Source organism: Microbacterium lacticum, from assembly GCF_006716815.1.
Classification (GTDB): domain Bacteria; phylum Actinomycetota; class Actinomycetes; order Actinomycetales; family Microbacteriaceae; genus Microbacterium; species Microbacterium lacticum.
Genome location: NZ_VFPS01000007.1, coordinates 56780 through 114007, shown reverse-complemented (window position 1 = coordinate 114007; position 57228 = coordinate 56780). Strand labels below are relative to the sequence as shown.

The following is a 57228-nucleotide window of genomic DNA, read 5'->3' as shown; positions in this document are numbered from 1 at the left end:
CGTCGCTGCGCCCCTGCTCGGCGGCCCGCAGCGGAATGCGGCGGATCGACTCCTCGCGGGGCACCGACAGCTCGATCACACCGGTGAGCGGTTCGTCGCGCTCCTCGAGGAACGCGTCGAGGTCGCCGACCTGGCCGATGTTGCGCGGGTAGCCGTCGAGCAGGAAGCCGCCCGCGGCGTCGTCCTGCGCGAGGCGGTCGCGCACGATCGCGCCGGTGAGCTCGTCGGGAACGAGGTCGCCCGCCTCGATGATCGCCTGCACCTGCTGCCCGAGGGGCGTACCCTCCTTGACGTTCGCGCGGAAGACGTCGCCGGTGGAGATCGCCGGGATCCGGAACGCCTCGGCGACGCGCGCGCCCTGCGTGCCCTTGCCCGACCCCTGGGGTCCGATGATCAGAAGCCGCGGAAGCGTCATCGCAGGAGCCCTTCGTAGTGACGCTGCTGCAGCTGAGCGTCGATCTGCTTCACCGTCTCGAGACCGACACCCACGATGATGAGGATCGAGGCGCCGCCGAACGGGAAGTTCTGGTTGGCACCCACCGTCGCCAGCGCGATCAGCGGCAGCAGGGCGATCAGACCCAGATAGATCGCGCCCGGCAGGGTGATGCGCGTGAGCACGTAGTCGAGGTATTCGGCCGTCGGGCGTCCGGCACGGATGCCCGGGATGAAGCCGCCGTACTTCTTCATGTTGTCGGCGACCTCGACCGGGTTGAACGTGATCGCGACGTAGAAGTACGTGAACCCGACGATCAGGAGGAAGTACAGCAGCATGTACAGCGGGTGATCGCCCTTGGTGAGGTACGACTGGATCCACGTCACCCAGCCCGGCACGTTGCCATTGGCATCCGGCGTCTGGTTGAACTGCGCGATCAGCGCAGGGATGTACAGCAGCGACGAGGCGAAGATGACGGGCACGACGCCGGCCATGTTGACCTTGATCGGGATGTAGGTGTTCGTGCCGCCGAGCGTGCGACGGCCGACCATGCGCTTGGCGTACTGCACGGGGATGCGCCGCTGCGACTGCTCGACGAAGACGACGAGACCCATCACGATGATGCCGACGATGAGGACGAGGAGGAACACCTCGAAGCCGCGCGACTGCGCGATCGACCACATCGCGGCCGGGAAGGTCGCCGCGATCGAGGTGAAGATGAGGATCGACATGCCGTTGCCGACACCGCGCTCGGTGACGAGTTCGGCGAACCACATGATGAGGCCCGTGCCGGCGGTCAGGGTGAAGATCATGAGCAGCTGCGCCCACCACGCGTCGTTGGTCAGCAGGCTGTTGCAGGAAGCGATCGAGGTGGTGCCGAACAGCTGGCCCGACCGGGCGACCGTGACGAGGGTCGTCGACTGCAGGAGCGCCAGCGCGATCGTGAGGTAGCGGGTGTACTGGGTGAGCTTGGCCTGACCGGCCTGGCCCTCCTTATACAGCGCCTCGAAGTGCGGGATCACCACGCGCAGCAGCTGCACGATGATCGTCGCGGTGATGTAGGGCATGACGCCCAGCGCGAAGATCGACAGCTGCAGCAGCGCACCGCCGGAGAAGAGGTTCACCAGAGACAGCAGGCCTTCGCTGGCCGAGCCGGTCTCACGCAGACAGCTCTGCACGTTCGGGTAGTTCACGAACGGGGTCGGGACGTGCGCACCCAGGCGATAGATCGCGATGATGAACAGGGTGAAGAAGATCTTCCGGCGGAGATCCGGAGTGCGGAAGACCCGCGCGATGGCGCTGAACAAGGGGATTTCCTCCAGTGGTCGGACGGGTCAGGCGGCCGTGGCCGCAGACACCGTCTCCCAGAGTACGGCAACAGGGGCCGGCACCCGGTCCTCGAACGAATCGAGTGGTCGTGCCGGCCCCTGCCGTGGACTTACTTGATCTCGCCGCCCGCGGCGACGATCTTCTGCTCGGCCGCACCCGAGACCTTGTCGACGGACACCGTCAGCTTGACCGAGATGTCGCCGGTGCCGAGCACCTTGACCTTCTCGTTCTTGCGCACGGCACCCTTGGCGACGAGGTCGCTGACGGTGACGTCGCCACCGGTCGGGTACAGCTCCGCGAGCTTGTCGAGGTTGACCACCTGGTACTCGACGCGGAACGGGTTCTTGAACCCGCGCAGCTTCGGAGTGCGCATGTGGAGGGGCATCTGCCCACCCTCGAAGCCCACCTTGACCTGGTAGCGCGCCTTCGTGCCCTTGGTACCACGGCCCGACGTCTTACCCTTCGAGCCCTCACCGCGACCGACACGGGTCTTGGCGGTGTTGGCCCCGGGGACGGGACGCAGGTGGTGCACCTTCAGCACACCGGGGCGCGAGACCTCGGCATCCTTCTTCGCGGGCGCCTTCTTCGCAGCAGGCTTCTTCGCAACCGTGCTCTTCTTCTCGGCGACCTTCTCGGTCACCTTCTCAGCCTTCTCGGCCATCAGTCGATCTCCTCAACCTTCACGAGGTGGGCGACGGTCTTGACGTAACCGCGCGTCTGCGCGTCGTCGGGACGGACGACCGAGTCGCCGATCCGCTTCAGACCCAGCGAACGCAGCGTGTCACGCTGGTTCTGCTTCTCGCTCACCTTGGACTTGACCTGGGTCACCTTCAGGCGCGCGGCCATCAGACACCTGCCTTCGCTGCGGCCGCGGCGTCAGCCTCGGCCCGGATCAGACGCGCGGGGGCCACCTGGTCGAAGTCGAGACCTCGACGGGCGGCGACCGCACGGGGCTCCTCGAGGCTCTTGAGGGCCTCGACAGTCGCGTGCACGATGTTGATCGTGTTCGACGAGCCGAGCGACTTCGAGAGCACGTCGTGGATGCCGGCGCACTCGAGCACGGCGCGGACGGGACCACCGGCGATGACACCGGTACCGGCAGCGGCGGGGCGCAGCAGCACCACACCGGCGGCGGCCTCACCCTGGACGGGGTGGGGAATCGTCGAGCCGGCACGGGGAACGCGGAAGAAGTTGCGCTTGGCCTCTTCGACACCCTTCGAGATGGCGAGGGGGACCTCACGCGCCTTGCCGTAGCCGACGCCCACGAGACCGTTGCCGTCGCCCACGACGACGAGCGCCGTGAAGCTGAAGCGGCGACCGCCCTTGACGACCTTCGACACACGGTTGATGGTGACGACGCGCTCCAGGAACTGGCTCTTGTCGGCGTCACGCCCACCGCGGTCACGCGTCTGGCTGCGCTCGCGGCCTCCGCGGCGCGGCTCGCGCTCGCGCTCGACGGGCGCCTCGGCGGCGGCCGTCTGCTCAGTGGCCTCTGCGGTCACGTCGTTCTCCACATTCTGAGTAGTTGCGTCACTCACAGGTTCAGACCTCCCTCGCGCGCGCCTTCGGCGATCGCCGCGACACGCCCCGCGTAGCGGTTGCCACCGCGGTCGAACACGACGTCCTCGACGCCGGCGGCCTTCGCACGCTCGGCGACCAGCTCGCCGACCTTGCGGGCCTTGGCGGTCTTGTCACCGTCGAACGCGCGCAGGTCGTTCTCGAGCGTGGATGCCGAGGCCACGGTGTGGCCCTTGCTGTCGTCCACGAGCTGCACGAACACGTGGCGGGCCGAACGGGTGACGACCAGGCGCGGACGCGCCTCGGTGCCCACGATCTTCTTGCGAAGGCGGGCGTGACGACGCGAACGCGCGTCGGACTTCGACTTCACAGCCATGATTACTTACCAGCCTTTCCGGCCTTGCGGCGGACGACCTCGCCGGCGTACCGCACACCCTTGCCCTTGTACGGCTCGGGCTTGCGGATCTTGCGGATGTTCGCGGCGGCCTCGCCGACCGCCTGCTTGGAGATGCCGCTGACGGTGACCTTGTTGTTGCCCTCGACGGTCAGCGTGATGCCGGCCGGGGGCTCCACGAGCACCGGGTGCGAGAAGCCGAGCGCGAACTCGACCGCGGCACCCTTCTGCGCGACGCGGTAACCGGTGCCGACGACCTCGAGGCCCTTGGTGTAGCCCTCGGTGACGCCGATGATGTTGTTGTTGATGAGCGTGCGGGTCAGGCCGTGGAGCGACCGCGACTCGCGCTCGTCGTCGGGGCGGGAGACCAGGACCTGTCCGTCCTCGACGGAGACCTCGATGGGCTTGGCCACGGAGAGCGCGAGCTCGCCCTTGGGGCCCTTGACGGCGACATCCTGGCCGTCCACCGAAACGGTGACGCCGGCGGGGATGACGATGGGGAGACGTCCGATACGCGACATGTCAGATCACCACACGTAGGCGAGGACTTCCCCACCCACGCCCTTCTGCTCGGCCTGACGGTCGGTGAGAAGACCGGAGGAGGTGGACAGGATCGCGACACCGAGGCCACCGAGGACGGTGGGGATCTCGGTCGAGCGTGCGTAGACACGCAGACCCGGCTTCGAGACGCGCTTGATGCCGGCGATCGACCGCTCGCGGTTCGGGCCGTACTTGAGCGTCAGCGTCAGGGTCTGCCCGACGCGGGCGTCCGAGACCTCCCAGGAGGAGATGTAGCCCTCCTGCTTGAGGATCTCGGCGATGTTGGTCTTGAGCTTCGAGCTCGGCAGCGACACGGAGTCGTGGTGCGCCGAGTTCGCGTTGCGCAGACGGGTCAGCATATCTGCGACCGGGTCTGTCATCGTCATGTGTTGTTTCCTTTGTTCACGTGGTTTCGGATGCCGTTACGCGACACCCGACCTTCTTGATGGGTCGATCAGTCCTCGGACTGGAAGGGGAAGCCGATCTGACGCAGGAGCGAGCGGCCCTCGGCATCCGACTTCGCGGTCGTGACGACCGTGATGTCGAAGCCGCGGACGCGGTCGATCTTGTCCGGGTTGATCTCGTGGAAGACCGACTGCTCCTGCAGGCCGAACGTGTAGTTGCCGTTGCCGTCGAACTGCTTGGGCGACAGGCCCCGGAAGTCGCGGATGCGGGGCAGAGCGAGCGTCACGAGACGGTCGAGGAACTCCCACGCGCGGTCACCGCGGAGGGTGACGTGCGCGCCGATTGCCTGACCCTCGCGCAGCTTGAACTGCGCGATGGACTTGCGGGCCTTGGTCACGACTGGCTTCTGGCCGGTGATCTTGGTGAGGTCGTCGACCGCACCATCGATCACCTTGGAGTCGCGAGCCGCCTCACCGACACCGGTGTTGACGACGACCTTGACGATCCCGGGGATCTGCATGACGTTGTCGTAGCCGAACTCGTCCTGCAGCGCCTTCTTGATCTCGGCGTTGTACTTCTGCTTCAGACGGGGCTGGATTTTGCCAGTCTCCGTGGCAGTGGTGGTGCTCATCAGAGGTCCTTACCGCTCTTCTTCGCGTAGCGCACGCGGACGGTGCGCTTCACGCCGTCCTTCGTCTGCTCCTCGACGCGGTGACCGACACGGGTCGGCTTCTTGGTCGAGGGGTCGACGAGGGCGACGTTGGAGATGTGGATCGGGGCTTCCATCGTCTCGATGCCGCCCGTCTTGGTGCCCCGCTGGGTCTGGCCCACGCGGGTGTGCTTGGTGACGTAGTTGACGCCCTCGACGATGACACGGTTCTGCCCGACGAGGATGTCGAGCACCTTGCCCTGCTTGCCGCGGTCGCCGCCCTTGTCCTGCTTCTTGCCTGTGATGACCTGAACGAGGTCACCCTTCTTGATCTTGGCCATAAGGTCAGATCACCTCCGGGGCGAGCGAGACGATCTTCATGAACTTCTTGTCACGAAGCTCACGACCGACCGGTCCGAAGATGCGGGTGCCGCGGGGCTCCCCGTCGCTCTTCAGGATGACGGCGGCGTTCTCGTCGAACTTGATGTAGGACCCGTCGGCACGACGGGTCTGCTTGACGGTGCGGACGACGACGGCCTTGACCACGTCGCCCTTCTTGACGTTGCCGCCGGGGATCGCGTCCTTGACGGTCGCCACGATGATGTCGCCCAGGCCCGCGTAGCGGCGGTTCGAGCCACCGAGCACGCGGATCGTGAGCAGCTCCTTGGCGCCGGTGTTGTCGGCGACCTTGAGGCGGGACTCTGTCTGAATCACTTGTTACTCCTTGGGTTCCAAGCAGGCCGAGGCCTTACTTGGCCTTCTCGAGGATCTCGACCAGACGCCAGCGCTTGGTGGCGCTCAGCGGACGGGTCTCGTTGATGAGCACGAGGTCGCCGATGCCGGCGGCGTTCAGCTCGTCGTGGGCCTTGACCTTCGACGTGCGACGGATGACCTTGCCGTAGAGGGGGTGCTTCACGCGGTCCTCGACCTCGACGACGATCGTCTTGTCCATCTTGTCGCTGGTCACGTAGCCGCGGCGGGCCTTGCGGTATCCGCGGGCCTCCGCGTCGCGCACGTCGTGCGCGGCGTGCTCGTGGCCCTCGGCCGTCTCGACGACAGCTTCTTCAGCCTTCTTGGTGGCCATCACTCAGCCTCTTCCTTCGCAGCGGCGTCGCCGGCGGCATCCGCCTTCTTCGTCGCCTTCTTCTTCGTCTTCGGCGCGGCCTCGACGGGGGCGGGCGTGGCACGGATGCCCAGCTCGCGCTCACGGATCACGGTGTAGAGCCGCGCGATGTCGCGCTTGACCGCACGGATGCGGCCGTGGCTCTCGAGCTGGCCGGTGGCCGACTGGAAGCGCAGGTTGAACAGCTCTTCCTTGGCCTTGCGCAGCTCCTCGACGAGGCGCTGGTCCTCGAAGGTGTCGAGCTCGCTCGGTGCGAGCGTCTTGGTTCCGACGGCCATTACGCGTCGCCCTCCTCGCGCTTGATGATGCGTGCCTTCAGCGGCAGCTTGTGGATTGCCCGGGTGAGGGCCTCGCGTGCGAGCTCCTCGTTCACGCCCGCGACCTCGAAGAGGACGCGACCCGGCTTGACGTTGGCGACCCACCACTCCGGCGAACCCTTACCCGAACCCATGCGGGTCTCGGCGGGCTTCTTGGTGAGCGGACGGTCGGGGTAGATGTTGATCCACACCTTTCCACCACGCTTGATGTGACGGGTCATCGCGATACGAGCGGACTCGATCTGACGGTTCGTCACGTACGCGGGGGTCAGCGCCTGGATGCCGAACTCACCGAAGGAGACCTTCGTGCCGCCGGTCGCCTGGCCGGAACGGCCGGGGTGGTGCTGCTTGCGGTACTTGACCTTGCGGGGGATAAGCATTATGCCGATGCTCCTTCTGCGACGGGTGCGTCGTTGCGGGGGCCGCGGCGACGGTCGCCACCACGGTCATCGCGACCACGGGGCGCCTTCGGCGCGTTCGCCTGCTCGCGCGCGAGCTCCTTGTTGGTGAGGTCGCCCTTGTAGATCCAGACCTTCACGCCGATGCGGCCGAAGGTGGTCTTGGCCTCGTAGAAGCCGTAGTCGATGTTCGCGCGCAGGGTGTGCAGGGGCACACGACCGTCGCGGTAGAACTCCGACCGGCTCATCTCGGCGCCGCCGAGACGGCCCGAGACCTGGATGCGGATGCCCTTGGCACCGGCACGCTGGGCGCCCTGCAGACCCTTGCGCATCGCGCGACGGAAGGCCACGCGCGCGGAGAGCTGCTCGGCGATGCCCTGCGCGACCAGCTGAGCGTCGGCCTCGGGGTTCTTCACCTCGAGGATGTTCAGCTGGATCTGCTTGCCGGTGAGCTTCTCGAGGTCGGCGCGGATGCGCTCGGCCTCGGCGCCGCGGCGGCCGATCACGATGCCCGGGCGGGCGGTGTGGATGTCGACGCGGACGCGGTCACGCGTGCGCTCGATCTCGATCCCGCTGACGCCGGCGCGGTCGAGCTGCGTCTGCAGGAGCTTGCGGATCTTGATGTCCTCGGCCACGTAGTCCGCGTAACGCTGACCCGGCTTCGTCGAGTCGGAGAACCACCGCGACACGTGGTCGGTGGTGATCCCGAGGCGGAAGCCGTACGGGTTGACCTTCTGTCCCATTACTTGCTCGCCTTCTTGTTGGTCTCGGCGACCTCGGGGGTCGCGAGCTGGATCGTGATGTGGCTCGTGCGCTTCTTGATCTGGAACGCGCGACCCTGAGCGCGGGGGCGGAAACGCTTGAGCGTCGTGCCCTCGTCGACGTACGCGTTGCTCACGTACAGGTCCTGCTCGTCCAGGTACTCGCCGTCCTTGTCCGCCTTCACGCGGGCGTTGGCGATCGCCGACTCCACGAGCTTGTAGATAGGCTCACTGGCGGCCTGCGGCGCGAACTTCAGGATGGCCAGGGCCTCCTGAGCCTGCTTGCCCTTGATGAGCGCGACGACACGACGAGCCTTCTGAGGGGTCACGCGGATGTGCTTGACGCGTGCGATGGAATCCACCATTTGTCTCCTCCTCTGTCCTCTCTGAGGCGCCCCGCGTTAGCGGCGGCGACCCTTCTTGTCGTCCTTCTCGTGGCCGCGGAAGGTGCGGGTGGGCGCGAACTCGCCCAGCTTGTGGCCGACCATGGCCTCGGACACGAACACGGGGATGTGCTTGCGTCCGTCGTGCACGGCGATGGTGTGTCCCAGCATGGCGGGGATGATCATCGAACGGCGCGACCAGGTCTTGATGACGTTCTTGGTACCGGCTTCGTTCTGCGAGGCGACCTTGCGGAGCAGGTGCTCGTCGACGAAGGGGCCCTTCTTCAGGCTGCGAGGCATCTTCCTCTACTCCTACTTGCGCTTCTTGCCGGCGTTGCGACGGCGGACGATGTACTTGTCGCTCTCCTTGTTGGGGTGGCGGGTGCGACCCTCAGCCTGGCCCCAGGGAGTGACGGGGTGACGGCCACCGGAGGTCTTGCCCTCACCACCACCGTGCGGGTGGTCGACCGGGTTCATGGCGACACCGCGGACGGTCGGGCGCACGCCCTTCCAACGCTTGCGGCCGGCCTTGCCCCAGTTGATGTTCGACTGCTCCGCGTTGCCGACCTCGCCGATGGTCGCGCGGCAGCGCGCATCGACGTTGCGGATCTCGCCCGAGGGCAGACGCAGCTGGGCGTAGGGGCCGTCCTTGGCGACGAGACGCACCGAGGCGCCCGCCGAGCGCGCCATCTTCGCGCCGCCGCCGGGGCGAAGCTCGATGGCGTGGATGACCGTACCGGTGGGGATGTTCTTCAGCGGCAGGTTGTTGCCCGGCTTGATGTCGGCCGAGGCACCGGACTCGACGATGTCGCCCTGCGCCAGCTTGTTCGGCGCGAGGATGTAGCGCTTCTCGCCGTCGACGTAGTGCAGCAGCGCGATGCGCGCGGTGCGGTTGGGGTCGTACTCGATGTGAGCGACCTTGGCGTTGACGCCGTCCTTGTCATTGCGACGGAAGTCGATGACGCGGTACTGGCGCTTGTGTCCACCACCGATGTGACGGGTCGTGATGCGGCCCTGGTTGTTGCGACCGCCGGTCTTCGACAGCGGGCGCAGCAGCGACTTCTCAGGCGTCGACCGGGTGATCTCGGCGAAGTCGGCCACCGACGAACCGCGGCGACCCGGGGTCGTGGGCTTGTACTTGCGAATAGCCATGGTGTGTAGTCCTCTATCCCAGCGGTCAGCCGACGGCCGTGAAGATGTCGATGGTGCCCGACTTCAGTGTGACGATGGCACGCTTGGTGTCCTTGCGCTTGCCGGTGCCGAAGCGGGTGCGACGGGCCTTGCCCGCGCGGTTGAGCGTGTTGACCGCGGCGACCTTGACGCCGAAGATCTTCTCGATGGCGAGCTTGATCTCGGTCTTCGAGGCGCGCGGGTCCACGAGGAACGTGTACTTGCCCTCGTCGATCAGGCCGTAGCTCTTCTCCGAAACCACCGGCTTCAGGATGATGTCGCGCGGGTCCTTGTTCAGGGAGACGTTCGCAGTGCTCATGCCGAGACCTCCGAGGTTTCGCCGGCCTTCGCCGCGATGAACGCGTCGTAGGCGGCCTTGGTGAAGACGATGTCGTCGGAGACGAGCACGTCGTAGGCGTTGAGCTGGCCGACCTCGAGCACGTGGACGTAGCCGAGGTTGCGGATGCTCTTGAGGGTCAGCTCGTCGCCGCGCTCGATGACGACCATGACGTTCTTGGTCGGGGCGAGCTGGGCGAGGACCGCAGCGGCAGCCTTGGTCGAGGGCGTGCCCTCGATGCCGAAGGAGTCGACGACGTGCAGACGGCCACCCCGGGCGCGGTCGCTCAGCGCGCCCAGCAGGGCGGCGGCGATCATCTTCTTGGGGGTGCGCTGCGAGTAGTCGCGCGGCTTCGGGCCGTGCACGATGCCGCCACCGGTCATGTGCGGCGCGCGGATCGAGCCCTGACGGGCGTTACCCGTGCCCTTCTGCTTGAAGGGCTTGCGGCCGGCGCCCGAGACCTCACCGCGACGCTTGGTCGAGTGGGTGCCCTGGCGAGCCGCCGCGAGCTGCGCGACGACGACCTGGTGGATGAGGGGGATGTTCGTCTTGACGTCGAAGATCGCGGCGGGCAGCTCCACGGAGCCGGCCTTCTTGCCGTCGGCCTTCAGGACGTCGAGCGCGAGAGTCGAGTCAGCCATGATCAGGCACCCTTCACTGCGTTGCGGACGTAGACGATGCGGCCACGAGCACCGGGGACGGCGCCCTTGACGAGCAGCAGACCCTTCTCGGCGTCGACGGCGTGCACCGTGAGGTTGAGGACGGTCACGCGCTCGCCACCCATACGGCCGGCCATGCGCATGCCCTTGAAGACGCGGCTCGGGGTCGACGAGGCGCCGATCGAACCGGGCTTGCGGTGGTTGCGGTGCGCACCGTGCGAAGCGGAGACGCCCTTGAAGTTGTGACGCTTCATGACACCCGCGGTGCCCTTGCCCTTGCTGGTGCCGACGACGTCGACCAGCTGGCCGGCCTCGAAGGTGGCATCGACGGTGAGCTCCTGACCGAGTGAGTAGTCAGAGGCATCCGCCGTGCGCACCTCGGTGAGGTGGCGGCGCGGGGTGACCCCGGCGGCCTCGAAGTGGGCCGTCTGGGGCTTGTTGACCTTGCGGGGGTCGATCTGGCCGTAGGCGATCTGAACGGCGTTGTAGCCGTCGCGCTCAGGCGTGCGCACCTGGGTCACGACGTTGGGCGCGACCTCGATGACGGTGACGGGAACGAGCTTGCCGTTCTCGTCCCAGACCTGCGTCATGCCGAGCTTGGTGCCCAGCAGACCCTTGGAAACCTTGGTGTTGATGTCAGACATGAGGACCTCAGAGCTTGATCTCGATGTCGACGTCGGCCGGGAGGTCGAGACGCATCAGCGAGTCGACGGCCTTGGGCGTCGGGTCGATGATGTCGATGAGGCGCTTGTGGGTGCGCGTCTCGAAGTGCTCGCGGCTGTCCTTGTACTTGTGGGGCGACCGGATGACGCACACGACGTTCTTCTCGGTCGGAAGCGGCACGGGGCCGACGACGGTCGCGCCCGCACGGGTCACGGTGTCGACGATCTTGCGCGCCGACGTGTCGATGACCTCGTGGTCATACGACTTCAGGCGAATGCGGATTTTCTGTCCCGCCATTGTCTGCTCACTCTCTTTCTCGCGTCTTACCTCGGGGGCATTGGACGCACGAGGCACAGGGATCTGTGCCGGGCACTACTCTTTCGAGGCGCACCACTGTGCTGATGTCAGGCCCGATCGCCGCACGCACGCGCACGGCTTCCCTTTGCAGGAGGATCGGATTGAGTTGTTCTGCTGCCCGCGGCCTAGACTCCCGCCGCAGTCCCGAGGACTGCCGCCGATCTATGCACTGCCCTGGCAGTGATCCCGCTCTCGCCGAAGCGGCGCAGGAATGTGGAACCTCACTAGTCTACGTGCCGCCCGGGCGTGTCGCAAACCCGGGCGTGTCGCGTCGGGTGTATGCCCAGGTTCAGCGCACGACGAAGGGCCGGATGCCTCGGCATCCGGCCCTTCCTGGTCGCTCTCGAGCCGGCGGCTACTGACCGACGGCGCGGTCGACCTGGTCGCGGACCTCGTCTATCTTGGCGTGGAACTGCTCGGGCAGGATCTTCTTGGCGAAGTCGCTGACGGTGTCGAGGATCGAGTCGGTGACCTGCTCGGCCTGGTCGGAGTCGAGCGCACCCCCGACGGTCTGGGAGATCTTCTCGTAGGTCTCCTTCATCTTGGCGACCGCCTCGTCGACGAATTTCTGCTGCGCGCCTGCGGCGTCTTCTGCTGCCATGAGGGCTCCCTCTGTGGTCTCGGTACGTGCGGGTGGCGGCGGCACGGTTGCCGTCGGGCTCATTCTGGCACGACGGAGGTCCGTTGCGCCAGAGGCCGTCGCCGGCCCGTCTGCACTCTGCCGGCCCGCCGCCCACACGTACGCCGCGAGAGCGAGGACGACGGCGCCGAGGATCACGGCCCACCAGGGGAAGCCGGGGATGTCGGGACGCGCGCCGGCGGCGGCCACGTCGTCGACCGGCGTCGGAAGGATCCGCTCACCGGTCACGAGGATGCGGTGACTGTTGATCCCGAGGGGGGTGCACGTCACCAGGGTGACGAGATCCCGGCCGGTCTGCGGGTAGAGCATCTCGGTGTCTTCGGGGGCGACCACGCGTGTGTCGGAGACACGGTAGCTGAGGACCTCCCCGAAGACCTCGATCGTGAACGTGTCGCCGACGGCGACGCGGTCGAGGTGGGTGAACGGCTCGGCCGTCGCGAGCCCCCGGTGCCCCGTGAGCACGGCGTGCGTGGAGGCGCCGCCGACGGGAAGGGCCGTGCCTTCGAGGTGGCCGATGCCCCGCTCGAGGACGTCGTCGGTGGTGCCGTGATAGACGGGAAGATCGAGATCGATCGCGGGGATCTTGACCCGAGCCATGAGTCCCTGCGCGTCGGCGCGGAGGAGGTCGTCATACCCGGCCGAGGCGGATTCGCCGACTTCTGCCTGCGGTTTGCGCTCACCGGCGGCGAGCACCGACGCTCCGCCGACGAGCGCCTCGTTGTCTTCGACGGCGCGCTCGATCTCGTCGGCGCGGTGCTGCGCGCCGAGCGCGCCGACGCGGTCGCTGTACTGGGCGATCTCCGCCGACTGCTCGAGCTGGGTGAACCACGCCGCCGCAGAGGGGTAGAGCAGCAGCAGCGCACCGGCGAGGCCGATGACGGCGATGACGAGGCTCACCCCCGACGCGCGCCAGCGGCGGCGCGTGCGCGGGTGCCGGAGCGTGGACGTGCGTCCCCGCTCCGGCACCCATCTCGTCGACCGTCAGGCGTGCGCGGCGGCGCGACGGCGACGGGCGGCGACGACGATCGCCGCGCCGAGGGCGGTGACGACCAGCGCGACGCCACCGACACCGAACCAGAGCGCACCGTCGCCACCGGTCAGCGGGAGCGCCCAGGCCGGCAGCTGCGCGTACGGCACGTCGACGTAGTTCTTCGGAGGCGACGGGACGACCTTGCCCGCCGTCACCACCGTGGCGATCTGCGTGTTCGTCGGCAGCTGGTATCCCGCGGGCGGCGTCACGAGGACGAGCGTGCAGTTCCCGGGCCGGAGGTCGGGGACGGTGAGGAGCCCGTTCGCGTCGGAGGTCCACGAGGTGACGCCGTTGACGGTGACGACGTTGCCCGCGGCATCCTTCAGCTGGTACGATCCACCGGCGAGCGGCGTCTGGGTGCCGGTCACGTGCGTGAACACCTGGAGCTCGCCGAAGGTGGCCGTGGCCTGAGACGTGTTGGACGTGTTCCCGTTGATGCTGCTCGTCGCACGGTTGGTGATGATGCCGTCGGTGGGCACCCCTACCACGCGCGTGAGCACGGTGAACGCCACCGCGCCGCCCTGCGCCTGCGTGCTGAGCTTCGTCAGACCGACGCTCGTGAAGGTCACGGTCAGGGTCGTGCCCGCTGCGGGGTTCGGGGTGATCGCGTAGTCGGTGCCGGCGGTCAGTGCGACCGCGGCGCCCGTGGCGTTCGTCGCGGTGACCGTCGCACCCGGGCGGCCGAGTGCGGCAGCGGCGGCATCGGTCACGAAGGCCAGCTGGCTCGCGTCGATGACGTCGCCCACGGAGAAGCTCGAGAGCGTGCCCGAGGCGAGCACGGGAACCTGCGCAGTGATCGACCAGCGGGCGAGGTCTGCCCCGGCCGCGATGTCGGCCGCGACCGTCGTCTCTCGCTTGTCGAGCTTGGTCACGGCGTTCTTCGGGTAGACGTGGACGTCGTAGATCCAGGTGTTCGCCGGGGTGGCGGTCGGGCCGGTCGCGAAGGGCACCGTGACGAGGAACGGCGCCGCCGCCTCGGTGACCGTCGACGGGGACCCCGTCTCGGTGACGAGGTAGAGGCCGAACGGCAGCGTCGCGGTGGCGGTGCCCGCGCCCGCGGTGGTGACGGTCTGCACCAGCGTCAGCTCGGCCTTACTCGCCGCATCGACAGGGTTGGCCGCCCTGCGGATGGCGTCTACCGACGTCCAGCCCGCCGCGGTGGTCAGGTCGTAGTTCGCGACGCGCTGGATCGTGAACGTCACGCCGTTGAGCGTCGCGCCGGACACGCTCTGCTCCTGGCCGGTGCCGGCGGTCTGGCCGTTCGACGTGGAGCGCTCGAACTTGTGGATCGTGAGCGTGCCCTGTGAGCCGGTGATGTTGCCGACGCCGGTCGCGGCCGAAGCCGGAGCGGCCGCGGCGAGCGCACCGAAGAGCGCGATCGCGACGACGCCGGCCGTGGCGACGACGCGCCGGGCGAAGCCCGGGCGGGAGGTGGATGTCATGTTCTCTGCTTTCTCGGGGGGTGTGAGGGGGGAAGAAGGGGATCAGATGCCGTGGACTCGGGTGCGCCGACGCCATTGCCAGAGCGCGAGCGCGCCCGTGAGCACGAGCAAGGCGCTGCCGGCGAGCAGGAACCCGTCGGTGCTCGCGCCGCCGGTCAACGGGAGCGCGACCGCCGGGATCCGGTCGTTGACGAAGCGGTAGGTCGCCGTCTGGCCGACGGCCGGCGCCGTGATCTGCGCGGCCGCGACGTCGACCCACGCGCCGTTCTCCAGCCGCTGGAGCGCGACCCGCCGGTACGCGATGACGCTGTTCGCGTCGGTGAGCTTCTCCGAGAGCGTGTACCCGTGCCCGGGGCGCACATCGAAGGTGCTCGCGGCGTTGCCGGCGCTGGAGAATTCGGCTCCGACGCGCGACTGCGGGGTCAGTGCTGCACCGCTCAGCGCGTCGGGTGTGGCGACGAGCGTCCACGACGCCGCGGTGAAGCCGATGCTCGGCGTCACGACGTTCTTGAGCAGGGTCAGGCGGGCCGTGCCGTAGGCGATCGCGCACGCGACCTGCGATCCGGGAGAGACGACGACCTTCGAGGCGGCGTCGACGGTGACCGCGGCTCCGTCCTGATCGGTGCATGCCCAGCCCGAGGCTGCGACGTAGGTGCCCGGCCCCCCGGCGCCGTTCAGCTGGTAGGCCGCGCCCGACGTCACAGGCACGGCGGTCGCGGCGGCAGAGCCGGTCGCGCCGCTCGGGCCGGGGAGCGCCCCGTTCGGACCCGTCGCGCTGAGCGTCCAGGCGGTCGGGGCGGCGTCACCGAACGTGACGGTGTCGGAGAGCGTGAGTGTGAGTGTGAGTGTCGCGACCTTCACCCGATTCACGAACGCGCAGGTGACGGTGTCACCGGGGGCGATGCCGGGGACGGTGCCGCCGGATGCCGCGGCGAAGCCGACGGTGCGGGTCGCCCCGGTGATCGATGTCACGTCGCACTGTGCGCCGACGAAGGTGTGCGTGCTCTTCTGCTGCTCCGAGACCACGACGGCAGCGCGGGAAGAAGCGTTGGCGAACGCCAGCTGCCACCCCACGCTTCCCGTGGCGGTGGTGGTCTGCGTGGTCGCGGCGGGCGTCGCCGTGGCTCCCGTCGCGGCGGCGCCCAGCACCCAGCCCGCCCCGGGCTGCGGGTTCGCTCCGGTGGCATCCTGCACCTGCTTCGACACGGTGATGGTCGCGGTGAGAGGCGAGTTGGTGAAGGTGCACACGATCGCTGCGCCGGCGACCGACGCCGCCGGCACGGTCACCGTTCCGGTGGCGCCCGTGCCGCTGCTGAGGACCTCGGTGCCGTTCGCGCACTGCCACGCGGACGTATAGGCGGACAGCGCCGATGCAGACCGCGACCCCATCGCCTCGCGGATCGTGTACGTCTGCCCCGGGGTGGCCGTGTACGGGGTTGTCGCGGCGGCCTGCACGCCGGTCGCCGAGCCCGTCGTCGTCGCGGTGGTCAGATCGGCGGCGCCTGTCGAGGTGCGCAGGCCGAGCACGAACTGGTCGGACGCCGCCACGCGGGCCATGACGTTCTTGCGGACTGTGATCGTGGACGGCGCAGTCACGGTGAGGGTCGCTGTGTCGGGGGCGTTGAGGATCGTCGTCACGTTGGCCGCCCCGTTGGAGTAGACGCCCGCGACGGTGGACGTCACGGCGACGGTCACCGTGCACGAAGTGGCCCCGGCAGCCAGGTCGATACCCAACACCGCGATCGAGGAGCCAGCGGGTGTCGCCGCCCGAGAAAGCGCGGTGCCCGTCGTGCTCGTGCAGGTGCCCCTGACGGCCGGCTTCGAGGCGACGACGAGCCCCGCCGGCAGGGCGTCGGTGAAGGACCTATCGGTCTTCGCGGCGAGCTCGCTGGTGTTGGTGATCGTGAAGGTGAGCGTCGACACCCCGCCCGTCGAGATCTCGGCGGGCGCGAACGCCTTGTCGAGACTCGGCGTCACATCGAGCAGACGCAGATTGTCGATCGCGAAGTCGTTGCCGTCCGAGGCGGTGATCTGGTTGCGCACCACGAGACTCGCGCCCGCGAGCTGCGCCGGAGACAGCACCATCGATCCGGATGCCACGAACCGGCCCGCGCGCACCGACGTGCCGCCGTTGTCCCACGGGTTCGACCCGGCACCCGCCGGCGCCGGAGACGTGAAGTACCCGGCGCGCGGATCGGTGCAGGCGCGGATCAGCGTCGGGGCGACGCTCGTCTCGACCCCGCCCACCGAGAGGAGGAGATCGAGGCGCGAGTTGTTGGCACCGCCCTGGTAGCTGCACGACGCTTCGACCGCATCGATCGAGGCGGTGTAGTAACGGTTCGTCGCCGCAGTGGCGCCGAGGGCTCCGACGGTGCGCAGGACGACCTGGTTCGCCGTGCCCGTGCCTCCATCGGTCGTCCATTCGGTGACGGCGTGATTCTTCTTGCTGTCACCCGACGAGTTGTTGGTGGGCCTCCTGGCGCTGGTGCTGCCGACGGCTCCCTCCCGGACCTGACCGAGGACATCGGCCATCCGCTGCGCGTTGCGCCGCGCGACGGCGGAGATCTCGACGGTGCACACGGCGCTGTTGCCGGTACTGACCCAGGTCGCGATGTTGTAGTTGAGGATGACGCCGTTGCAGTTCGCGTAGTCCCGCCAGTAGCTGTCGGCCGTGTAGGTCGGCCCTGTCGCCGAGGTGTAGGTCGCGAGCTGGCTCGGAGCGGCGCCCTGGCCGTTCTCGAAGCCTTCCGCCCAGACCTCGCCCGGAGCTTCGACGACGCCGGCCGCCATCGGCGCGACCACCGCGCCCACGCCGGCAGTCGCGGCGCCCGTTGCGGCACTCATCGCGGCACTGGCTGAAGCGGGAACGGCGAGCGCTCCGACGAGGCATCCCACGGCCATCGCCGCCACCGCGGCCGCGAGCCCGCGCCGAGCCTTGCGCCCCCATCTGGACGCGCCGTCCACACACCGCATGCAACTCCCCCCTCGCCCACCCCGCAGGGTCGGCTCTTGTCCCAGATCGCAGCGATCCCCCCCCTGACACCGGCAGCGGGTCGGGATCTGCGGCGACCGGATTCGGGCCCGGTCATCGAGGCGTGCGTGCGTGCGGATCCGTCAGGACACGGGAGAACGACGGTCGCGGGCGGGAGGGGGGATCCTGCTCGATGAGAATGCTCTCATCAGCGTCACGCGCGATCCATGCACTTGTGGAATTCCTGAGCGACCCCTGAGGAACAGGGTCACGTCAGCGCGCCCGAAGCGAGCAGACCCCGGTCGGCCGGGACGCTCTTTGGACGATCTTGAGCGTCGAGCCGGCCCTACCGGGCGCCGTCACCGGGCGCGGCCACGGCACGCACGGTGCGGAAGAGGATCTGGAGGTCTTGCATGAACGACCAGTTCTCGACGTAGTACAGGTCGAGGCGCAGGGCATCTTCCCAATCCAGTCGCGACCGTCCGCCGACCTGCCAGAGGCCGCTCATTCCGGGCTTCACCAGCAGCCGGCGCTCGGCGGCGTCATCGTAGAACGCCACCTCCGCCGCGCGCTGCGGCCTGGGGCCGACCAGGCTCATCGTGCCCGCGATGACGTTGAACAGTTGGGGGAGCTCGTCGATGGAGTGCTTGCGGATGAACCGGCCGACTCGAGTGATCCGGGGATCGTCGACGACCTTGTGCAGCGGACGGGTGCTCGTCCCCTGCAGATCGAGCAGGCTCGCCAACTGATCATCCGCCTCGGGAACCATCGAGCGGAGCTTCAGCATCGCGAACGGCTTGCCGCCGCGCCCGATGCGGGTCTGGCTGTAGATGATGGGCCCGCGGCCCTCGATCCGGATGGCGGCGGCGGTGAGGATCATGACCGGCAACGCGACCACCAGGATCACGGCGGCGGCCGCGATGTCGAACGAGCGCTTGACGAACCCGCGATAACCGTTGAGGGTCGGGTACTCGACGTGGACGAGAGGAAGCCCGACGCTGCGCCGGCGAAGCCGCCGACGACCGGCACGCCCTCCACCGTGGTGATGCCGCCCTGGGTGACCACACCGACGATCTCGAACCCGGTGCCCGAGGTGCGCCGGATGGAATTGATGATGTGCGCCGCCTTGCGCGGCTCACCGAGCACGACGGCGCGGCAGACGTACTTCCGTGCGCGCTGCTGTGCGCGCAACCACTGCCGCCAGATCCATCGCGAGAGGATCAGCGCGATGGTGCCGAGGGGAACGACCACGAGCGGAAGCCGACCTCGGCGACCGCCGTGCGGGGCGCGAGCTGCCAGTCAGCGACGGCACCCTCGACCGCGGCCACCTGCGGCAGCGCGACAGCCGACGCCGACGAGGGCGACCAGAGCGCAGAGCGCGGTGATGAGAGCAGTGCGGCGTCGCATGTGCGGAGGTCTCCCCTTCGTGGTGCGGCGCCCGCGATCGCGAACGTCCGGGCTCGGGTCAGTCGCTGCCATAGATATCGCGGGTGTACACCTTGTCGACGACGCCCGAGAGCGCGTCGGCCATGCGGTTCGTGATGATGACGTCGCTGCGCGTCAGGAAGTCATCGAGGTCGCGGACGACCTCGGAGTGGTAGAACTCGTCGTCGTCGAGGGTCGGCTCGTAGACGAGGACGTCGACGCCCTTCGCCTTGATGCGCTTCATGATCCCCTGGATCGATGAGGCGCGGAAGTTGTCGGAGCCGGACTTCATGATCAATCGGTAGACGCCCACGGTGCGGGGCTCCCGGGCGAGGATGTCGGCGGCGACGAAGTCCTTGCGCGTGCGGTTGGCGTCGACGATCGCGGCGATGAGGTTCTGCGGCACCTCGGAGTAGTTCGCGAGGAGCTGCTTCGTGTCCTTCGGCAGGCAATAGCCGCCATAGCCGAACGACGGGTTGTTGTAGTGCGATCCGATGCGAGGATCGAGTCCCACACCCTCGATGATCTGCTGCGTGTCGAGCCCGTGGATGGCCGCGTAGGTGTCGAGCTCGTTGAAGTAGGCGACGCGCAGGGCGAGGTAGGTGTTGGCGAACAGCTTGATCGCCTCGGCCTCGGTCGAGTCGGTGAGCAGCACCGGCACATCGGTGTCGATCGCGCCCTCGAGCATCAGACGCGCGAAGAGCTGGCCCGCCTCGCCGCGATCGCCGACGACGATGCGCGACGGGTGCAGGTTGTCGTAGAGCGCGCGCCCCTCGCGCAGGAACTCCGGCGAGAAGATGATGGTGGATGCCGGGTGCTCGGCCGCGACCCGCGCCGTGAACCCCACCGGCACCGTCGATTTCACGACGATGGTCGCAGCCGGGTTCACCGCGGCGACGTCCGCGACGACCGCTTCGACGGAGGAGGTGTCGAAGTTGTTCGTGACCTCGTCGTAATTGGTGGGCGTGGCGACGACGACGATCTCGGCATCACGGTAGGCGTCTTCCGCATCGAGCGTGGCGGTGAGATCGAGCTCTCGGGTGGCGAGGTACTCCTCGAGTTCGGCATCGACGATCGGCGACTGCCGGCGCGCCAGCAGGGCGACCTTGTGCTCGTCGATGTCGACGGCGACGACCTCATGGTGCTGTGCGAGAATCACCGCGTTCGAAAGCCCCACGTATCCGGTTCCGGCGATCGCGATCTTCACCTCTCCAGCGTATCGGCAGGAGACAGGCCCTCCCGACGGGATAAAGTCGACGGCGATGTCGCCGGTTCCTCTTGCCTCCATCGTCGTGCCGGTCTTCGACGACGCGGCGTCGATCCGCGCCGCGCTGGCGAGCGCCACCGCGCAGACGCTCGCCGACGTCGAGATCGTCTGCGTCGACGACGCCTCGACGGATGCCACCGCGGGGATCATCGAGCAGGTCGCGCTCGGTGACCCGCGGGTGCGCCTCGTGCGCCACGACGACAACCGCACGGCGTTTCAGGCCCGGCGCACCGGCATCCTCGCCGCACGCGGGGAGTACGTGCTGTTCCTCGACGGCGACGATGAGCTGGCCCCGCGCGCAGCGGAGGTCGCCGGAGGGCGGGCCCAGGAGTCGGGCCCCGACATCGTCGGGTTCGGCGTCGACGTCGTCGAACGCGACGGCCGCACCGGCGGCACGAATGAGCGTCGTCTGCAGCCGGCCCACGACCGGCGCGACGGCAGCGACGCGCTCACCGGATTGTTCTCCGAGGGGGGCCGCGCGCAGGGTCAGCTGTGGCGGCACCTGTACCGGACGAGCCTCCTGCGGGAGGCGTACGCGCTGGTGCCGGACGATCTGGCGCTCGCACGGGTCAATGATCTTCCGCTGCTGTTCCTAGCGGCAGCGCTGGCGGTCGAGCGCAGTCGGCGAGAGCGTCATCACCAGGATTACGGCGATGCAGAGCACTGTACCCGCCGCGGCGATCCCCACCCGCAGACGCGATGTAGGGGGAGCGGAGGGCATGCGCTCCAGTCTACGGACGCGGTGCCTCGGCCCGGCGCCGCCCACGACGAAGGGGCCGGGCACCGCACGATGTGCGGGCCCGACCCCTGTCGGTGAAGTCCGAGGACTTACTTGATGATCTTGGTGACGGTACCGGCGCCGACCGTACGACCACCCTCACGGATGGCGTAGCCGAGGCCCTCTTCCATCGCGATCGGCTGGATCAGGTCGACCTTCATCTCGGTGGTGTCGCCGGGCATGACCATCTCGGTGCCCTCGGGCAGCGTGATGACACCGGTGACGTCCGTGGTGCGGAAGTAGAACTGCGGACGGTAGTTCGTGAAGAACGGGTTGTGACGGCCACCCTCCTCCTTGGAGAGGATGTAGGCCGTGCCCTCGAACTCGGTGTGCGGGGTGACCGAACCGGGCTTGACGACAACCTGGCCGCGCTCAACGTCGTCACGCTTGGTGCCACGCAGGAGCAGACCACAGTTCTCGCCGGCCCAGGCCTCGTCGAGCTGCTTGTGGAACATCTCGATACCCGTGACCGTGGTCTTCTGCGTCGGGCGGATGCCGACGATCTCGACCTCGGAGTTGATCGCGAGCGTGCCACGCTCGGCGCGGCCCGTGACGACCGTGCCACGACCGGTGATCGTGAAGACGTCCTCGATGGGCATGAGGAAGGGCTTGTCCTTGTCACGCACCGGGTCGGGGATGGACTCGTCGACGGCCTCCATGAGGTCGAGGACCGACTGGACCCACTTCTCGTCGCCCTCGAGAGCCTTCAGGCCCGAGACGCGGATGACGGGAGCATTGTCACCGTCGAAGTCCTGCGAGCTCAGCAGCTCGCGCACCTCGAGCTCGACGAGCTCCAGGATCTCCTCGTCGTCGACCATGTCCGACTTGTTCAGCGCGACGAGCAGGTAGGGAACGCCGACCTGCTTGGCGAGCAGCACGTGCTCACGCGTCTGAGCCATCGGGCCGTCGGTGGCGGCGACCACGAGGATCGCGCCGTCCATCTGAGCGGCACCGGTGATCATGTTCTTGATGTAGTCGGCGTGACCGGGCGCATCGACGTGCGCGTAGTGGCGCTTGGGGGTCTCGTACTCGACGTGCGAGATGTTGATCGTGATACCACGCTGACGCTCTTCGGGAGCCGAGTCGATCGACGCGAAGTCACGCTGCACGTTGGTCGCCGACGGGTACTTGTCGGCGAGCACCTTCGAGATCGCGGCGGTGAGCGTCGTCTTGCCGTGGTCGACGTGCCCGATGGTTCCGATGTTGACGTGCGGCTTGGTCCGCTCGAACTTGGCCTTGGCCACTGGGTCCTCCTCAGGACATTCGTTGTAGAGGTTCCGGGCGCTGGATTGCGACCGGTGCTCTACGGGGATGTTTCTAGTTTACGGGTATGAAGTTGTGTGTCACCGGGGCGGCGGTGATGGATGCCGGGGCCGGGGCCTCGGCATCCATTCGCTCACTCGCCCTTGCTCTTCTGGACGATCTCGTCCGCGACGGCCCGCGGGACCTCGGCGTACGAGTCGAACTCCATCGAGTAGACCGCGCGACCCGAGGTCTTCGAGCGCAGGTCGCCGATGTAGCCGAACATCTCCGACAGCGGGACGAGGGCGCGGACGATCTTGATGCCCGAGCCGTCCTCCATCGACTGGATCTGGCCACGACGCGAGTTCAGGTCGCCGATGACGTCGCCCATGTACTCCTCGGGCGTGCGCACCTCGACGGCCATGAGCGGCTCGAGGATGGCGGGGTTCGCCTTGCGGACCGCCTCCTTGAAGCCCATGGAACCGGCGATCTTGAACGCCATCTCCGAGGAGTCGACGTCGTGGCTCGCTCCGTCGAGCAGGATCGCCTTGACGCCCACGATGGGGTAGCCGGCGAGCACGCCGACGTTCATCGCGTCCTGGAAGCCCTGGTTGGTGGGCTCGATGTACTCGCGCGGGATGCGGCCACCGGTGACCTTGTTCTCGAACTCGTACGTCTTGTCCGCCGTGACCTCGAGGGGCTCCAGCGCGAACTGGATCTTGGCGAACTGACCCGAACCACCGGTCTGCTTCTTGTGCGTGTAGTCGTGACGCTCGACGGCCTTCTTGATCGTCTCGCGGTACGCCACCTGCGGCTTGCCGACGTTCGCCTCGACGCGGAACTCGCGCTTCATGCGGTCGACGAGGATGTCGAGGTGCAGCTCGCCCATGCCCTTGATGACCGTCTGACCGGTCTCGGGGTTGAGCTCGGTGCGGAAGGTCGGGTCCTCTTCGGCGAGCTTCTGGATGGCGACACCCAGCTTCTCCTGGTCGGCCTTCGTCTTCGGCTCGATCGCGACCTCGATGACGGGCTCGGGGAACGTCATCGACTCGAGGACGACGGGCGCGGCCGGGTCGGCGAGGGTGTCACCGGTGGTGGTGTCCTTCAGGCCGATGACGGCGTAGATGTTGCCCGCGGTGACCGCGTCGACCGGGTTCTCCTTGTTGGCGTGCATCTGGAAGATCTTTCCGATGCGCTCCTTCTTGCCCTTGGTCGAGTTGATGACCTGCGCGCCCGAGTCGAGGTGACCCGAGTAGACGCGGATGTAGGTCAGGCGGCCGAAGAAGGGGTGCACCGCGACCTTGAACGCGAGCGCCGCGAACGGGTCTGCCGCGTCGGGGTGACGCTCGATGACGATCTCTTCGTCCTTCGGGTCGTGCGCCTCGATGGCGGGCACGTCCAGGGGCGACGGGAGGAAGTCGACGACCGCGTCGAGCATCGGCTGCACGCCGCGGTTCTTGAACGCCGAGCCGCAGAGCACGGGGTAGAGCTCGCCGGCGACGGTGAGCTTGCGGATCGCACCCTTGATCTCGGCGACCGTGAGCTCCTCGCCACCGAAGTACTTCTCGAGCAGCGCCTCGTCGGTCTCGGCGACCGTCTCGAGCAGCTTCTCGCGGTACTCGGCCGCCTTGTCGGCGAGGTCTGCGGGGATCTCCTGGATCTCGTACTTGGCGCCCATGGTGACGTCACCCTTGGCGTCGCCCGGCCACACCAGCGCGCGCATCTCGACGAGGTCGATGACGCCGACGAAGTCGTTCTCGGCACCGATCGGCAGCTGCAGCACGAGCGGCTTGGCACCCAGGCGGTTCACGATCGTGTCGACCGTGAAGTAGAAGTCGGCACCCAGCTTGTCCATCTTGTTGACGAAGCAGATGCGCGGCACGTCGTACTTGTCGGCCTGACGCCACACGGTCTCGGACTGGGGCTCGACGCCCTCCTTGCCGTCGAAGACGGCGACCGCGCCGTCGAGGACGCGCAGCGAGCGCTCCACCTCGACCGTGAAGTCCACGTGACCGGGGGTGTCGATGATGTTGATCTGGTTCTTGTTCCAGAAGCAGGTGACGGCGGCGGACGTGATCGTGATGCCGCGCTCCTTCTCCTGCTCCATCCAGTCGGTCGTCGAGGCGCCGTCGTGGGTCTCGCCCAGCTTGTGGTTGACGCCCGTGTAGAACAGGATGCGCTCGGTCGTCGTCGTCTTGCCGGCATCGATGTGCGCCATGATGCCGATGTTGCGGACCTTGTTGAGGTCGGTGAGCACTTCTTGTGCCACGGGGTGTCCTTACGTGTAGTGACGAATGTCGTGGGGCGGCCGGTCGGGGGTCTCCCGACCGGCCGCCAGAACGCTGATTACCAGCGGTAGTGCGCGAAGGCGCGGTTCGACTCGGCCATCTTGTGGGTGTCTTCGCGGCGCTTGACCGCGGCACCCAGGCCGTTCGAGGCATCCAGGATCTCGTTCTGCAGACGCTCGGTCATCGTCTTCTCACGACGGCCCTTCGCGTAGGAGACGAGCCAGCGCAGCGCGAGGGTGTTCGCGCGGTGCGGCTTGACCTCGACGGGCACCTGGTAGGTCGAGCCACCGACGCGGCGGCTCTTGACCTCGAGGGTCGGGCGGACGTTGTCGAGCGCCTTCTTCAGCGTCGCGACGGCGTCCTGGCCGTTCTTGGCCTCGACGCCCTTGAGGGCGTTGTAGACGATGGCCTCGGCGATCGACTTCTTGCCGTCGACGAGAATCTTGTTCACCAGCTGGGTGACGATCGGAGCACCGTAGACCGGGTCGTTGACGACGACGCGGCGGGGTGCGGGTCCCTTGCGAGGCATCTCACTCAGCCCTTCTTGGCGCCGTAGCGGCTACGGGCCTGCTTGCGGTTCTTGACGGCCTGGGTGTCCAGGGCGCCGCGAACGATCTTGTAACGGACACCGGGGAGGTCCTTGACACGGCCTCCACGGACGAGCACGAGCGAGTGCTCCTGCAGGTTGTGGCCCTCACCGGGGATGTAGGCGGTGACCTCGGTGCCGTTGCGGAGCTTCACACGGGCGACCTTGCGCATCGCCGAGTTCGGCTTCTTGGGCGTGGTGGTGTACACGCGGGTGCAGACACCCGCCTGCTGCGGGTTCGCCTTCAGGGCGGGCGCCTTGGTCTTGGTGACCTTGGGCGAGCGACCCTTGCGAACCAACTGCTGAATGGTTGGCACGTTCTCTCCTTCTCGGCTGCGGATCCCTCTCAGGCCCCGCAGGTGCTGCACGGTGACAGCGGTCGTGGTTTCACCACAGATCCACCGGCTCAGCGGGAGTGCGCTGTGCTTTTGCGTGTGTGCGTTTGCGCGGTTCTTGCGTTTTCGCGTTTTCGCGTGGTGGATATGCCGTGGGGGCGACCTGTTCGCAGATCGATCCCTGTCGTGCGGTCTGCCGCTGCTCATCCGATGCCGAGGCACAGCACAAGCGCGTGCAGACGCACACCCGCTCAATACTACGCCGTATGACGGATGCGGGCAAACGGTGGGGACTGGGTGGTTGGGGGTGGGGTTTGGGGTGTCGGCGCGGGCGGCGGCGGGGGCGGCGACTTGTTGGCAGTCGTTGCGGGGTCACGCCCGTCGAGGCCGCCACAAGTGGCGAGGAGTTCGCCGTGGCGGGCTGTGTCAAGCTGCGTGGAGTCGCTCGGGCTCGGCTTTGGCATCGTCGGTCGGCTTGGGGAGGTTGATGCCGACGATGTCGGCGGGTGCGGGCGTGTGGGGCGGTCGACGGAATCGCTCGGGATGCTTGTCGTAGTACGCCTGCTGGGTCGCGTCGCGTCGGTTCCAGGCGTGGTGCCAGGTGCCGTCGTGGACCTCGTTCGGGCTGAACAGGGCGATGCCGGAGTGCTTGTGGTTCTGGTTGTACCAGGGGACGTACCACTCGACGTAGGCGCGCGCCTGTTCGATGGTCGCGAAGGTGCCGGGGTAGTTCGGCCGGTACTTCATTGTCCGGAACTCCGATTCGGAGAACGGGTTGTCGTTGCTCACCCGGGGCCGGTTGTGTGTCTGCGTGACGCCGAGCTCACTGAGGAAGTCCTTGAGCGCTCCGGAGCGCATCGCAGGGCCGGAGTCAGCGTGGACGGCGTCGGGTATCCCATGCCGACCGAACGCGTCCTCGAACATCTCGACGGCGAGGTCGTCGACTTCGCGTTCCTCGACGCGGCAGCCGACGAGCTTGCGGGAGAAGATATCGATGATCGAGTACGCCTTGAACGCGACGCCGCGCCACGGGGTGCGCAGGTCGGTGATGTCCCAGCTCCAGACCTGTCCCGGACCGGTCGCTTCCAGCACAGGCGCTTCTCGTGGTGGCCGGTCGCTGTTGCTGCGCCGGGTTGGGGCGACGGGGCGGGCGGACTGATCCTCGATCTCGGCCGCGATGCGCCACCACGAGCGGCGTGAGGCGAGCATCACCCCGTCATCCCACGCGGACGCGAACGAGTGATCGACCGCGTGCCCTTCGGCCCAGCCCGCCGTGATCCTGCCGGCGATGACGGCGCGGTCGGTCTCGCTGATGCGTGACGGGTATGCCCGCTCCTTCTGCGGGACGGGATCCGCGACGCGCTCCCGAGGACGCGTCCGGTAGTGCCATGTCGACCTCGCGACGCCGGCGATCTCGAGTGCGCGACGCTGCGACCCAACGGCCGCTGTCAACTGTCCGACGAGGTCGTTCTCGGCGTCGAGGAATCGGATGGATCGTTCGTCGGCTGGTTCACGGCGGGCTCTTGCTCGCTCATCTGATGCAAGAGCCCGATAGCTTTTCCCAGGGTCTCGATAGTCTGCTCGAGTTCACGCACGCGGGCTGTCAGCCGGGCGACCTCCGCCTCCTGCGCGGCGCGTTCACGGGCGCGTTGCCGCTCGATGCCGGTGCGCTTCTCTGGTGGGGTCACCACTCCACCTTCTCGCGGGATCAGTCCACGGTCGAGATCACCGTCGAACACCGCCGACCGCCACCGCCGGAGCCGGTCATACGAGACTCCCTGCTCCTCAAGCCAGAACGCCTTTTGTCCATACGGCTGGATCTCGTACCGATGCACGAACTCACGGATCTGCTCCGTCGAGAACCCCGGACTGATCGACATACCCGCCAACTCCCTCACTGATCATGAATGACTCACGACCAGCTTGGCGAAGAGGGTGGCATCCAACTTGTGGGCAGTTGTGGCGGGGTGCGAGCCGGTGAAGCCGCCACGAGTGTCAAGGACTTCGCGCGGGTGGGCGGGGTGGAGAGGCGACCACGACTGACCCGGAACAAGCGATGGATGCCACGGCGCCTCCTCCACAGGGCGGCGATTCGCGGAACTGTCCACACATCGGGGTTCCGCGCATCCACGGCGCAGTGCGCGCGGGCAAGGTGGGGCCATGTCCCAGCCGCCGAGCCCCTTGCCCGCCTCGCTGGTCCGCGCGCGGGCGTTCACGGTGCCGGCCGCACTCGAGGCGGGCGTCTCTCGCTCACGCCTGCGGTCGCGGGATCTCGAAGCACCGCACCGCGGCGTGCGGCAGCGACGGGAGCCCGAGGCATCCATCGTCTCTGCGCTCGCCGTCGAAGAGCCGGGCCACCGGGACCGGCTGGTGCGCGCCGAGGTGCTCCGCCGCGTCGCGGGATTCGAGCCGCTGCGATCGGCCGGGGCGTTCTACACGGGGCGGACTGCCGTGGCGATCTATGACCGACTCTTCGACCACGACCCTGGGCTGGCGCAGCTCGAGGTCGCGGTGCTCGCGCCCGGTCGGGCGCCGCGGGTGGCGGGTGTGCGTGGCATCCAACTCTCGTCCACACTCGCGACGGTGCGCGATGTCGGAGGCCTCCCCGTGGTGAGCCCCGCGACGGTGTGGGCCGGGTTCGCGGGGCGGCTCGACGTGCGCGGGCTGGTGCGGTTGGGCGATGCCCTGGTGCGCGTGCCGCGGACGACAGGCGGGCATCCTCGACCGGATCTGCAGCTCGCGACGATCGCGCAGCTGCGTTCGGCGGCGCAGGCGCCCCACCGGCGCGGGCGGCGGGTGCTTGACGAAGCACTCGGGTTGATCCGCGTCGGGAGCATGTCGCCGCTCGAGACCGACGTGCGGTGCGACATCGTCGCCGCGGGGCTGCCCGAGCCGGTGCTCGACGTCGAGATCCGCAACGGCGCCGGTCGCCTGGTCGGGATCGCGGACGCCGCGTTCCCCGATCGTCGCGTTCTGGTCGAGGTCGAGGGGCAGCAGCATCGCGTGAGCCAGGCCCAGTGGGAGCGGGACATCGAGAAGCACCATGCCTACGCGGCGCTCGGGTGGGAGCTCGTCAGGATCACGGGCACCGCGCAGCGCGCCGGCAGGGTCGCCCGCACGATCGGCGATGCGCTCGCCCGCCGGATGCGCTGACGGGGCGGGGGTGGGTGGGTGGGCCGCGGCTTGTGGGGGTGTGTCGCGGGGCCCGCGAGTTGTTGGCAGTTGTGGCGGGGTTGCGGGGCGGGAGGGGGCAACAAATGGCTAGGAGTTGGGCGGCGGGATGACCCGGGGACAACTTGTTGGCTGTTGTGGCGGGGTGGGCGCGCGGGAGCACGCAACTGATGACCAGGAGTTGGCTGGCGGGGGTGTCGGCAGGGTCAACGTGGGACTTGCTGGCTGTTGTGGCGGGGTCGAGGCGCGGGAGCGCGCAACAAGTGACCAGGGGTTGGGCGGCGCGGATGACCCGGGGGCAACTTGTGGACAGTTGTGGCGGGGTCGAGGCGCGGGAGGGGGCCAACAAGTGACCAGGGGTTGGGCGGCGGGATGACCCGAGAGCAACTTGTTGGCAGTTGTGGCGAGGTCGGCGCGCGGGAGGGCGCAACGAGTGACCAGAAGTTGGGAGGGGTGGGGGCGAAGCGGCGGCGCGGGGTGGGTCAGAGGGCGATGCGGCGCAGGTGGAACTCCTCGTCGCCGAGGAAGAACCGCTCCCCCGCATCCAGTTGCCCGCCCGCCTCGACCTCGACCTCGTCGCCCATCAGGGTGCGCACGAGCACGCCGTTGGTCGATCCGAGGTCGGTGACCACCCACGCATCTCCGCGCAGCTCGATACGGGCGTGCGTCTTCGAGACGGTGCGCGCGTCGCCCGGCACCGCCACCAGCTGCGCGGTCGGGTAGGCCGCGTCGCTCGCGGGCCGCCGGCCGAGGATGACCACGGTCGCGCTGAGGAGGATCGGCGACCCGGATGCCGGGACGAGCTCCCACACCGGACGGACGTTCCGCCGCGCGATCACGGTCTGATCGAGCACCTCGTCGTCGCCCGCATCGTCGTCGCTGGCACTGGACGCCCGAGCGTCCGGGCGATCGTCGTGCGGCTCGAGCTCACCCGATTCGTTGCGGCGGTGCTGAGCCGACACCGCACCGACCGCGGAGCGCGGCGCGCCGGCGCTCGGCGAACCCACGACCGCCGACACCTCGCCGGAGAGTTCGGGGAAGGCATCCGGATCGTCACCCTCGTAAGTGCGACGCGCCCGCGCCGGTTGCGCGAAGATCGCCGCCGCCGGCGACGCGCCGGGCGCGGTGCTCTCGCCGCGGGTTCGGCCGCTCTGGCCGCCGTCGAACTCGGCAGAACTCGGCGAATCCGGGGTGACCGGCTCGACCGGTTCGGCGCGCCGAGCGGCGGGCACCCGCGTGACCGGAGGCGGCGGAGGAGTCGCCGCGCCCGCAGGTCGCAGACCGGGAACGAACGCGATCGGCGCGCCGGGACCGGCGGCGCGCGCGTCAGGCGCCGGACGCGACCCGGCGCGCGACGCATCGGGGGCCGTCGTCCCTGCGACACCGCTCCTCCCGCCGGTCGTTCCGCCGGTCGTGCCGCCGAGTCCGCCCAGGTCGCCCATGCCGCTCACCGGCGGGGCGGCGTACGGGCCGCCGCCGGCGGGGCTCGGCGGGAACGGCGAAGGGTAGATGGCCGAGACATCGTCGATCTCGGACGGCCAGGCGGCATCACCGTCGTCGAGCGCGTCGACGTCGTCGACCGCACCGTCGCGGGCCGGATCCCCGGCGACGGTTGCGCTCGGGGCGTCCCCGGCGCCGGGCCGGCTCGACGACGCGAATACCGGCGCGGCGTGAGCCAGGGAGTCTCCCACCAGGGCAGTCGTCGACGCGGCAGGCCCCGATGCGGCAGTCCCCGATGCGGCAGACTCGGGTGCCGCCGAGGGGTCCGGTGGCACGGATGCGGCGGACGGACGCGAGGGGATGTCCGAGACCGCCGCCGCGGGCGACGCAGACGTGGATGCAGAGCCCGAGGCTGCGGGCGCGCCGTCGGCATCGCGATCGGAGCGTTCGGGGGTGTGCGGCGTCGTGTCGGGCGGCGTCCACGCCGAGGCGGGGTTCGACGCGGCGGGTGGGGCGAAGGGCGCCGGGGCGGAACCGGAGGGTTGCGCGGGCGCAGGGAGGTCGGGATGCACCGCGGAGCCGGGGGAACCGGCCGGACCGGCCGCGGGCGCGATGCCCCCAGTCGAGGCACCTGCGGCAGTCGAGGCGCCGCCGGCCCAAGCGCCGACCGCGGGCGCGACGCCCCCGGCCCAGTCCCCGGCGCCGGGCGCATCGGTCCACGGTTCCGGTTCACGATCCGGCGCAACGGACGCCGCCGGCGCGGCCGCGGCCCTCGCAACCGCCCCGGCCGCGCGCGCACCGGCGACAGCGCCAGCCGGACCCGCCGGCAGGGAGCCCGACCCCGCCGACGCACCCCCGCGCCGACCCGCCGCACGCGCGCCGAGCCACCGCGCGGGGCCGAAGCCCAGGATGCTCGCCCACACGACGAACAGCAGCGCCGCGAGCACGGTCATGCCGTTGCCGTACCCGAATCCGGGGTTGATCCGGTGTGCCGAGATGACGACGAGCACGTACACGACGATCTGCGCGACGGGGACGAGCGACAGCAGCACGAGCCACGGGTTGAAGCCGCCCCACTGCAGCAGCGTCGCCGTGTTCAGGAACGGCACCCAGGCCTTCCACGGCTCCTCACCCATCTTGCGGAACATCGCCGACACGGCGAGCGCCGTCCACACGTAGAGCGCGACGGTGAGCACGACGGACAGGAGCAGGAGCAGGGCGGCGAGCGACTCGTCGGGTGTGTTCATGCGGTGCGCCGCGCAGCATCGTCGCGCGCGCGGCTCCCCCTCTCGGTGTCGGACGGGCTCTCGGTGGCGGGCGGCCGCGTGCGGAGCCCTCCGGGGACGAACGATCTCAACGATACGGCCGCGCGCACCCGCTGCCACCGCGTGCCCGCGAAAGCCTGCCGCTCGGCGTCGACGATCCGCCAGAACTCCGCCGCCTCGTCCGCGGTCGCGGGCTCCGCGGCGAAGACCGCCGCGTCGGCCCCGTCGGCGAGCCGGCGCGCGCCCGGGGCATCCCACGCCTGCGCGATCTCGACCCGGGTCGCGGCCGCCGGGGCGCGCCGCCCGGCGTCGGCGGCGGCATCGAGGTACTCATCCCACCCGCCGGCGATCCGCTCGCGCGGGTCATCCGCACCGCGGCGCGAGCGGCGACGCAGCGACTTGACCAGGATCACGAGCAGGAAGGGCCCGACGAGCACCGCGGTGACGGCGAGGACGACGCCGGCCACCCGGAGCGTCGTCCACAGCCAGCTGAGGTCGACCTCGGCGGGGCGCTCGGTCGTCGCGGCCGCGTCTTCCTGCGCGGGCTTGGGCGGGGGCGCCTCATCGACGCTGTCGGGGCGCACCTCGGTGCCGATCGTCGGGTCGGGCTGCGCCGTCACCTCACGGCTCGGCGGCTGCACGTGCTGCGGGGTCGCGTCGACCGGGATCCACTCGCCGCGATCGCTGCGCACCTCGACCCACGCCGACAGGTCGGCGCCGCGGCACGATCCGTCGCGGCACACCGAGACCCCGGCATCCGTCGACGCCGTGCGCGTCCCGACAACGATCCGCGCCGGAAAGCCCAGTTCGCGCGCCATCAGCGCCACCGCGACGGAGAACTGCTCGTCGTCGCCGGGCGCCGCGACGAAGTTGCCGGATGCCTCGGCCCGCGGATCCTTCTCCCGATCGAGCAGCGCCGTGAACAGCTGATCGATGCGCGCGAGCGAATGCCCCGCCGCGCTCGGCACGAAGGTGTCGACGCGGGCATCCGCCATCCACGCGGTCTGCGCGTCGGTCAGCGCGTGGCTGAGGTAGCCGCGCTCGCGCAGCAGCGCGACGAGGCCCGCGAGGGCGGCCCCGCCCGTGCCGCCCACGTGCGCCTGCATCCAGGTGCGGAGGCTCGCCGGCGCGGCGACCGAGTCGTCGATGCCGCCGTCGCCCCCGGCGCCGCCCGTGCCGCCGGGTGCCGTCGCGGCGGCGAGCGCCTCGGTGGGTGTGACGGTGGCCTCGAGCCGGTAGGCGTCGCCCGCCTGCCATCCGGTGGTCTGCACCGCGGCGCCGAGCTCGTCGTCGACGTAGAACCCGTCGACGAGCGCGGCGGCACGCGTGCCCTCGAAGCGCACCGCGGTGAGCGCGCCGGCCGACGGCATCCAGATGCCGTCCAGCACCCCGACCACGATGTCGGCGTCGACGCGCTCCCCCGCTCCGGCCGGCCGCGCGGAGGCGACGCGCACGAAGCTCGACGCGTCTCGCCCCGCACCCGTGCGGAAGACGGCGCCGTCGTAGCTGTCGAGCACGGCCAGTCGGATGCGCTCGGGCACGTCCTGCCCCGTCGCACTGAACAGCAGCTGATCGTGCGCGGCGTCGGTGAACATCGCGCGGTAGGCGGCGAGCGGGCTCACCGCGCGCGAGATCTCGAGCCGCGGCCCGGTGCTCTCGCGCAGCACGTCGCGCGGGAGGGACGCCGCGGCCGTCGGCACGGCGAGCGCGATGACTGCGGCAGCGGCGACCATGCCGACGCCGATCCCCGAGCGGCGCAGGTCGGCCCCCGAGCCCGCGCGCGCCCGGCGCACGCGCACGCCGCTCGAGCGCGCCGCCGTGCGGAGCGCCGCCACTCGCGCGTCGCGGGCCCGCCACGACAGCCACAGCACGCCCGCGGTGAGCGAGCCGAGCCCCACCGCGGTCTCGACGGGGGCGGACAGGGTCAGCGCGCCGAGCGCCACGGGCGCACTCACCTCGGTGCGGCCGAAGAGCAGCCCGAACCCGATCATCGCGATGCCGACCGGCACCGCCAGCGAGGCGACCGCGTCGGAACGCCAGGCGAGCAGCAGCAGCACGGCCGTGCCGACGAGGAAGACGACGAGCGCCGGCACCAGCAGGTTGCGGTAGGAGCCGACGGGCAGCTCGACGGTGAGGAGGTCCTTCCACCCCACGACGAGGCCCGCCCCCAGCTCGCCGAGGCCCTGCACGAACGCGGCCGGGTCGGTCATGCGCCCGGGCACCGCGAGCGGCACGCCCACGACGAGCAGCGTCGCCGCGAGCAGCCCCGCGCACGCCCATCCGCCGCCGCGGCGGAGCGCCGGCACGAAGGTCACGAGCGCGGCGACACCGGCGCCGAGAGCGGATGCCACGACGACGAGCACCAGGAACGCCGACGACCGGTAGATGGGCCACGCCGCCACCGCGGCGAGCACGACGACGACGGCCGCGTACAGCGATCCCGCGACGATCCGCCTCATGACGACGCCCCCCGCAGCAACAGACCCGCGAGGTCGTCGAGCGTGCCGACCGTCACGACGGTCAGGGCGCCGACGACCTGGGTGCGCGGATGGGCGCGCTCGTCGCAGACGACGGCCACCACCGAGGCATCCGCCGGAAAGGCCAACGCCGCCTTCCGGAGCGCCGCGAGGCCCACGTGCGACCCCGTGACGAGCACCGCGATGGACAGACGCTCGTTCGCCTCGGCGGCGAGCCGGCACACGTCGGCGAACGCCATCGTGTTCGCGAGCCGGTCGACGCCGCTGAAGCCGTCGAGGAGGGAGCGGGGGCTCCCCGTCGGGATGTGCCGGATCGCGCGCAGGCGACCGCGGACGACGCGCGGGATCTCGGCACCGACGACGATGTCGAGGTCGCGCGCGTCGTGCACGGCACGGACGGCGAGAGAGGAGGCGGCGCTGACGGCGAGCTCGAACTCGCCGTCGGAGCCGTATTCCGCGGCGGCGAGGCCGAGCACGACCGCCATGCGGGAGCGGCGCGACTCCTCGTACTGGCGCACCATGAGGCGCCCGGTCTTGGCGGTCGACTTCCAGTGCACCTGGCGGCGCGAGTCGCCCGGCGCGTACTCCCGGATCGCGTGAAAGGACATATCGGCGTCGACGAGGCGCGTCGTCGGGCTGCCGTCGAGATCGCGGATGAGGCCCGCGCTCGAGGAGGGCACCGGCACCGTGCGCGGATGCACGTACAGCTCGTGGGCGTCGTCGAAGGCATGCTCGCGCCGCAGCAGCCCGACGGGGTCGGAGCGCACCGTGGTCGCCGGCCCGATGCGCACGATGCCGCGGGGCTGCGGCGGCAGGTCGAGCACCTGTTCGGAGACCGCCCCGGCGCGCAGCAGCGGCACCCCGAACTCGACGAGGCCGGCCCCGACGGGCACGTCGATGCGGCCGGGGAGCGCCGCTCGACGGCCGGCGTTTCGCACCGTCACGGTGGCGCGCACGCCGTGACCGGCGACGATCCGCTCGTGACCGAGCGCGAGGTGGACGTCGTAGGTGCGCGACTGGAAGAGGAAGGGCACGCTGAGCGCGAGGAGCACGATCGCGGCGACGCCGGCGACGATCGCCTCGACCCAGCCGAAGGCGAGCCCCAGCACGAGCCCGACCGTCGCCGCGGCGAGAGCCAGGGCGCCCGCCGGCCGGATCGTGCGGCCGCACCACCGGAACGCGGTGATCAGGGCGGCACGGGTCGCCGTCCAGGCCCGCGAAGCGCGGACCGCCGCTCCGACGAGCGCCCGTCCGCGCCCCGAGGTCACCTCGGTGCGCTCCCCCGTGAGGGTGTTCGCCGAGGTGCGGGTGAGGCGGGTGTCGCCGAGGGTCATGGCGCGTCTTTGCGGGTGGGTGGGGCGACGTCGAGCAGCACCTGACCGATGACGGCCTCGGCGGTGACGCCGTCGAACTCGGCTTCGGGGTGCAGGATCAGCCGGTGCGCGAGCACGGCGACGGCGAGCCGCTTGACGTCGTCGGGGGTGACGAACGTGCGCCCCTGCGCGGCGGCGCGCGCGCGGGTCGCGCGCGTGAGGGCGAGAGCGCCGCGAATGCTGACGCCCAGGCGCACCTCGTCGGCCGACCGCGTCGCATCGACGAGGCGCGCGATGTAGTCGAGCACGAGCGCGTCGACGTAGACGTCGGCGGCGAGCTCGGCCATGCCGGTGAGGGCACCCGGCGTGATGATCGGGGCGAGCTCGTCGATCGGCGTGGCGGCCTGGCCGAGGATCCGCACGGTGGCGGCGTGGTCGGGGTAGCCGAGCGAGGTGCGCAGCAGGAAGCGGTCGAGCTGCGCCTCGGGCAGGCGGTACGTGCCGGCCTGCTCGACGGGGTTCTGCGTCGCGATCACGAGGAACGGCTTTCCCACCGAACGGGTGACGCCGTCGATCGTGACGTGCCCCTCCTCCATTACCTCGAGCAGCGCCGACTGGGTCTTCGGGCTCGCCCGGTTGATCTCGTCGGCGAGCACGATGTTCGCGAAGATCGGGCCGGCGTGGAAGGCGAACTCGCCGGTCTTCTGGTCGTAGACCGTGATGCCGGTGATGTCGCCCGGCAGGAGGTCGGGGGTGAACTGGATGCGTGTGCTCGTGCCCTGCACCGACTGCGCGACCGCGCGGGCGAGCGAGGTCTTGCCCGTGCCGGGCACGTCTTCGAGCAGCACGTGGCCCTCGCTGAGCATCGCGGTGAGCACGAGCTCGACGACGTGGCGCTTGCCGAGCACCGCCCGCTCGACGTTGTCGGCGATGGCGGCGAAGGTCTGCGCGAACCAGGTGGCCTGTTCGGTGGTGATCGTCATGGGGTGGTGGCTCCGTCGGTGGGGGGAACGGGGGTGCAGCCGGCGGAGAGGGGCGCGGTGGCAGCGTCGAGGTTCCAGCCGGTGCGCGCCCAGTCGACGATGACACGGATGCCTTCGACGCGGCTCGCGGTGGCGGGAACCTGCCAGGGGTCATCGCCCGGGTCGAGGCGCGCCCCGGCGGCGTCGTAGTACGCGATGTCGGCGGTGTCGAACGTGAACCGCGCCCGGTCGCCGGTCGAGCGCCCGTCGGCCGTGAGGCGGGTGCCGCCGGTGCAGGCGCCGAGCGACCAGGTGGCCTGCACCTGGGTGGGCGCGCTGCCCGGGGCGGGAGTGACCGCGCCCCACTCCGACTGCCACCACCCCGACACGTGCTCGTACCGCACGCGGATGCCGGGGTCGGTGTCGAACACGCTGCTCGGCAGGCCCGAGAACACCGCGACGTTCTCGTTCGGCAGCACTTCGGGCGAGGTGGGGTTCTCGTCGATCGTCCAGTTCGCGCGGGCACCGCCGACGTGCGCGGTGGGCCCGACGACGAAGGTGTAGCCGCGCGGCGCCGCGGTGCTCTGCACGGCGCGCACGTCGGCGTCGACGGTCGCGCGGCCGAAGAGTGTGCCGCCGAACCACGCCTCCACGCACAGCGTGAACGTGTAGACACGGCCGTCGAGGAGCCCGCGGAAGACGGCGCGGTCGCCGCCCGCGGTCGCGCGGCAGGTCTCCCCCACCGCGACGATGCCGTACCGGGTCGCCGCGCCGTCGCCGCCGGGGCCGGCGGTCGCCGTCGCGGTGATGTCGACCCGGCCGCCGCCGACGTTGACGGGGGTGAGGGTGAGGACGGGGTTCGTGGGCGCACCGACGCCGTGCGCCTGCACGACGACGGAGCCGATCGCCGGGCCGCCGAGGCCCGGCGGGGCGTCGAACCGCGAGACCGGCGACACGGTGACCGGGGTCGTCGTATTCGCCCCGACGCGGAAGACGGGCACGGTGACGGTCGTCTGGTTCGTCGCGACCGGCACCGTGATGCTCTCCCCGACCGGGCTCGAGATCTGCAGGGCGCTCGTCGCGGCAGCATCCACCCCCGCGAAGGTCAGGGTCGCGACCCCGCCGTCGGCGCCGGCGACGGCGGGCACGGCGCTCGCCGAGGTGGGTGTCGCGGGCGGGTCGTAGGCCCACGCGGTCGTGGCGACCGCCGTCTGCGACGGACCGACGGCGTTCACCGAGACGACCTCGTAGCGGCGCTGCTCGCCGTTCGGGGCGGCGAGCGCGGGGCAGACCCCCTGCGGCGTGCAGGTGGTGACGCGCTCACCGCCGTAGCGCACCTCGAACCCGGTGACGGCGGGGTACGAGGTCTGCGCGGGACCGGGGTCGACGCGCAGCGTGAGGCTGCCGTCGGCATAGGCCGACTGGGAGACCGAGGCGGGTGCGCGCGGGAAGCCCTGCAGGTCGATCGTGACCCCTCCGTCGCGCGCGGCCGCGCTCTGCCGGCCCTGCGCGTCGCGCACGGTGAAGCGCGCCGAACAGGTCACCCCGGGAGCGTCGGCCGTCCAGCTGGCGATGATGCTCGAGGGTCCGGCGACGGCGAACGACACTCCCGTGCAGGAGCTCGTCGGCGTGACGGCGACGACCTGGAGCGGCGTGCCGGGCAGCGGGTTGACCTCGCCCGGCGCGCCGACGACGTCGACGGTGCACGACGCGCCCGACGCCTGACTGCAGGTGCGGGTGGTCTGGCCGCCCTGGGGCAGCGTCGAGGGGGCCGCGCCGACCCGCAGCGTGATACGCGCCGGAGTGACGCCGGCGTGGCTGGTGACCTCGACCATCACCCCCTCCACCGCGCCCGGTGCGGCGGAGTCGGCCGCGCGGACGGTGAGCTGCGACCCGTCGAGGCTGAGGGCGAAGGATGCCGGGGAGCCCGTCACCCGGTACTGGATCGCCTCGGCGGGGCCGCGCCACGTGGTCATGGCGGTGAGGTCGTACACGTGGGTGTCGCCGGGCGCGATCTCGAGCGAGGCGGGCGCGAGCGTCGGCTGCGGGTCGAGCGGGGTGATCGCGACCGGGATCGCGAGCACGGTCCACGCGCTGCCGCCCACGAGCCGCACCGGCACGAGACAGGCGTCGGTCCACGGGGCGCCGCCTCCGGCGGTGTACCGGACGCCGGTGCCGGTCGTCGGGGCGCAGACCGCCGCGGGCCTCGCCCCGGAGGCGCGCACGTCGGCGGCGCCGATCTCGAGCGTGCGGCCGCGCGGCACGGCGACCATCGCCGCGATGTCGGCCTCGGCCTGCCCGTTCTCTGCCGCGACGATCGGGGAGACGCCCGCGCGCAGCGACAGCGCGCCCTCGCTCGCCGCGGGCACCCGCACGAACGCGTAGGTCGTGACGGGGCCCGATGCGCTCTCGCCGGTCACCGAGAACGGGATGAGCCGCGCGGCGTCGCTCGGCTCGGCGCGCACCCGGCTGCCCGAGACGCTCACGCCCTCCGGCGATCCCCACAGCCCGACGACGAGATCGCTCGCGTCACCGCCCGACCACAGCACCTTGCCGCGCAGCACATCGACGCCGTCGGCGAGGTCGTCGCGGTCGGCGGCGGTCAGCACGGTGTCGGCGACGACGGGGAAGTCGGGCACGCGCTGGGCGACGACCTTGACGACGATGAGCCCGCGAGCGGTGTTCCCCGACGACGATTCGACGTCGTAGAAGAAGGCCATCGTCCCGGGATCGGTGCCCGCGGCGATCGTCACCGTGTCGTCGGTGACGCTCTGGATGCGGCTCTTCAGCCGGGCGTACTCGTCGGTCGGCGTGCCGTCGAGGGCGAGCTCGGGCGCGTCGGGACGCACGGCGGCGAGGGTCAGCGAGCCCTGCGTCGGGTCGATGTCGTTCGCGAGCGGATGGACGCGGATGACGTTGCCCCCGCCCGCCTGCACGTGCACGTAGTCGGTGTAGGTGACCGGGCTCGGATTCGCCTCTCCGCTCAGCACACCCACGCGCACGGTGCCCTCGCCGGTCGCGCCGAACGCGTCGACGACGCGATAGGTGAAGGCATCCTGCCCGCTCACCCCGGCGATGCTCGTGTACACGATCGAGGTGCCGTCGGCCGAGATCGCCGCCGACCCGTGCGCGGGCTGTCCGACGATGCTCTCGAGCCGGACGACGTCGCCGTCGGGATCCATGCCGAACCCGTCGAACGGGATCGTCGTGGACAGCCCGCTCCCGACGCGGCCCGACAGGCGGCGCGGCAGCGGGTCGCGGTTGGCGTCGGGCGCGGTGACCTGCACGCGCACGGTCGCGACGTCGCCGAGGGTGGGCGATCCGGTGGTGAACGCACGGTACGAGACCGTGTACTGGCCCGCCGTCTCGGGGGCGAGGTAGCGCAGCACGTCGCCGGAGGCGAAGGCGAGGGCGTCGGGCGTCGAGGACTCGATGGATTCGGGGTCGAGGCGCGGCAGTCCGCCCGCGGCGGCGACGTCGTTGGCGAGCGCGGGGATGTCGATCTGCGAGCCGGCCCGCACGACCACGGCGTCGTCGACGGTGATCGGCGCGGCCTCGCTCGCCGCCGGCAGGAGATACACCGTCGCCTCGCCGATGACGGATGCCCCCGCGTCGGCGGTGCCGTCGCTCACCGTGTACGAGACGGTGCCGAGGAGCCCCGGATCGCCACCGGCCGTCGACCCGGAGACGCGGAGCTGGCTCTGGCCGACGGCGTCGCCGGTGAGCGACGACCCGCTCGCGGCGTGCACGACGACGTCGCTCAGAAGCAGCACCCGGCCGGTGGGGTTCGACACCGCGGCGAGCACGTCGACGGTCGCGTCCGCCTGGGGACGGACGAACGCGACGACCGGCGCGGTCGCCAGCTGCGCCGGCGCGTCGGCGGCGAGCAGGGTGATGCGCGCCGTCCCGGTGGCCTCGCGCCCGTCGGCCGAGACCGTGACCGCCACGCGGTAGGTGCCCGCCGCCGTGGCGGCGAAGTCGAACTGCGTCGTGCCGCCGACCACCGTAGCCGTCGCGGCGGCGTCGTCGAGCACGCGCGCCGACGAGAGGGTCACCGACCCGGCCGTGCCGGTCACGTGCGGGGCGACGTCGATGCTCACCCGCGAGCCCGCCGTGTCGACGACGGCGAACGACTGCACGCGCGGCTGCGCGTCGCCGCGCACCCGCACGGAGAGCGTCTTCGTCGTCGTCGCCCCGCGCGCATCGCCGACGGTGAGCGTGATCGCGGCGAGCTCCTCGCCCCCGGCTCCGGAGTCGGAGTGCTGGTAGACGACGGTGCCCTCGGGCGTCGCCGCGACCTGCCCGAGGGCGGTGTCCTCGGTGGCCGACAGCAGGATCACCGGGTCGCCCTCGGGGTCGACCCAGTCGCCGAGCACCGGCACGCTCACGGTGCCGCCGGGCGCGACCTCGGGCTGCGGCCACTCCTGCTGGCATCCTTCGACTCCGCACCACTGCGGCGCGGAGTTCTCGTCCTCGCCGGCGACGCGGAGCGTCACGGTCGCGGGCTCCGACAGGAGGCCGTCGGGGGTGGTGCCGTCGCTCACGGCGTAGCGGAAGCTCGCCGACCCCGAGGCATCCGCCGCGACGCGGACGGCGAGGCGCTGCCGGTCATCGGTGAGGGTGAGGGTTCCGAAGGCGGGATCGAGACCCTCGACGGATGCCGGGTCGATCGTGAGCACGTCCTCGTTCGGGTCGTGGTCGTTGAGCAGCACCGGCAGGGTCACGAGGGCGCCCGCGCGCACGCCGAAGCTGTCGGCGACGGCGACCGGAGGCCGCGGGTCGATGACGGCGGGCGGCTCCTGCTCGGTGGTCTGCGGCGCGGTCTGGACCGGCGCGTCGAGATCCCAGTCCTGGCTCGACGGCACGAGCGCACCGTCGGGAACGCGCCACACCCAGCCGGAGCGGGCGTCGTTGAGCACGAGCCCGTCGCCCGCGTCGACGAAGACCGGACGGCGCTGGGTGGGGAGGGTCGCGCCGGCGTAGTCGAGGGTCACGTCGCCGGAGGCGGAATCCCACAGGATGCCCGGACCCTGCCCCTCGGGCAGCCAGGCGGCGTGCACGACGCCCGCGCGCACGACGGGTCGCGCGGGCGCGCCGCGAGCCGTGGTGCGGTCGCCGAACACCCGCTCGGCGGGCGTGTTCGCGGTCGGCACGCGCACGAGACCGGTCTCGTCGGCGAGGTACACGGCGTCGCCGTCGGGATCGGTGCGCGAGACCGACACCGTGCCGTTCGTCCCCGCCGTCGCCGACTGCGCGCGCGACCAGTACCTGCCCGTCGCGGGTTCGACGAGCACCCACTCGTCGCCGGCCGCGGTGAGCACGGGCGAGGCCGCGTCGGCCTCGACCCGGTCAGTGCGCTGCACGGAGTTCGACGCGATGTCGACGCGGATGACCGTGCCCGCCTCGGCGGAGTAGCTGAAGAGCTCGCCGCGGGCGTCGACCGCGATCGCGTCGGAGGTGGCCGTCGGGGCCGAGGCATCCGACGACCCCGTCGACGCATCGCCGGTCGGATCGACCTGAGCGAGCGAGCCCGTCGACAGTCGCCCCGCGAACACGGCGCCCGCGTCGGTGCGATACGCGACGTAGTCTCCCGCCGTGTCGACCTCCTGCGTGCCCGGGGGCGACGCCTGCGCGCTGCGGAGGCCCTCGGCGTCGAGATCGACCGGCACCGCGTCGTCGATGCGCACGACCTTCGCGTCGCTGTCGGTGAACATGTACGAGCCGGTCGGCGTCGCCACGATGCGGCTCGGATTGCTGACCGTGCGGACGGTGTCGAGCTCGTCGATCGCGGTGTTGACACGCGCGTAGCGCAGCCCGTCGGCCTGCAGCACCCACGCCGTCGTGTCGCGCGGCGGCGTCTGCTGCGCGTCGAGACCGGGCCACACCACGCTGATTCCCGCGATCACGGCGACGACGGCGCCCGCCGCGATCAGCGCCGCGACGGTCGGGGCGACGCGCCGTCGCATCAGCGCAGTCCCGCCCAGAGCAGGGCGACCACCGCGGCCACCACCACGACGGTCACGACCCCCGCGACCACCCACGGCCATACCCGTCGCGGCGCCGGGGGCGGCCCGCTGATGCTCGAATCCTCGTCGCGGCGCAGGCGCGTGGCATCCGCCGGCTCGCCCGTTCGGCGGCGGCCCTCGTGCGCGACGCGGCTGCGCACCGGCCCGCGCGCGGTCGTGTCGGCGAAGTCGACGCTCGCAGCGGCGGGCATCCATTCCGTCGCGGGCACCTCGAGCGGCGTCGGGGCGAGCTGCTCGGCGCGCTGCACCTCGCGCACCGCCTCACCGAACTCCTCCGCCGTGCGGTAGCGGCGCTCGGGCCCGCGGGCCATCGCGGTCGCGAGCACCTGCTGTAGCGCGTCGGGCACGTCGTCGCGCGCGATCGGCACGAAGGTCGCCCGGGCGATCCGCCGCCGCATCAGGTCGCGCGTGTTCTGCCCGCGCTCGCGACGCTCGAACGGGCTGTGCCCCGCGAGGAGCGAGTAGACCGTGGCGCCGAGGCTCCACACCTCGCTCGCGACGGTGCCGCCGGTCTGCTCGGCGACCACCTCGGGCGCGCTCCACGGGATCGACATCGCGAGCACCTCGGCACCCTCCGAGCGCACGAGGGTCGACGAGATGCCGAAGTCGGCCAGCACCGCCGACCCGAAGGTCGTCACGAGGATGTTGCTGGGCTTGATGTCGCGATGGATGAGCCCCGCCCGGTGCGCCGACTCGAGCGCGCCGGCCAGGCGCACGGCGATCGCCATGACCTCGTCGACCGGCATGCGCTCGATGCGGTAGCGCTGGGCGAGCGAGCCCGGGCAGTACTCCATCACGATGTAGGGGCGGCCGTCGGCCGAGATGCCGGCCTGGTAGACCGTGACGATCGCGGGGTGCGCCGAGAGGTGGGCGAGGACGTCCGCCTCGGCGTTGAACATGCGCAGCAGGTCGGGGTCGCGCTCGTCGGCGGGCAGCACCTTGACCGCCACCTGACGGCGCGGCATGTCCTGCTGATAGAGGAACACATCGGCGAATCCGCCCGAACCGAGCGGGCGCACATAGTCGAGGCCGGGCAGCAGCGGCGGCGCGGAGGGCAGCCTGCGCGTCATAGCACCCCCAGCCCTCTGATGTTCTCGCCTCCGGCCTCTTCGAAGACCCGGTAATGCTAACAAAACGGCGGTCGCCGCCTCGCCCCGCGAGGCGGAGGCGGGTCGCCGCTACGGCTCGGTCAGACCCGGGTCGCCGTTCGGGTCGAACGGCGCGTCGAGCGAACGCGTCAGCTCTTCGAGCATCGCCGCGATCTGCGGCTCGACGTACTGGCCGACGGCCGCCTGGATGCGCAGGCGATGGTGCAGCAGCACGGCGCACACCTCGCGGCCGATCAGGTTGGCGTAGTCGTCGGCGAGCCCCACCTCCTGCCGCAGCGCCGCCTTCGCCTCGTCGGTGAGCGGCGGAAGCTCGGGGATGTCGGCGTCGACCTCGGCGGCGAGGCCGCCGATCGTGAACAGGAACGGCGCACCCGGCACCGGGTCGGGGTCGAGCGGCAGCCCCTCGAACTCGGGGTCGAGCCCCTCGCTCGGACGGTAGCTGCGGGCGCGGTTGCGCGCGGCCTGCTGGTCGAGCTCGGCCTGCAGCATCGGCAGGTTCCGCGACGTGTACTCGGCGACCGCGTGGTCGATGATCGTCTTCACGCGGGTCGACAGCCCGTGCTGCACCCCGTGCGGGACGTCGGCGCCGAGGCCGGCGGCGGACAGCACGGGCGACCCGATGCAGCGGCGGCAGGGGGCCACCCGCCCGCGGTGGGTGGCCGGCTCCCATCGGGGCAGCCAGCGCAGCCAGGCATCCACTGCCTGGCTGACCTGGGTCTCGACCGACCGCTGCTCCACGGCTCCATTGTCGCCCGTGCGGCGCCGATCCGCCGGGATTTCGCGAGATTCGGCGGCGGGCGCCGCCGACGAGCGCGCGGCCGACCTCAGTCGGGGCGCGGCCGACCTCAGTCGGAGCGGTCTTCCCAGGGCCAGCGCGGCCGCCCGGCGCGGGTGCGCACGAGCGCGACGGCGGTCCAGCCGGCGACGAGGGCGGTGGATGCCAGGACCACCGCGAACCACGAGGTCGCGAAGGCGCCCGCGGCGGCGAGCGCGCGCGCGAGGTCGATGCCGCCGAACATCGCTCCGACGAGCAGGCCGAGGAGGTAGGCGAGGAAGGTCGCGACGACCACGAGGACGACGCCGCCGTAGCCCGGTTCGGGGCGCCGCACGACGGCCCATGTGGCGAGGACGAAGGCGATCACGGCGAACGCCACCGCGAAGGCCCCCGGGAGCGGGCCGAGCCCCGGCACCGCGACGACCTCGGCGCCGGTGAGCAGGCTCAGCATGCCGAACCCGGCGATCAGTAGCGCGAAGAACCCGATCGTGCCGAACGCCAGCGCGACCGGCGGGGTCACGCCCGGACGAGCGTCAGTCACGATCTTCCGCCGGTGCCCGGAGTCAGGATCGCGCGGATGGTGCGCCTCGGATGCTCGTGCTCGCCCGTGTCGCGCTCAGCCCTGGTGGAGGCGTGGGCCGGCCTCGAGCGTGCGCTCGTATTCGCGCTGCGCCTCGCGGTTCAGCTCGCTCACGCGCTTGCCGCGCGCGGCGACCCAGCCGCCGAACCAGATCGTCAGCTCACGCCCGAGCACGAACGCGACGATCGCGAGCGGCGCGAGCAGCTGGCCGCGCACGACCTCCTCGCCCTGGCTGGCGGTCAGCTGCCAGAACGGCGCCTGGAAGAGCTGACCGAGGAGATGTCCGCCGTAGGAGGCGAGCCCGACGAAGAGACCGAAGATGACCCAGTGCGCCCAGCTGCCGCGGTTGATGATCGCGCCGAGCAGCCAGAACGCGAGGTAGAACACCACGACGGGCACCCAGAACCACCAGGAGCCGAGTGCGGCGAGCGCCTCGGTGCCGACGTTGGCGCCGGTCACGTCGCCGTCGAGGGCGCGCAGGCCCAGCGCAGCTGCGAGGTAGAGGATGCCGAAGACGACCGCGGCGAGCAGACCGATGAGGCCCGCCGCGGCACGGTTGCCGCGCGGACGCGGCGCCTCGGGCGCCTGCACGAAGATCGGCTGCGGGGTCGAGGTCTCGACGACCGGCGTCACGACGGGCGCGACGACGGCGGGGGCGACGACCTCGGTGGCGGCGTCCTGCGATGCGGCGGGGGTGACGACCTCGGTGGCGGCGGCGGAGGAGTAGTCGCCCGAGGAGTACGCGCCGGGCGTGTACGTCTCGTCGACCGGGTCGTCGGCGTACAGGCTGCCCGCGGCGGGCGCGGCGGGCGCGGCGGTCGTCGCCGGCTCGACCGGGTGCGCAGCCGTGGCGTCGTGCGCAGCCGTGGTGTCGTGCGCGGCGGAGTCGTGGGCGACGGTGGCGTCGTATCCGGCACCGTCGTCGACGGCGCGCTCGTGCGCGGCGGCCTCGCCCGGAGTCACGTCGCCCTGCGCCGCCTCGCGCGAGGCGGCCTCGGCGTCGGCCAGGCCCTCGTGGGCGCGCGCGACGGCCTCGTCGGCCGACGTCGCCTCGCCGTGCGCGGTGCTGTCTTCGACCGGCTCGCCGTACTTGTGGTCGCTCATGGCGTGTGCTCCTCACGCGGGGCACGTGCCGCCGCACAGTGAGCGTAACGCGCAGGTCCCGCCGCGACCGGGAGGCACCGCGCCGTGTCTGCGAGGAAGGGATGCCCGCGCCACCGCGCCACCGTGTCACGCCGGGCGAACCCGGCCCCGCTGTCTATCGTGGAGGCATGCCGCACCGCCTCCGCCCGCACGCCCGTCCGACGGCGCGGGCCTGCCTCGCCGTCGGTGTCGTGGCGCTGGCCGCGGCCCTGGTGACCGGCTGCGCCGGCACCCCCGACCCGAGTCAGTCGGAGCCGACGGCATCATCGGATGCCTCGGCATCCGCGGCGGCCACCCCGACCCCGGGCCCCTCGCTCGCGCCGTTCCCGATGGGACCGTCGACCTCGACGACGGCGCTTCCCGCCGACCTCCCGCAGGGGTGCCGCGACCTGCTCGACGCCGACGTGCTCGCTCAGCTCGACGGGGTGCCGCTGAACGCCGAGGGCATGGGCGGGGGCATCCGTTCCGACAGCTCCCGCGTGTGCGTCTGGGGCGAGCCGGGTGCCGCGGCGACGTGGTTCGTCACGGTCATCGGCTACTCGCCCGACCGCGAGGCGCGCGACGCGCTGTACGAGCTCGGCAACGAGGGCTACACGTGCTACGAGCCGCGTGGCGGCATCCGCTGCGAGTCGACGTGGGAGAGCGGCACGCTCCCCCTGCAGCAGGGCCGCACCCTGTTCTACCGCGACGGCGTGATCGTCGACACGCAGTTCTCGAACCTCGCGCCGGCGGGGTACACCGACTCGGTCATCGACGCACTCTGGCCCGCGGCCACCACGCCCTGAGCCTGCCGACGCGCGGTCAGCCCCAGATGCGGTCGCCGGTGCGGCTGACGTAGCCGGCCGGATGCCACGCCGACTCGCTCGTCGACAGCCACAGTCCGCCCCCGGCCTCGATCGTCTCGGTGAGGTCGCCGTCGGTGCGGGTGCAGCGGGTGCGCTCGTCCACGCTCTCGCACGTGAATCCCGAGCCCGGCAGCGACGCCGCCGCGATCGCGCCGGCGTCGGGCGGCACCGTCGCGAGCGTCGTCGAGACGGTGCCCGCGTCGGCGTGCCAGAAGCAGGTGAGCTGCACGTCGGGCGAGAGCGCGGAGACGAGGGCGGTCGCGGTGGTGACGGGGGCGTCCTTCGACGGCGTCAGCACGGCGCCGCGGGTGAAGCGCATCGTCGCCCACAGCGCCTCGTCGTAGAGCGCGGGGCACTCCGTGGGCAGCGCGCCCTCCTCGCCCGCGGCGACGGGCGCCGACGTCGGGGCGGTCTGCGAGGTGCCCTGCGCGGTGTCCACGGTGGTGCCGAACCAGGTCATGGATGCCGGGATCAGCGGCAGGGCCAGCGCGGCGAGCACGCCGAGGATCGCGAGGCAGCCGACGCCGACCACCCACGCGAACGCGGCATTCCTGCCTCCGACACGAGCCATGCCCTCACGCTAACCCGCCGCCGTGCGCCCCTCCCCGCACGCGCCCGCGAGCCGCCCAGATCGAGGGAGACCCGCCCGGAACCCCACCCGCAGACGCCGAAGGACCCCGGGATGTCCCGGGGCCCTTCGGTGCGATCAGACCAGGCTCAGTTGTAGGTGCCCGGCGTGAAGTCGTCGGTGGTGAAGCTGTCGAAGTCGACGTAGCTCAGGTCGTCGCCCGAGTACGCGCCGTCCGAGGCGAAGATGCGGTTGGGGTACCGCTCGCTCTTGGCCTCCTCCGTCGCCTCGACCGTGACGTTGCGGTACTTCGCAAGCCCGGTTCCGGCGGGGATCAGCTTTCCGATGATGACGTTCTCCTTGAGGCCGACGAGCGGGTCACTCTTGCCCTCCATGGCCGCCTGGGTGAGCACGCGGGTCGTCTCCTGGAAGGATGCCGCGGACAGCCACGACTCCGTCGCCAGCGACGCCTTGGTGATACCCATGAGCTCCGGACGGCCCGACGCGGGACGCTTGCCCTGCGCCACGGCCTCGCGGTTTATCTGCTGGTAGCGCTTGAAGTCGACCAGCTCACCGGGGAGCAGATCGGTCTCGCCGTGGTCGACCACGGTGACCTTCCGCAGCATCTGGCGCACGATGACCTCGATGTGCTTGTCGTGGATCGGCACACCCTGCGAGCGGTACACGCCCTGCACGCCGCCGACGAGGTACTTCTGCACCTCGCGGGCACCCTGCACACGCATGACCTCCTTGGGGTCGAGCGTGCCGACCTGCAGCGGCTGACCCACCTCGACGTGCTGGCCGTCCTCGACCAGCAGCGTCGCGCGCTTGAGCACGGGGTAGACGTACGGCTCGTCGCCGTTGTCGGGCGTCAGGATGACCTTCTTGGCCTTGTCGGTCTCATCGATCGTGATGCGACCGGCGGCCTCGGCGATCGGGGAGGCACCCTTCGGGGTACGCGCCTCGAAGAGCTCCTGCACGCGCGGCAGACCCTGGGTGATGTCGTCGGCCGAGGCCGAGCCACCCGTGTGGAAGGTACGCATGGTCAGCTGCGTGCCGGGCTCACCGATCGACTGGGCGGCGATGATGCCGACCGCCTCGCCGATGTCGACGAGCTTGCCGGTCGCGAGCGAACGGCCGTAGCACTTCGCGCACACGCCGACCGCCGAGTCACAGGTGAGGACCGAGCGGACCTTGATGGTCTCGACACCGGCATCCACCAGCTTGTCGATCAGCACGTCGCCGACGTCCTCACCGGCCGAGGCGACGACCTCGCCCGAGGGGGCGACGACGTCCGCGGCCAGCGTGCGGGCGAACACCGAGTTCTCGACGTTCGCGTCGCGCACCAGGGTGCCGGAGGCATCCGGAGCGGCGATCGTGAACTCGAGGCCCTTCGTCGTGCCGCAGTCGTCCTCACGGATGATGACGTCCTGCGAGACGTCGACCAGGCGACGCGTCAGGTAGCCCGAGTCGGCGGTACGGAGGGCCGTGTCGGCGAGGCCCTTACGGGCACCGTGCGTCGCGGTGAAGTACTCCGCCACCGACAGCCCCTCGCGGTACGAGGAGATGATCGGACGGGGCATGATCTCGCCCTTGGTGTTGTTGACGAGGCCACGGATGCCGGCGATGTTGCGGATCTGCAGCCAGTTACCACGGGCGCCCGAGGACACCATGCGGTTGATGGTGTTGTCCGCGGGGAAGTTCGCCTTCATCGCGGCCTGCACCTCGTCGGTCGCCTCGGTCCAGATCTTGATCTGCTCCTGACGACGCTCGGCGTCGGTCACGAGACCCTTCTCGAACTGTGCCTGGACCTTCTGCGCCAGCTTCTCGTACTTGGCGATGATCTCGGCCTTGTTCGGGGGCGTGAGCACGTCCGAGAGCGCGACGGTCACACCCGAGCGCGTGGCCCAGTAGAAACCGGCGTCCTTGATGCGGTCGAGCGAGGCCGCGACCTCCACCTTCGGATACTCCTCGGCGAGCTTGTTGACGATCTGCGACAGCTTGCCCTTGTCGGCCTGCTCGCGCACGAACGGGTAGCCCTTGGGAAGCGTGTCGTTGAAGATCGCCTGACCGAGCGAGGCATCCACCAGCCCGTGACGCTCGTAGCCCTCGGGGGCTTCGCCCTCGAGGAACGTCAGGCCGGGGATCCGGATGCGCGCCTTCGCCTGCAGGTCGAGGGTGCCCTCGTCCTTCGCGAGGATGGCCTCGCCGACCGAGCCGAACACGCGACCCTCGCCCGCGGCGCCCTCCTTGACCGTGGTCAGGTGGTGCAGGCCGATGATCATGTCCTGCGAGGGCAGGGTCACCGGGCGGCCGTCGGACGGCTTCAGGATGTTGTTCGACGCGAGCATGAGCACGCGGGCCTCGGCCTGGGCCTCGACCGACAGCGGCAGGTGCACGGCCATCTGGTCACCGTCGAAGTCGGCGTTGAACGCCGCGCAGACGAGCGGGTGCAGCTGGATGGCCTTGCCCTCGACGAGCTGCGGCTCGAAGGCCTGGATGCCGAGGCGGTGGAGCGTGGGCGCACGGTTCAGCAGCACGGGGCGCTCGCGGATGACCTCCTCGAGCACGTCCCACACCTCGGGACGGGTGCGCTCGACGGCGCGCTTGGCCGCCTTGATGTTCTGCGAGTGACCGAGGTCGATCAGGCGCTTGATCACGAACGGCTTGAAGAGCTCCAGCGCCATCTGCTTGGGCAGACCGGCCTGGTGCAGCTTCAGCTGCGGGCCGACGATGATGACCGAACGGCCCGAGTAGTCCACGCGCTTGCCGAGCAGGTTCTGGCGGAACCGGCCCTGCTTGCCCTTCAGCATGTCGCTGAGGGACTTCAGGGGGCGGTTGCCGGTGCCGGTGACGGGACGACCACGACGGCCGTTGTCGAACAGCGCGTCGACGGCCTCCTGCAGCATCCGCTTCTCGTTGTTGACGATGATCTCGGGGGCACCGAGGTCGATCAGCCGGCGGAGACGGTTGTTGCGGTTGATGACGCGGCGGTATAGGTCGTTCAGGTCGCTGGTCGCGAAGCGGCCACCGTCGAGCTGCACCATCGGGCGCAGCTCCGGCGGGATCACCGGGACGACGTCGAGCACCATGGATGCCGGGGACATGCCCGTCTGCAGGAACGAGTTGACGACCTTCAGGCGCTTGATCGCACGGATCTTGCGCTGGCCCTTGCCCTCGGAGATCTGCAGGTGCAGGGACTCCGCCTCGGCGGCCAGGTCGAACGCCTGCAGGCGACGCTGGATCGACTCCGCGCCCATGTAGGCCTCGAAGTACTGACCGAAGCGGTCCTGCAGCTCCTGGAAGACGTCGTCCTCCTGCTTGAGCTGGCCGACGGAGAGGTTCCGGAACTCGTCCCACATGCGCTCGAGCTTGGCGACCTGGTCGTCCGCGTTCTTGCGGATCGACGCCATCTCCTTCTCGGCGGCGTCCTTGACCTTCTTCTTCTGGTCGGCCTTGGCGCCCTCGTTCTCGAGAACGGCGAGCTCCTCCTCCAGCTTCGCCAGGCGAGCCGCGACACGCGAGTCACGACGGTCGGCGAGGTTCTTGATCTCGAGGCGCAGGTTGGCCTCGTGCGTCGGCATGTCGCGGTGACGGGCCTCTTCGTCGACCGAGATCACCATGTAGGCGGCGAAGTAGATGACCTTCTCGAGGTCCTTCGGCGCCATGTCGAGCAGGTACCCGAGGCGCGAGGGCACGCCCTTGAAGTACCAGATGTGGGTGACGGGGGCGGCGAGTTCGATGTGGCCCATGCGCTCGCGACGCACCGAGGACTTGGTGACCTCGACGCCGCAGCGCTCGCAGACGATGCCCTTGAAGCGGACACGCTTGTACTTGCCGCAGGCGCACTCCCAGTCGCGGGACGGACCGAAGATCTGCTCGCCGAACAGACCGTCCTTCTCGGGCTTGAGGGTGCGGTAGTTGATGGTTTCGGGCTTCTTTACCTCGCCGTAGGACCAACGACGGATGTCGTCGGCGGTGGCGAGACCGATGCGAAGCTGATCGAAGGTGGTGGACTCGAGCACTGGTTCTCCTGTGTTCGTAACTCTGTAAGCGGGTGCCGCGGGTCAGATCTCGTCGATGGACGAGGACTCGAACCGGGTGGAGATGTTGATGCCGAGCTCTTCCGCCGCGCGGAAGGCCTCGTCGTCGGTGTCGCGGAGGTTGACCGCCGTGCCGTCGGCCGAGAGCACCTCGACGTTCAGGCAGAGCGACTGCATCTCCTTCATGAGCACCTTGAAGGACTCGGGGATGCCGGGCTCCTGGATGTTCTCACCCTTGACGATCGCCTCGTAGACCTTGACGCGTCCGACGATGTCGTCGGACTTGATCGTGAGGAGCTCCTGCAGCGCGTACGCGGCGCCGTAGGCCTCAAGGGCCCACACCTCCATCTCGCCGAAGCGCTGGCCGCCGAACTGCGCCTTACCACCGAGCGGCTGCTGGGTGATCATCGAGTACGGGCCGGTCGAACGGGCGTGGATCTTGTCGTCGACCAGGTGGTGCAGCTTCAGGATGTACATGTAGCCGACCGAGACGGGCGCCGGGAACGGCTCGCCGGAGCGGCCGTCGAACAGCTGCGTCTTGCCCGACGAGTCGATCAGTCGCTCGCCGTCGCGGTTGGGCAGCGTCGAGTCGAGCAGACCGGCGATCTCGGCCTCGTACGCACCGTCGAACACCGGGGTGGCGACCTTGGTGCCGGGGGTTGCCTCACGGGCGGCCTCGGGCAGGTGCGCGGCCCACTCGGGGTTGCCGTCGACCTTCCAGCCCTGCTTCGAGATCCACCCGAGGTGGGTCTCGAGCACCTGGCCGAAGTTCATGCGGCCGGGGATGCCGAGCGGGTTCAGCACGATGTCGACGGGGGTGCCGTCGGCGAGGAAGGGCATGTCCTCGACGGGGAGGATCTTCGCGATGACGCCCTTGTTGCCGTGGCGGCCGGCGAGCTTGTCGCCCTCGGTGATCTTGCGCTTCTGGGCGATGTAGACCACGACCCGGCGGTTGACGCCCGAGCCGAGCTCGTCGTCGCCGTCCTCGGCGTTGAACTCCTTGACGGCGATGATCGTGCCCTGCTCGCCGTGGGGCACCTTCAGCGAGGTGTCACGGACTTCGCGGCTCTTCTCGTTGAAGATGGCGCGCAGCAGGCGCTCCTCGGCGCTCAGCTCGGTCTCGCCCTTGGGCGTGACCTTGCCGACGAGGATGTCGCCGGGGCGGACCTCGGCGCCGATGCGGATGATGCCGCGCTCGTCGAGGTCCTTCAGCAGGTCGGGGCTGACGTTGGGGAGGTCACGGGTGATCTCCTCCTTGCCGAGCTTGGTGTCACGGGCATCCACCTCGTACTCCTCGATGTGGATCGAGGAGAGGGTGTCGTTCTTGACGAGGTCCTGGCTGAGGATGATCGCGTCTTCGAAGTTGTGACCCTCCCACGTCATGAACGCCACGAGGAGGTTCTTGCCGATCGCGAGCTCGCCGTTCTCGGTGGCGGGGCCGTCGGCGATGACCTCGCCGACCTCGACCCGGTCGCCCGCCGAGACGATGACGCGCTGGTTGTAGGAGTTGCCCTGGTTCGAGCGGTCGAACTTGCGCAGGAAGTAGTCCTTCGTGCCGCCCTCGTCGAGCTGCACGGTCACGACGTCGGCCGAGACCTCCATGACGACACCGGCCTTGTCGGCGGTGACGACGTCACCGGCGTCGATGGCGGCGTAGCCCTCCATACCCGTGCCGACGAACGGCGAGTCGCTGCGCAGCAGCGGCACAGCCTGACGCTGCATGTTGGCACCCATGAGGGCGCGGTTCGCGTCGTCGTGCTCGAGGAACGGGATGAGCGAGGTGCCCACCGACACCATCTGGCGCGGCGAGACGTCCATGTAGCCGATCTCGTCGGCGTGGAACATGTCGACCTCGCCGCCCTGGCCGCGACGGGCCAGCACGCGCTCGGTCGCGAACGAGCCGTCCGCCTTCAGCTCGGCACCGGCCTGGGCGACGATGTAGTCGACCTCTTCGGATGCCGTGAGGTAGTCGATCTTGTCGGTGACCTTGCCGTCCTCGACGCGGCGGTACGGCGTCTCGATGAAGCCGAACGCGTTGATGCGCGCGAACGAGGCGAGCGAGCCGATGAGGCCGATGTTCGGGCCTTCCGGCGTCTCGATGGGGCACATGCGGCCGTAGTGCGACGGGTGGACGTCACGGACCTCGACGCCCGCGCGCTCACGCGACAGACCACCGGGGCCGAGGGCCGAGAGGCGACGCTTGTGGGTCAGACCCGCGAGCGGGTTGTTCTGATCCATGAACTGCGACAGCTGCGACGTGCCGAAGAACTCCTTGATCGCGGCGACGACAGGGCGCACGTTGATCAGGGTCTGCGGCGTGATCGCCTCGATGTCCTGCGTCGTCATGCGCTCGCGGACGACACGCTCCATGCGCGACAGACCCGTGCGGACCTGGTTCTGGATGAGCTCGCCGACGGCGCGGATGCGACGGTTGCCGAAGTTGTCGATGTCGTCGACGTCGAGACGGATCTCGGCGGGCTTGCCGGCGCGGACGCCCGGGATCGACGCGTCGCCGCGGTGCAGCGCGACGAGGTACTTGATCGTCGCGACGATGTCCTCGACGGTCAGGACCGAGTCGCTGAGCGGCTTGTCGAGGCCCAGCTTCTGGTTGATCTTGTAGCGACCGACCTTGGCCAGGTCGTAGCGCTTCGGGTTGAAGTAGAAGTTGTCCAGTAGCGCGCGGGCGGCCTCGGCGGCGACCTGCTCGCCCGGACGGAGCTTGCGGTAGATGTCGCGGAGCGCATCCTCCTTGGTGAGGATGGTGTCCTTCGAGAGCGTGTCCTCGATGGACTCGTAACCGGCGAACTCGTTCAGGATGTCTTCACTGGACAGGCCCAGGGCCTTCAGGAACACCGTGACCGACTGCTTGCGCTTGCGGTCGATGCGCACGCCCACCTGGTCGCGCTTGTCGATCTCGAACTCGAGCCACGCACCGCGGCTCGGGATGACGCGCGCCGAGACGATGTCCTTGTCACTCGTCTTGTCGGGGGTCTTGTCGAAGTAGACACCCGGCGAGCGGACGAGCTGCGAGACGACGACACGCTCGGTGCCGTTGATGATGAAGGTGCCCTTACCGGTCTGGAGCGGGAAGTCGCCCATGAAAACGGTCTGGGTCTTGATCTCACCCGTGAGGTGGTTCATGAACTCGGCCTCGACGTACAGCGGGGCGGCGTAGGTCTTGCCGCGCTCCTTGCACTCCTCGATCGAGTACTTCTCGGGCTCGAGGTACGGGTTCGTGAAGCTCAGCTGCATCGTCTCGCCGAGGTCTTCGATCGGGGAGATCTCCTCGAAGATCTCCTCGAGCCCGCTGATCTCGGGCACGTCGGTGCGGCCGGCGGCCTTCGCCTCGGCGACGCGCGCCTTCCAGGCGTCGTTCGCGACGAGCCAGTCGAAGGACTCCGTCTGCAGAGCGAGCAGATCGGGAACCTCGAGGGTGTCCGTGATCTTGGCGAACGACAGGCGCGAAGCGCCGCGGCCGTTCTTGGGGGGGGTGGTGGAATTGGTTGCGTTGGGCGCAGCAGCCAAGGGGATTACCTCCATGAGCCCGGGCGGGGGGCTGGTTTCCTTGTCGTCAGGTGGAGTGCTCCGTTCCCACGCCCGCCACGCGCCGCCGGGTCTTACGAACGGCGGGGTATCTGCAGGCGCACGCCGACCACCATATGAGGGCATGGGGGAAGGGAGCGCAAAGACCTACTATAGCCCCCGCGACGCGCCATGGCAAGCAGAATCCTTGACGAGTTTCGACGGCTGCGGTATAACCGCGCGAAAGCGCACGTTCGCGGAGGCGCTAGCGTGGAGCGCATGGCCCGCGCCCACGTCGAAGAGCCCGCCCAGGCGCGCCTCGGCGACGGCAGCATCGCCCGCGTCGTGCCGAGCCGGTTCGCGGGCGGCTTCGAGCTCGAGGTCGCCGGCACGCCCCAGTCGCACGTCGATCTCGACGATCCGACGCACCTGCACTTCGAGTACGTCGCGCGCATGGCCGCCGTGATCGACCGGCTGCGGATGCCCGGGCAGCCGCTCACCGCGATCCACCTCGGCGGCGGCGCCCTCACCCTCCCCCGCTACCTCGCGCACACCCGGCCCGGCTCGCGCCAGCAGGTGATCGAGCTCGAGCAGCCGCTGATCGATCTCGTCCGCGCCGAGCTGCCGCTGCCGCGCGGCGCGCAGGTGCGGGTGCGGATCGGCGACGCGCGCGAGGTCGCCGCGAAGCTCCCCGCCGGGCTGCAGGGCGCGGCCGACCTCGTCGTCTCCGACGTGTTCGCCGGCGCGCAGACCCCGGCCCACCTGACGACGCTCGAGTACTACCGGGTGCTGGCGGGCCTCCTCGCCCCCGGCGGCGTGCTGCTCGTCAACGTCGCCGACGGCGCGGGTCTCGCCTTCGCCCGGCGCCAGGTCGCGACCGTGCGGGCGGTGCTCGGCGAGGTGATCGTGCTCGCCGAGGTGCAGACCCTGAAGGGCCGGCGCTTCGGGAATCTGGTGATCGCGGCATCCGCCGACCCGCTCCCGGTCGAGTGGCTCCCCCGCCTCATGGCCGCGGGGCCGCATCCGGCCAAGGTCGCCCAGGGCGACGAGATCGGCGCGTTCGTGCGGGGCGCCGCGGTGGTGACCGACGCCGACGCCACCGCGTCGCCGAAGCCGGCGGCATCGCTGTTCGAACGCTGACCCGCTCGTTCTGGGCGGCGCGCCGAGGCGGCTCGGCCGCTCGGCGAGAAGGCGGGTGAGACTGGGAGGGCGAACCGCACGTGCGCGAAGGGGGATGCCGGTGAGCTACATCCAGGGATACGACCCGCAGACCCTGCGCGAGATCGTCGACGTGCCGCAGTGCCGTGAGCGCCTCGCCGATCTCGGCGACCAGCGGTCGCTGCCGGCACTGCTCGAGCGCGTGTGGCTGCTGAAGGTCACGGGCGAACTCGACGACGCGCTGCGCGTCTCGGAGCAGTCGGTGCGCGTCGCCCGGATGGGCGGCCCGCGGAAGGACCTGCTGCGCTCACGGGTGCTGCACGCGACCGTGTTGCAGTGCCGGGGCGCCTACGCGGCCGCGATCCAGGAGCTGACCACGTGCGCCGAGGAGGCCGAGGGGCAGGGCTGGGCGGCGCTCGCGGCGTTCGCCTACCAGCACCGCGGAAAGGTGTTCTACGACACCGACGACTTCGTCAATGCGCGGGCCGATTTCAAGCGGGCGCTGTTCCTGCGGCAGGAGGCGGGGGCTCCCGAGGACGAGCTCGAGTCGACCCTCGTCGCGATCGAGGCCGCCGAGCGACGCCGTGCGGGTGCACCGGTCGTCAGCTGAGTGTCGTACGTCTGTTCTAGCTTTTCGGACATGACCGTGAAGCACCGAGATGTCTGACCTGCAGGCCGTGCGCCGCGAGGCCGAGAGCCTGATCGCTGCGCACCTGGATGCCACGTGGTCGTTCGCGTTCGACAACGCCAAGCGTCGGGCGGGTGCCTGCGACTACACCCGGCGGCGCATCACCGTGTCGCGGTACCTGAGCGCCCGCTACGACGACGAGACCAACCGGCAGACCCTCTTGCACGAGGTCGCGCACGCCCTCGCGGGCGCCCGCGCTGGGCACGGCGCGGCGTGGAAGCGGGTCGCGCGCTCGCTCGGCTACACGGGCGGCACGACCCATCACGGCGAGACGGCGACCGAGCTCGCCCCGTGGGTGGGCGTGTGCCCCAACGGGCACGTCGCCTACCGGCACCGCCGCGCGACGCGGGCGACCTCGTGCGCCCTCTGCTCGCCGACCTTCGGCACGAGCTACCTGTTCACCTGGACGCGACGCGAGATCACGCCCGCCACGCGCCTGGCCGCGATGACCCCGCGGGACGCGCCCCGGCGATGAGGGCGCGGGGCTGAAGCGGTCTGGGGCCGGTCGGGGTCTTGGCCAGCGGGCGCCGGTCAGAGCGCGACGAAGACGCCTTCGCGCAGCACGGGCACGGCGGTCGAGGCATCCAGCTCGGCCGCGGCGCGCACCTCGTCGTGGGCGCCGCGCTCGGCGAGCTCCTGCCCCGATCCGCTCGCGGCGAGGAGGTGCCGCCTCGCGGCACGGAGCCCCCGGAACGCCTCGCCG

General features: G+C 70.3%; 53 protein-coding genes (2 of these 53 only partly in view). 6 read left to right on the top strand and 47 right to left on the bottom strand.

Going from position 1 to position 57228, the window contains the following annotated elements:
• From FHX68_RS14435 to FHX68_RS14305, 28 genes are all read right to left on the bottom strand, one after another.
• On the bottom strand, positions 1–415 hold the 5' portion of the coding sequence (locus FHX68_RS14435; RefSeq protein ID WP_141380833.1) for an adenylate kinase. 173 nt of this gene lie to the left of the window's left edge; 415 of the gene's 588 nt are visible here — the first part of the coding sequence; its start codon is at positions 413–415; its stop codon lies off the left edge, out of view.
• Positions 412–1740, bottom strand: a complete 1329-nt coding sequence (secY, locus tag FHX68_RS14430) for a preprotein translocase subunit SecY (RefSeq protein ID WP_141380834.1) — start codon at positions 1738–1740, stop codon at positions 412–414. Before secY ends, FHX68_RS14435 begins: the two co-directional genes overlap by 4 nt.
• Positions 1741–1871: 131 nt before the next feature.
• Positions 1872–2423: a 50S ribosomal protein L15 gene (gene rplO, locus FHX68_RS14425; RefSeq protein ID WP_141380835.1), complete on the bottom strand. Its 552-nt coding sequence runs from the start codon at positions 2421–2423 to the stop codon at positions 1872–1874.
• Positions 2423–2608 carry a 50S ribosomal protein L30 gene (gene rpmD, locus FHX68_RS14420; protein WP_023954062.1) on the bottom strand — a complete coding sequence of 62 codons (186 nt, stop codon included), beginning with the start codon at positions 2606–2608 and terminating at the stop codon, positions 2423–2425. The genes rplO and rpmD overlap by 1 nt, the downstream gene beginning before the upstream one ends.
• Positions 2608–3300 carry a 30S ribosomal protein S5 gene (gene rpsE, locus FHX68_RS14415; RefSeq protein ID WP_141380836.1) on the bottom strand — a complete coding sequence of 231 codons (693 nt, stop codon included), beginning with the start codon at positions 3298–3300 and terminating at the stop codon, positions 2608–2610. Before rpsE ends, rpmD begins: the two co-directional genes overlap by 1 nt.
• Positions 3297–3656 (bottom strand): 50S ribosomal protein L18, encoded by a 360-nt coding sequence (rplR, locus tag FHX68_RS14410; RefSeq protein WP_141380837.1) that lies wholly within the window; start codon positions 3654–3656, stop codon positions 3297–3299. The genes rpsE and rplR overlap by 4 nt, the downstream gene beginning before the upstream one ends.
• A 2-nt stretch (positions 3657–3658) precedes the next feature.
• Positions 3659–4195: a 50S ribosomal protein L6 gene (rplF, locus tag FHX68_RS14405; RefSeq protein WP_141380838.1), complete on the bottom strand. Its 537-nt coding sequence runs from the start codon at positions 4193–4195 to the stop codon at positions 3659–3661.
• A gap of 6 nt (positions 4196–4201) precedes the next feature.
• Positions 4202–4600, bottom strand: coding sequence for a 30S ribosomal protein S8 (gene rpsH, locus FHX68_RS14400; protein WP_141380839.1), 399 nt, complete (start codon positions 4598–4600; stop codon positions 4202–4204).
• A 68-nt stretch (positions 4601–4668) separates the two neighbouring features.
• Positions 4669–5250, bottom strand: a complete 582-nt coding sequence (gene rplE, locus FHX68_RS14395) for a 50S ribosomal protein L5 (RefSeq protein WP_141380840.1) — start codon at positions 5248–5250, stop codon at positions 4669–4671.
• Entirely contained in the window at positions 5250–5609 is a 360-nt protein-coding gene (rplX, locus tag FHX68_RS14390) for a 50S ribosomal protein L24 (RefSeq protein ID WP_141380841.1), read from the bottom strand. Before rplX ends, rplE begins: the two co-directional genes overlap by 1 nt.
• A gap of 4 nt (positions 5610–5613) precedes the next feature.
• Positions 5614–5982, bottom strand: coding sequence for a 50S ribosomal protein L14 (gene rplN / locus FHX68_RS14385; protein WP_141380842.1), 369 nt, complete (start codon positions 5980–5982; stop codon positions 5614–5616).
• A gap of 34 nt (positions 5983–6016) precedes the next feature.
• Positions 6017–6352, bottom strand: coding sequence for a 30S ribosomal protein S17 (rpsQ, locus tag FHX68_RS16210; RefSeq protein WP_141380843.1), 336 nt, complete (start codon positions 6350–6352; stop codon positions 6017–6019).
• Positions 6352–6669 (bottom strand): 50S ribosomal protein L29, encoded by a 318-nt coding sequence (gene rpmC, locus FHX68_RS14375; RefSeq protein ID WP_141380844.1) that lies wholly within the window; start codon positions 6667–6669, stop codon positions 6352–6354. The genes rpsQ and rpmC overlap by 1 nt, the downstream gene beginning before the upstream one ends.
• Positions 6669–7088, bottom strand: a complete 420-nt coding sequence (rplP, locus tag FHX68_RS14370; RefSeq protein ID WP_018171451.1) for a 50S ribosomal protein L16 — start codon at positions 7086–7088, stop codon at positions 6669–6671. Before rplP ends, rpmC begins: the two co-directional genes overlap by 1 nt.
• A complete protein-coding gene (rpsC, locus tag FHX68_RS14365; RefSeq protein WP_141380845.1) occupies positions 7088–7849 on the bottom strand; it encodes a 30S ribosomal protein S3 in 762 nt (253 codons plus the stop codon). The genes rplP and rpsC overlap by 1 nt, the downstream gene beginning before the upstream one ends.
• Complete coding sequence (rplV, locus tag FHX68_RS14360) at positions 7849–8232, bottom strand: 50S ribosomal protein L22 (RefSeq protein ID WP_141380846.1); 384 nt, start codon at positions 8230–8232, stop codon at positions 7849–7851. The genes rpsC and rplV overlap by 1 nt, the downstream gene beginning before the upstream one ends.
• Positions 8233–8268: 36 nt before the next feature.
• The gene (gene rpsS / locus FHX68_RS14355) at positions 8269–8550 is read right to left on the bottom strand and encodes a 30S ribosomal protein S19 (RefSeq protein ID WP_141380847.1); all 282 of its coding nucleotides are present in this window, start codon (positions 8548–8550) and stop codon (positions 8269–8271) included.
• 12 nt (positions 8551–8562) lie between these two features.
• Positions 8563–9402 carry a 50S ribosomal protein L2 gene (gene rplB / locus FHX68_RS14350; RefSeq protein ID WP_141380848.1) on the bottom strand — a complete coding sequence of 280 codons (840 nt, stop codon included), beginning with the start codon at positions 9400–9402 and terminating at the stop codon, positions 8563–8565.
• A gap of 25 nt (positions 9403–9427) precedes the next feature.
• Positions 9428–9739: a 50S ribosomal protein L23 gene (gene rplW / locus FHX68_RS14345; protein ID WP_141380849.1), complete on the bottom strand. Its 312-nt coding sequence runs from the start codon at positions 9737–9739 to the stop codon at positions 9428–9430.
• Positions 9736–10398: a 50S ribosomal protein L4 gene (gene rplD / locus FHX68_RS14340; RefSeq protein WP_141380850.1), complete on the bottom strand. Its 663-nt coding sequence runs from the start codon at positions 10396–10398 to the stop codon at positions 9736–9738. The genes rplW and rplD overlap by 4 nt, the downstream gene beginning before the upstream one ends.
• A 2-nt stretch (positions 10399–10400) precedes the next feature.
• A complete protein-coding gene (rplC, locus tag FHX68_RS14335) occupies positions 10401–11060 on the bottom strand; it encodes a 50S ribosomal protein L3 (RefSeq protein WP_141380851.1) in 660 nt (219 codons plus the stop codon).
• Between the two features lie 7 nt (positions 11061–11067).
• Positions 11068–11376, bottom strand: coding sequence for a 30S ribosomal protein S10 (rpsJ, locus tag FHX68_RS14330; protein ID WP_141380852.1), 309 nt, complete (start codon positions 11374–11376; stop codon positions 11068–11070).
• Between the two features lie 415 nt (positions 11377–11791).
• The gene (locus tag FHX68_RS16280) at positions 11792–13042 is read right to left on the bottom strand and encodes a class C sortase (protein WP_141380853.1); all 1251 of its coding nucleotides are present in this window, start codon (positions 13040–13042) and stop codon (positions 11792–11794) included.
• 15 nt (positions 13043–13057) lie between these two features.
• The gene (locus tag FHX68_RS14320; RefSeq protein WP_141380854.1) at positions 13058–14548 is read right to left on the bottom strand and encodes a SpaH/EbpB family LPXTG-anchored major pilin; all 1491 of its coding nucleotides are present in this window, start codon (positions 14546–14548) and stop codon (positions 13058–13060) included.
• A gap of 42 nt (positions 14549–14590) precedes the next feature.
• Positions 14591–17392, bottom strand: a complete 2802-nt coding sequence (locus tag FHX68_RS14315) for a DUF7933 domain-containing protein (RefSeq protein ID WP_141380855.1) — start codon at positions 17390–17392, stop codon at positions 14591–14593.
• A gap of 473 nt (positions 17393–17865) precedes the next feature.
• Positions 17866–18426, bottom strand: coding sequence for a sugar transferase (locus FHX68_RS16050; RefSeq protein WP_244926869.1), 561 nt, complete (start codon positions 18424–18426; stop codon positions 17866–17868).
• Complete coding sequence (locus FHX68_RS16045) at positions 18423–18770, bottom strand: nucleoside-diphosphate sugar epimerase/dehydratase (protein ID WP_229661453.1); 348 nt, start codon at positions 18768–18770, stop codon at positions 18423–18425. The genes FHX68_RS16050 and FHX68_RS16045 overlap by 4 nt, the downstream gene beginning before the upstream one ends.
• A gap of 214 nt (positions 18771–18984) precedes the next feature.
• Positions 18985–20151, bottom strand: coding sequence for a nucleotide sugar dehydrogenase (locus FHX68_RS14305; protein WP_141380856.1), 1167 nt, complete (start codon positions 20149–20151; stop codon positions 18985–18987).
• Positions 20152–20206: 55 nt separating this feature from the next.
• Here FHX68_RS14305 and FHX68_RS14300 point away from each other — a divergent pair, with 55 nt between their 5' ends.
• On the top strand, positions 20207–21028 hold the full coding sequence (locus FHX68_RS14300; RefSeq protein ID WP_170214255.1) for a glycosyltransferase family 2 protein: 822 nt from the start codon (positions 20207–20209) through the stop codon (positions 21026–21028).
• An 11-nt stretch (positions 21029–21039) separates the two neighbouring features.
• Here the strand turns inward: FHX68_RS14300 and tuf are convergent, their stop codons facing one another.
• The 6 genes from tuf to FHX68_RS14270 form a co-directional block, all read right to left on the bottom strand.
• Positions 21040–22233, bottom strand: coding sequence for an elongation factor Tu (gene tuf, locus FHX68_RS14295; RefSeq protein ID WP_141380858.1), 1194 nt, complete (start codon positions 22231–22233; stop codon positions 21040–21042).
• A gap of 152 nt (positions 22234–22385) precedes the next feature.
• Positions 22386–24500: an elongation factor G gene (gene fusA, locus FHX68_RS14290; protein ID WP_141380859.1), complete on the bottom strand. Its 2115-nt coding sequence runs from the start codon at positions 24498–24500 to the stop codon at positions 22386–22388.
• 77 nt (positions 24501–24577) lie between these two features.
• Positions 24578–25048, bottom strand: a complete 471-nt coding sequence (gene rpsG / locus FHX68_RS14285; protein WP_018187368.1) for a 30S ribosomal protein S7 — start codon at positions 25046–25048, stop codon at positions 24578–24580.
• Between the two features lie 5 nt (positions 25049–25053).
• The gene (gene rpsL / locus FHX68_RS14280; protein WP_018187369.1) at positions 25054–25422 is read right to left on the bottom strand and encodes a 30S ribosomal protein S12; all 369 of its coding nucleotides are present in this window, start codon (positions 25420–25422) and stop codon (positions 25054–25056) included.
• A gap of 444 nt (positions 25423–25866) precedes the next feature.
• Positions 25867–26892 carry a DDE-type integrase/transposase/recombinase gene (locus FHX68_RS14275; protein WP_141920125.1) on the bottom strand — a complete coding sequence of 342 codons (1026 nt, stop codon included), beginning with the start codon at positions 26890–26892 and terminating at the stop codon, positions 25867–25869.
• Positions 26889–27320, bottom strand: coding sequence for a hypothetical protein (locus FHX68_RS14270; protein ID WP_141381664.1), 432 nt, complete (start codon positions 27318–27320; stop codon positions 26889–26891). Before FHX68_RS14270 ends, FHX68_RS14275 begins: the two co-directional genes overlap by 4 nt.
• A gap of 280 nt (positions 27321–27600) precedes the next feature.
• Between FHX68_RS14270 and FHX68_RS14265 the strand changes: the two genes are divergently transcribed.
• Entirely contained in the window at positions 27601–28593 is a 993-nt protein-coding gene (locus tag FHX68_RS14265; RefSeq protein WP_141380752.1) for a PDDEXK family nuclease, read from the top strand.
• Positions 28594–29093: 500 nt separating this feature from the next.
• Here FHX68_RS14265 and FHX68_RS14260 read toward each other — a convergent pair whose 3' ends face one another.
• The 9 genes from FHX68_RS14260 to FHX68_RS14220 all read right to left on the bottom strand — a co-directional run bounded on the left by FHX68_RS14260 (position 29094) and on the right by FHX68_RS14220 (position 45662).
• Positions 29094–31298, bottom strand: coding sequence for a DUF5684 domain-containing protein (locus FHX68_RS14260; protein ID WP_141380753.1), 2205 nt, complete (start codon positions 31296–31298; stop codon positions 29094–29096).
• Positions 31295–33775, bottom strand: a complete 2481-nt coding sequence (locus tag FHX68_RS14255; RefSeq protein ID WP_141380754.1) for a transglutaminase TgpA family protein — start codon at positions 33773–33775, stop codon at positions 31295–31297. Before FHX68_RS14255 ends, FHX68_RS14260 begins: the two co-directional genes overlap by 4 nt.
• Positions 33772–35127, bottom strand: a complete 1356-nt coding sequence (locus tag FHX68_RS14250) for a DUF58 domain-containing protein (RefSeq protein ID WP_141380755.1) — start codon at positions 35125–35127, stop codon at positions 33772–33774. The genes FHX68_RS14255 and FHX68_RS14250 overlap by 4 nt, the downstream gene beginning before the upstream one ends.
• Positions 35124–36089, bottom strand: a complete 966-nt coding sequence (locus FHX68_RS14245) for an AAA family ATPase (protein WP_141380756.1) — start codon at positions 36087–36089, stop codon at positions 35124–35126. The genes FHX68_RS14250 and FHX68_RS14245 overlap by 4 nt, the downstream gene beginning before the upstream one ends.
• Positions 36086–42034, bottom strand: a complete 5949-nt coding sequence (locus tag FHX68_RS14240) for an Ig-like domain-containing protein (RefSeq protein ID WP_141380757.1) — start codon at positions 42032–42034, stop codon at positions 36086–36088. The genes FHX68_RS14245 and FHX68_RS14240 overlap by 4 nt, the downstream gene beginning before the upstream one ends.
• Positions 42034–43164: a serine/threonine-protein kinase gene (locus FHX68_RS14235; RefSeq protein WP_141380758.1), complete on the bottom strand. Its 1131-nt coding sequence runs from the start codon at positions 43162–43164 to the stop codon at positions 42034–42036. The genes FHX68_RS14240 and FHX68_RS14235 overlap by 1 nt, the downstream gene beginning before the upstream one ends.
• 108 nt (positions 43165–43272) lie before the next feature.
• Positions 43273–43941: a spermidine/putrescine ABC transporter substrate-binding protein gene (locus tag FHX68_RS14230; protein WP_141380759.1), complete on the bottom strand. Its 669-nt coding sequence runs from the start codon at positions 43939–43941 to the stop codon at positions 43273–43275.
• 107 nt (positions 43942–44048) lie between these two features.
• On the bottom strand, positions 44049–44519 hold the full coding sequence (locus FHX68_RS14225) for a DUF6121 family protein (protein WP_229661538.1): 471 nt from the start codon (positions 44517–44519) through the stop codon (positions 44049–44051).
• Between the two features lie 75 nt (positions 44520–44594).
• A complete protein-coding gene (locus FHX68_RS14220; RefSeq protein ID WP_141380761.1) occupies positions 44595–45662 on the bottom strand; it encodes an ABC transporter in 1068 nt (355 codons plus the stop codon).
• A gap of 167 nt (positions 45663–45829) precedes the next feature.
• Between FHX68_RS14220 and FHX68_RS14215 the strand changes: the two genes are divergently transcribed.
• The gene (locus FHX68_RS14215; RefSeq protein ID WP_141380762.1) at positions 45830–46486 is read left to right on the top strand and encodes a hypothetical protein; all 657 of its coding nucleotides are present in this window, start codon (positions 45830–45832) and stop codon (positions 46484–46486) included.
• A gap of 16 nt (positions 46487–46502) precedes the next feature.
• Here FHX68_RS14215 and FHX68_RS14210 read toward each other — a convergent pair whose 3' ends face one another.
• From FHX68_RS14210 to rpoB, 3 genes are all read right to left on the bottom strand, one after another.
• Positions 46503–47117, bottom strand: a complete 615-nt coding sequence (locus FHX68_RS14210) for a hypothetical protein (RefSeq protein WP_141380763.1) — start codon at positions 47115–47117, stop codon at positions 46503–46505.
• 146 nt (positions 47118–47263) lie between these two features.
• Complete coding sequence (rpoC, locus tag FHX68_RS14205; protein ID WP_141380764.1) at positions 47264–51139, bottom strand: DNA-directed RNA polymerase subunit beta'; 3876 nt, start codon at positions 51137–51139, stop codon at positions 47264–47266.
• A 42-nt stretch (positions 51140–51181) separates the two neighbouring features.
• Positions 51182–54682, bottom strand: coding sequence for a DNA-directed RNA polymerase subunit beta (gene rpoB, locus FHX68_RS14200; RefSeq protein WP_141380765.1), 3501 nt, complete (start codon positions 54680–54682; stop codon positions 51182–51184).
• Between the two features lie 276 nt (positions 54683–54958).
• Between rpoB and FHX68_RS14195 the strand changes: the two genes are divergently transcribed.
• The 3 genes from FHX68_RS14195 (at position 54959) to FHX68_RS14185 (ending at position 57000) form a co-directional block, all read left to right on the top strand.
• A complete protein-coding gene (locus FHX68_RS14195; protein ID WP_141380766.1) occupies positions 54959–55819 on the top strand; it encodes a spermidine synthase in 861 nt (286 codons plus the stop codon).
• A gap of 100 nt (positions 55820–55919) precedes the next feature.
• Positions 55920–56447: a tetratricopeptide repeat protein gene (locus tag FHX68_RS14190; protein WP_141380767.1), complete on the top strand. Its 528-nt coding sequence runs from the start codon at positions 55920–55922 to the stop codon at positions 56445–56447.
• Positions 56448–56496: 49 nt separating this feature from the next.
• A complete protein-coding gene (locus FHX68_RS14185; protein ID WP_141380768.1) occupies positions 56497–57000 on the top strand; it encodes a SprT-like domain-containing protein in 504 nt (167 codons plus the stop codon).
• 56 nt (positions 57001–57056) lie between these two features.
• On the opposite strand, the gene FHX68_RS14180 is transcribed toward FHX68_RS14185, so the two are convergent.
• A protein-coding gene (locus FHX68_RS14180; protein WP_141380769.1) for a 2-phosphosulfolactate phosphatase crosses the window boundary here: on the bottom strand, positions 57057–57228 show its final stretch. The gene runs 485 nt beyond the window's last position; the window shows 172 of its 657 coding nt (coding positions 486–657); the start codon falls outside the window, past its right edge; its stop codon occupies positions 57057–57059.

Excerpts from the sequence above, each read along its gene's own strand:
- rplO (WP_141380835.1), bottom strand. The coding sequence starts at position 2,423 with ATGGCCGAGAAGGCTGAGAAGGTGACCGAGAAGGTCGCCGAGAAGAAG.
- rpmD (WP_023954062.1), bottom strand. The coding sequence starts at position 2,608 with ATGGCCGCGCGCCTGAAGGTGACCCAGGTCAAGTCCAAGGTGAGCGAG.
- rplR (WP_141380837.1), bottom strand. The coding sequence starts at position 3,656 with ATGGCTGTGAAGTCGAAGTCCGACGCGCGTTCGCGTCGTCACGCCCGC.
- rplF (WP_141380838.1), bottom strand. The coding sequence starts at position 4,195 with ATGTCGCGTATCGGACGTCTCCCCATCGTCATCCCCGCCGGCGTCACC.
- rpsH (WP_141380839.1), bottom strand. The coding sequence starts at position 4,600 with ATGACGATGACAGACCCGGTCGCAGATATGCTGACCCGTCTGCGCAAC.
- rplE (WP_141380840.1), bottom strand. The coding sequence starts at position 5,250 with ATGAGCACCACCACTGCCACGGAGACTGGCAAAATCCAGCCCCGTCTG.
- rplX (WP_141380841.1), bottom strand. The coding sequence starts at position 5,609 with ATGGCCAAGATCAAGAAGGGTGACCTCGTTCAGGTCATCACAGGCAAG.
- rpsQ (WP_141380843.1), bottom strand. The coding sequence starts at position 6,352 with ATGGCCACCAAGAAGGCTGAAGAAGCTGTCGTCGAGACGGCCGAGGGC.
- rpmC (WP_141380844.1), bottom strand. The coding sequence starts at position 6,669 with ATGGCCGTCGGAACCAAGACGCTCGCACCGAGCGAGCTCGACACCTTC.
- rplP (WP_018171451.1), bottom strand. The coding sequence starts at position 7,088 with ATGCTTATCCCCCGCAAGGTCAAGTACCGCAAGCAGCACCACCCCGGC.
- rpsC (WP_141380845.1), bottom strand. The coding sequence starts at position 7,849 with ATGGGACAGAAGGTCAACCCGTACGGCTTCCGCCTCGGGATCACCACC.
- rplV (WP_141380846.1), bottom strand. The coding sequence starts at position 8,232 with ATGGTGGATTCCATCGCACGCGTCAAGCACATCCGCGTGACCCCTCAG.
- rpsS (WP_141380847.1), bottom strand. The coding sequence starts at position 8,550 with ATGCCTCGCAGCCTGAAGAAGGGCCCCTTCGTCGACGAGCACCTGCTC.
- rplB (WP_141380848.1), bottom strand. The coding sequence starts at position 9,402 with ATGGCTATTCGCAAGTACAAGCCCACGACCCCGGGTCGCCGCGGTTCG.
- rplW (WP_141380849.1), bottom strand. The coding sequence starts at position 9,739 with ATGAGCACTGCGAACGTCTCCCTGAACAAGGACCCGCGCGACATCATC.
- rplD (WP_141380850.1), bottom strand. The coding sequence starts at position 10,398 with ATGGCTGACTCGACTCTCGCGCTCGACGTCCTGAAGGCCGACGGCAAG.
- rplC (WP_141380851.1), bottom strand. The coding sequence starts at position 11,060 with ATGTCTGACATCAACACCAAGGTTTCCAAGGGTCTGCTGGGCACCAAG.
- rpsJ (WP_141380852.1), bottom strand. The coding sequence starts at position 11,376 with ATGGCGGGACAGAAAATCCGCATTCGCCTGAAGTCGTATGACCACGAG.
- FHX68_RS14320 (WP_141380854.1), bottom strand. The coding sequence starts at position 14,548 with ATGACATCCACCTCCCGCCCGGGCTTCGCCCGGCGCGTCGTCGCCACG.
- FHX68_RS14315 (WP_141380855.1), bottom strand. The coding sequence starts at position 17,392 with ATGAGTGCCGCAACGGGCGCCGCGACTGCCGGCGTGGGCGCGGTGGTC.
- FHX68_RS14300 (WP_170214255.1), top strand. The coding sequence starts at position 20,207 with ATGTCGCCGGTTCCTCTTGCCTCCATCGTCGTGCCGGTCTTCGACGAC.
- rpsG (WP_018187368.1), bottom strand. The coding sequence starts at position 25,048 with ATGCCTCGCAAGGGACCCGCACCCCGCCGCGTCGTCGTCAACGACCCG.
- FHX68_RS14270 (WP_141381664.1), bottom strand. The coding sequence starts at position 27,320 with ATGTCGATCAGTCCGGGGTTCTCGACGGAGCAGATCCGTGAGTTCGTG.
- FHX68_RS14265 (WP_141380752.1), top strand. The coding sequence starts at position 27,601 with ATGTCCCAGCCGCCGAGCCCCTTGCCCGCCTCGCTGGTCCGCGCGCGG.
- FHX68_RS14260 (WP_141380753.1), bottom strand. The coding sequence starts at position 31,298 with ATGAACACACCCGACGAGTCGCTCGCCGCCCTGCTCCTGCTCCTGTCC.
- FHX68_RS14255 (WP_141380754.1), bottom strand. The coding sequence starts at position 33,775 with ATGAGGCGGATCGTCGCGGGATCGCTGTACGCGGCCGTCGTCGTCGTG.
- FHX68_RS14250 (WP_141380755.1), bottom strand. The coding sequence starts at position 35,127 with ATGACCCTCGGCGACACCCGCCTCACCCGCACCTCGGCGAACACCCTC.
- FHX68_RS14245 (WP_141380756.1), bottom strand. The coding sequence starts at position 36,089 with ATGACGATCACCACCGAACAGGCCACCTGGTTCGCGCAGACCTTCGCC.
- FHX68_RS14240 (WP_141380757.1), bottom strand. The coding sequence starts at position 42,034 with ATGCGACGGCGCGTCGCCCCGACCGTCGCGGCGCTGATCGCGGCGGGC.
- FHX68_RS14235 (WP_141380758.1), bottom strand. The coding sequence starts at position 43,164 with ATGACGCGCAGGCTGCCCTCCGCGCCGCCGCTGCTGCCCGGCCTCGAC.
- FHX68_RS14220 (WP_141380761.1), bottom strand. The coding sequence starts at position 45,662 with ATGAGCGACCACAAGTACGGCGAGCCGGTCGAAGACAGCACCGCGCAC.
- FHX68_RS14215 (WP_141380762.1), top strand. The coding sequence starts at position 45,830 with ATGCCGCACCGCCTCCGCCCGCACGCCCGTCCGACGGCGCGGGCCTGC.
- FHX68_RS14210 (WP_141380763.1), bottom strand. The coding sequence starts at position 47,117 with ATGGCTCGTGTCGGAGGCAGGAATGCCGCGTTCGCGTGGGTGGTCGGC.
- FHX68_RS14195 (WP_141380766.1), top strand. The coding sequence starts at position 54,959 with ATGGCCCGCGCCCACGTCGAAGAGCCCGCCCAGGCGCGCCTCGGCGAC.
- FHX68_RS14185 (WP_141380768.1), top strand. The coding sequence starts at position 56,497 with ATGTCTGACCTGCAGGCCGTGCGCCGCGAGGCCGAGAGCCTGATCGCT.